The organism is Gottfriedia sp. NPDC056225 (genome assembly GCF_042267765.1).
Lineage (GTDB): Bacteria > Bacillota > Bacilli > Bacillales > Bacillaceae_G > Gottfriedia.
Genome location: NZ_JBHJTJ010000031.1, coordinates 1 through 54,969, shown reverse-complemented (window position 1 = coordinate 54,969; position 54,969 = coordinate 1). Strand labels below are relative to the sequence as shown.

Annotated in this window: 35 protein-coding genes; 26 read left to right on the top strand and 9 right to left on the bottom strand. The window is 34.5% G+C overall.

The annotated features are described in order from the left end of the window. Positions 1 to 307: 307 nt before the first annotated feature. Positions 308 to 4,501, bottom strand: coding sequence for a S8 family serine peptidase (locus tag ACFCYN_RS17965; RefSeq protein WP_375950779.1), 4,194 nt, complete (start codon positions 4,499 to 4,501; stop codon positions 308 to 310). 425 nt (positions 4,502 to 4,926) lie between these two features. Between ACFCYN_RS17965 and ACFCYN_RS17960 the strand changes: the two genes are divergently transcribed. The 5 genes from ACFCYN_RS17960 (at position 4,927) to ACFCYN_RS17940 (ending at position 18,358) form a co-directional block, all read left to right on the top strand. Next, positions 4,927 to 6,171, top strand: a complete 1,245-nt coding sequence (locus tag ACFCYN_RS17960) for a helix-turn-helix domain-containing protein (RefSeq protein WP_375950777.1) — start codon at positions 4,927 to 4,929, stop codon at positions 6,169 to 6,171. A 389-nt stretch (positions 6,172 to 6,560) separates the two neighbouring features. Continuing rightward, complete coding sequence (locus ACFCYN_RS17955) at positions 6,561 to 10,616, top strand: S8 family serine peptidase (RefSeq protein ID WP_375950775.1); 4,056 nt, start codon at positions 6,561 to 6,563, stop codon at positions 10,614 to 10,616. 100 nt (positions 10,617 to 10,716) lie between these two features. Further along, a complete protein-coding gene (locus ACFCYN_RS17950; RefSeq protein ID WP_375950773.1) occupies positions 10,717 to 14,886 on the top strand; it encodes a S8 family serine peptidase in 4,170 nt (1,389 codons plus the stop codon). Positions 14,887 to 15,659: 773 nt separating this feature from the next. Then, positions 15,660 to 17,078: an amino acid permease gene (locus tag ACFCYN_RS17945; protein WP_375950771.1), complete on the top strand. Its 1,419-nt coding sequence runs from the start codon at positions 15,660 to 15,662 to the stop codon at positions 17,076 to 17,078. A gap of 134 nt (positions 17,079 to 17,212) precedes the next feature. Next, entirely contained in the window at positions 17,213 to 18,358 is a 1,146-nt protein-coding gene (locus ACFCYN_RS17940; protein ID WP_375950769.1) for a Glu/Leu/Phe/Val family dehydrogenase, read from the top strand. An 82-nt stretch (positions 18,359 to 18,440) separates the two neighbouring features. Here ACFCYN_RS17940 and ACFCYN_RS17935 read toward each other — a convergent pair whose 3' ends face one another. Continuing rightward, positions 18,441 to 18,605, bottom strand: coding sequence for a hypothetical protein (locus ACFCYN_RS17935; RefSeq protein WP_375950768.1), 165 nt, complete (start codon positions 18,603 to 18,605; stop codon positions 18,441 to 18,443). Positions 18,606 to 18,889: 284 nt separating this feature from the next. Here ACFCYN_RS17935 and ACFCYN_RS17930 point away from each other — a divergent pair, with 284 nt between their 5' ends. The 4 genes from ACFCYN_RS17930 to ACFCYN_RS17915 all read left to right on the top strand — a co-directional run bounded on the left by ACFCYN_RS17930 (position 18,890) and on the right by ACFCYN_RS17915 (position 24,538). After that, positions 18,890 to 20,074, top strand: coding sequence for a CaiB/BaiF CoA transferase family protein (locus ACFCYN_RS17930; protein WP_375950767.1), 1,185 nt, complete (start codon positions 18,890 to 18,892; stop codon positions 20,072 to 20,074). Between the two features lie 12 nt (positions 20,075 to 20,086). After that, complete coding sequence (locus ACFCYN_RS17925) at positions 20,087 to 21,304, top strand: acyl-CoA dehydrogenase family protein (protein ID WP_375950765.1); 1,218 nt, start codon at positions 20,087 to 20,089, stop codon at positions 21,302 to 21,304. A gap of 73 nt (positions 21,305 to 21,377) precedes the next feature. Further along, positions 21,378 to 23,036: a thiamine pyrophosphate-dependent enzyme gene (locus ACFCYN_RS17920; protein ID WP_375950763.1), complete on the top strand. Its 1,659-nt coding sequence runs from the start codon at positions 21,378 to 21,380 to the stop codon at positions 23,034 to 23,036. 59 nt (positions 23,037 to 23,095) lie between these two features. Further along, positions 23,096 to 24,538: an aldehyde dehydrogenase family protein gene (locus tag ACFCYN_RS17915; protein ID WP_375950761.1), complete on the top strand. Its 1,443-nt coding sequence runs from the start codon at positions 23,096 to 23,098 to the stop codon at positions 24,536 to 24,538. A 55-nt stretch (positions 24,539 to 24,593) separates the two neighbouring features. Here the strand turns inward: ACFCYN_RS17915 and ACFCYN_RS17910 are convergent, their stop codons facing one another. Further along, positions 24,594 to 25,976: a sigma-54 interaction domain-containing protein gene (locus tag ACFCYN_RS17910; RefSeq protein WP_375950759.1), complete on the bottom strand. Its 1,383-nt coding sequence runs from the start codon at positions 25,974 to 25,976 to the stop codon at positions 24,594 to 24,596. Positions 25,977 to 26,217: 241 nt separating this feature from the next. Between ACFCYN_RS17910 and ACFCYN_RS17905 the strand changes: the two genes are divergently transcribed. The 5 genes from ACFCYN_RS17905 (at position 26,218) to ACFCYN_RS17885 (ending at position 31,700) form a co-directional block, all read left to right on the top strand. After that, the gene (locus ACFCYN_RS17905) at positions 26,218 to 27,243 is read left to right on the top strand and encodes an aromatic ring-hydroxylating oxygenase subunit alpha (protein ID WP_375950757.1); all 1,026 of its coding nucleotides are present in this window, start codon (positions 26,218 to 26,220) and stop codon (positions 27,241 to 27,243) included. A 232-nt stretch (positions 27,244 to 27,475) separates the two neighbouring features. Further along, positions 27,476 to 27,670, top strand: coding sequence for a DUF3311 domain-containing protein (locus ACFCYN_RS17900; RefSeq protein WP_172445515.1), 195 nt, complete (start codon positions 27,476 to 27,478; stop codon positions 27,668 to 27,670). After that, on the top strand, positions 27,667 to 29,157 hold the full coding sequence (locus ACFCYN_RS17895) for a sodium:solute symporter family protein (RefSeq protein WP_172445514.1): 1,491 nt from the start codon (positions 27,667 to 27,669) through the stop codon (positions 29,155 to 29,157). Before ACFCYN_RS17900 ends, ACFCYN_RS17895 begins: the two co-directional genes overlap by 4 nt. A gap of 33 nt (positions 29,158 to 29,190) precedes the next feature. Further along, positions 29,191 to 31,179, top strand: coding sequence for an oxidoreductase (locus tag ACFCYN_RS17890; protein WP_375950755.1), 1,989 nt, complete (start codon positions 29,191 to 29,193; stop codon positions 31,177 to 31,179). A 176-nt stretch (positions 31,180 to 31,355) separates the two neighbouring features. Then, the gene (locus tag ACFCYN_RS17885) at positions 31,356 to 31,700 is read left to right on the top strand and encodes an LbetaH domain-containing protein (protein ID WP_375950753.1); all 345 of its coding nucleotides are present in this window, start codon (positions 31,356 to 31,358) and stop codon (positions 31,698 to 31,700) included. A gap of 111 nt (positions 31,701 to 31,811) precedes the next feature. Here the strand turns inward: ACFCYN_RS17885 and ACFCYN_RS17880 are convergent, their stop codons facing one another. Beyond that, positions 31,812 to 32,714 carry a LysR family transcriptional regulator gene (locus ACFCYN_RS17880; protein WP_375950752.1) on the bottom strand — a complete coding sequence of 301 codons (903 nt, stop codon included), beginning with the start codon at positions 32,712 to 32,714 and terminating at the stop codon, positions 31,812 to 31,814. 131 nt (positions 32,715 to 32,845) lie between these two features. On the opposite strand from ACFCYN_RS17880, the gene ACFCYN_RS17875 reads away from it, so the two are divergent. The 4 genes from ACFCYN_RS17875 (at position 32,846) to ACFCYN_RS17860 (ending at position 39,670) form a co-directional block, all read left to right on the top strand. Continuing rightward, entirely contained in the window at positions 32,846 to 36,436 is a 3,591-nt protein-coding gene (locus ACFCYN_RS17875; protein ID WP_375950750.1) for a bifunctional 2',3'-cyclic-nucleotide 2'-phosphodiesterase/3'-nucleotidase, read from the top strand. Positions 36,437 to 37,070: 634 nt separating this feature from the next. Beyond that, positions 37,071 to 37,388 (top strand): DUF3870 domain-containing protein, encoded by a 318-nt coding sequence (locus ACFCYN_RS17870; RefSeq protein WP_375950748.1) that lies wholly within the window; start codon positions 37,071 to 37,073, stop codon positions 37,386 to 37,388. Positions 37,389 to 37,530: 142 nt separating this feature from the next. Beyond that, a complete protein-coding gene (locus tag ACFCYN_RS17865) occupies positions 37,531 to 38,616 on the top strand; it encodes a dipeptide epimerase (protein ID WP_375950747.1) in 1,086 nt (361 codons plus the stop codon). 22 nt (positions 38,617 to 38,638) lie between these two features. Beyond that, positions 38,639 to 39,670, top strand: a complete 1,032-nt coding sequence (locus tag ACFCYN_RS17860) for a C40 family peptidase (protein WP_375950783.1) — start codon at positions 38,639 to 38,641, stop codon at positions 39,668 to 39,670. A 141-nt stretch (positions 39,671 to 39,811) separates the two neighbouring features. On the opposite strand, the gene ACFCYN_RS17855 is transcribed toward ACFCYN_RS17860, so the two are convergent. The 3 genes from ACFCYN_RS17855 to ACFCYN_RS17845 are packed head-to-tail and all read right to left on the bottom strand — an operon-like array spanning position 39,812 to position 43,466. Continuing rightward, positions 39,812 to 40,936, bottom strand: a complete 1,125-nt coding sequence (locus ACFCYN_RS17855) for a Ger(x)C family spore germination protein (protein ID WP_375950745.1) — start codon at positions 40,934 to 40,936, stop codon at positions 39,812 to 39,814. Beyond that, entirely contained in the window at positions 40,933 to 42,030 is a 1,098-nt protein-coding gene (locus tag ACFCYN_RS17850; protein ID WP_375950743.1) for a GerAB/ArcD/ProY family transporter, read from the bottom strand. Before ACFCYN_RS17850 ends, ACFCYN_RS17855 begins: the two co-directional genes overlap by 4 nt. After that, the gene (locus tag ACFCYN_RS17845; protein WP_375950741.1) at positions 42,027 to 43,466 is read right to left on the bottom strand and encodes a spore germination protein; all 1,440 of its coding nucleotides are present in this window, start codon (positions 43,464 to 43,466) and stop codon (positions 42,027 to 42,029) included. Before ACFCYN_RS17845 ends, ACFCYN_RS17850 begins: the two co-directional genes overlap by 4 nt. Before the next feature lie 189 nt (positions 43,467 to 43,655). Here ACFCYN_RS17845 and ACFCYN_RS17840 point away from each other — a divergent pair, with 189 nt between their 5' ends. The 7 genes from ACFCYN_RS17840 to ACFCYN_RS17810 all read left to right on the top strand — a co-directional run bounded on the left by ACFCYN_RS17840 (position 43,656) and on the right by ACFCYN_RS17810 (position 50,207). After that, positions 43,656 to 44,069: a MerR family transcriptional regulator gene (locus ACFCYN_RS17840; protein ID WP_375950781.1), complete on the top strand. Its 414-nt coding sequence runs from the start codon at positions 43,656 to 43,658 to the stop codon at positions 44,067 to 44,069. A gap of 15 nt (positions 44,070 to 44,084) precedes the next feature. Further along, positions 44,085 to 44,774, top strand: coding sequence for a zinc metallopeptidase (locus ACFCYN_RS17835; protein ID WP_375950739.1), 690 nt, complete (start codon positions 44,085 to 44,087; stop codon positions 44,772 to 44,774). A gap of 214 nt (positions 44,775 to 44,988) precedes the next feature. Next, positions 44,989 to 45,558, top strand: coding sequence for a TVP38/TMEM64 family protein (locus ACFCYN_RS17830; RefSeq protein ID WP_172445502.1), 570 nt, complete (start codon positions 44,989 to 44,991; stop codon positions 45,556 to 45,558). A gap of 336 nt (positions 45,559 to 45,894) precedes the next feature. Continuing rightward, complete coding sequence (locus ACFCYN_RS17825) at positions 45,895 to 47,232, top strand: NAD(P)-dependent oxidoreductase (protein WP_172445501.1); 1,338 nt, start codon at positions 45,895 to 45,897, stop codon at positions 47,230 to 47,232. Positions 47,233 to 47,248: 16 nt separating this feature from the next. Beyond that, positions 47,249 to 48,556 carry an NAD-dependent dihydropyrimidine dehydrogenase subunit PreA gene (gene preA, locus ACFCYN_RS17820; protein WP_375950737.1) on the top strand — a complete coding sequence of 436 codons (1,308 nt, stop codon included), beginning with the start codon at positions 47,249 to 47,251 and terminating at the stop codon, positions 48,554 to 48,556. Next, the gene (gene hydA / locus ACFCYN_RS17815) at positions 48,553 to 49,965 is read left to right on the top strand and encodes a dihydropyrimidinase (protein WP_172445499.1); all 1,413 of its coding nucleotides are present in this window, start codon (positions 48,553 to 48,555) and stop codon (positions 49,963 to 49,965) included. Before preA ends, hydA begins: the two co-directional genes overlap by 4 nt. A gap of 20 nt (positions 49,966 to 49,985) precedes the next feature. Continuing rightward, positions 49,986 to 50,207, top strand: coding sequence for a hypothetical protein (locus ACFCYN_RS17810; protein ID WP_172445498.1), 222 nt, complete (start codon positions 49,986 to 49,988; stop codon positions 50,205 to 50,207). A gap of 328 nt (positions 50,208 to 50,535) precedes the next feature. Here ACFCYN_RS17810 and ACFCYN_RS17805 read toward each other — a convergent pair whose 3' ends face one another. Beyond that, positions 50,536 to 52,002 (bottom strand): CoA-acylating methylmalonate-semialdehyde dehydrogenase, encoded by a 1,467-nt coding sequence (locus tag ACFCYN_RS17805; RefSeq protein ID WP_375950735.1) that lies wholly within the window; start codon positions 52,000 to 52,002, stop codon positions 50,536 to 50,538. Between the two features lie 19 nt (positions 52,003 to 52,021). Beyond that, complete coding sequence (locus ACFCYN_RS17800; protein ID WP_172445496.1) at positions 52,022 to 53,395, bottom strand: aspartate aminotransferase family protein; 1,374 nt, start codon at positions 53,393 to 53,395, stop codon at positions 52,022 to 52,024. Between the two features lie 311 nt (positions 53,396 to 53,706). Here ACFCYN_RS17800 and ACFCYN_RS17795 point away from each other — a divergent pair, with 311 nt between their 5' ends. Continuing rightward, positions 53,707 to 54,780: a helix-turn-helix domain-containing protein gene (locus ACFCYN_RS17795; protein ID WP_375950732.1), complete on the top strand. Its 1,074-nt coding sequence runs from the start codon at positions 53,707 to 53,709 to the stop codon at positions 54,778 to 54,780. Positions 54,781 to 54,969 lie beyond the last annotated feature (189 nt).

Sequence of the window (54,969 nt, the reverse complement as noted above, 5' to 3'; positions counted from 1 at the left end):
CTATTGACCTTATGGAGTTGTTGCCTTTTTACTTTGGAAATGAGATAGCAAGCTTCAACAATTTGAAATAGGGATTTGTCAATTAATTGTCTAGATTTATCATTGCTAAGTAAGTTGTGTGTGGTTGATTTCCATTATATTTCAACACACTGAAAAGCCCCCGAAAAGTACAGGGGGCTTTTTGTAGTTTTAAATCGATCGTATTTTTATAGAAAATATGAGAAAGATAGAAACTATTCTATTTTGATATCTACTTGAAAAGTAATAGATCTCTAAGGTTTTTGAATCTCTATTTCATCATATTTAATTATTGTACGCCTAAAGCAATTTTAATACTTTCTAAAGTAGCAGATTTATATTGTTTTAGAGGTTCAGGTGCATTCTCTACATATTGATTTTGTTTCAGATAATTCTTTTCTACAAAACTCAGATCATTCACATCAACTTTTCCATCAAAATTAATATCTGCCTCTCTTTTGCTAGTGCCCCAATATGTTTGGATGTATAGTGCATCTAGAACATCAATCACATTATCTTGATTTACATCTCCTGCAACAGCCTGTTTAATAAAGTAGGTGCTTGCAAGTTTCTTTTGTTGACCATACAGAGTACCATCGTATTCAAAACCAGACATCATAGGAATTTTGACCATAAAGTGACCTGGTAAAGTAAATTCCCATGTCCATGAATCACCAGTCAGTGGTAATTTTGAAATAGAGAAACGGTTGACATCCTTCACTAAATTCGGCGTTATATCAAATACGTTTCCATTTGATTGTGTCAGTTTAATGGATGCACCTGAATTTGGCCAATCTACATTTTTATAATTATTTGTTGTACCAGGATTTAAAAATCCTTCAGCATTAAGCGGACCTTCAAGTTCAGAGAATGAAGATAATAACCCCCATGTATATCCTGCTTTAATTAAATTAGTAGTTCCTTCTGAGTTGTTAATCGTAACTGTTGGATCTAGATTAATAGATGTACCAAAAATAGCATCTTTCACTTTTAAGGTTACATCGACCGCAGCCACTTTGTCTTGTATTTGAGTTGTTGTTGGTAGATCTAATTGTACAGTTGGAGTACTTGAATTCGTAAGAGTCACTTTTGCATCTCCGTATTGGCTTAACTCCGCATTTGGTTTGGCATCGACAATTTCAAAGTTTTTATCTAGATTTGCGAAAGTCCAGTTAGCTGATGACAGAGAAGATATATTATCTAATTTCAGAGTTGCTTTCACTGTATCACCCATCCTTACTTCATTGATTGGGCTGGTGATATATGCGTTTGGTGTACCCTCTTTGATAAAATAGTATTGTTTTTTAACAGGACTATTTACAGCCACATCTCTACCTTTTACCGTGAAACTTTGAACTGGGTATTCTGGATGCATGACAATGTCTTCTGAAAACTTTCCATCTTTATCCATATTAATAAAATTGGATTCAGCTGAATTTATAAATGTATATTGAAAGGAAGTATCGGAGAAATCTACATCCATCCCAGCATCTTGCATTTCTTTAACTTGTGGATCAGTTATTTGCATTGAAAATGGATACGTTTCTTGTCCAGGTTTGTATTCGTGAAATGGTGACTCTTGATCTAAAGATGTAGTAACTACTGGTTGTTCAATGTCTACATAATGATCAAGATAGCCGGTAAATGTTTTACCAGTCATTGAAGTTGAAATCAATTTTAACTTGTAATAACCTGGTTTTGCGTTTTGAGCAATTGCAGAAATCGGATGATCAGGATCACCAGTAAATGGATAATAGCTTCCAAGAATGCTTAGAAAAGAGATAATCTGTGTATTTGTGTTAAGTTTTGATAGATCTAATGATGTAGCATAACCTAGATCTTGACCGGTTTTTCCATCTTGCCACACAATATCCATTTTTTTCATAGGTGTTTTCATATTAAAAGTTAGTGCAGGCGAAACAGCACCTGAAGCCATTCCCATCGGTTCTGTTTGTGAAATTCTATATTCTAAAGTTGTTGAAGCTTTATTGAGCGCATATCCATAAAAACCTTCCTCAACTGCTCGTATACTAAAAGGAATACGATATTGCTCATTTTTATCTTTTTGGTTAGTTAAGATAATATAACCAGTATAGACGCCTTCTTTTGCTGTTTTTGGAAAAGTAAGCGATACGTTTACGTTTTTAGATTCGTTTTTCTTGACTTGAATTACTGGGTCTACGGCTAATTTTATTCCGCTAGTAGTTGGGTCAGAAGTTCCTTTTATCAATTGAAAATGAACTGTTGCTGTAAACTTTTTATTTTCTTTTTCAAAGTTTTGCAAAGTCATTTTTTTATTAATTGAAAGGTCTTCACCTGTATAAAGTTCACCAAAGCTAATTCCGCCCGTCTTTTCGTCAACTTTTACCATTTCTTCTCCGAATGGAATGAGGGTATCATCTTTAACTTGAACTTCCATTTTTGGATGAATCGCTTCATTAGGATCAACTCGACCTGCTCCTTGTTCATAAGGAAGATAGTCTCCATTTAGTGGATCTGCAGTATTCATTAAAAGAGTCTTAATATCCTCAGGTTGCAGATTTGGATTAGCTTGTAACATTAAGGCTGCTATACCTGCTACATGAGGCGTCGCCATAGATGTTCCACTCATTCGAGCATAGGCACTTGAGTAATCAGTAGGTGTACTTGTGTTAGTAATATAAGCAGGTACAGTAGAGAGAACACTAACACCTGGTGCAACAACTTCTGGTTTTACATCGAAGTTGGCTAATGAAGGACCGCGAGAACTAAAATCCGCTAGCTTATCTCCCTCTGTTTCGGTAACAGTTACATCAGTAAAGGTAAATTTATTGTTACCTCCAGCAACTTGCGTCTTTAAAGCTTGCCCGTCTTGTTGTGTTACAGAGAAAGTAGGAATAAAGTCACTTGCTTCGCCTAGATAAGCCCCAATATGGCCTTCAACATTGTTAGTTAGGAGAACTGCTTTCGCCCCATGTTTTTTTGCAAACTTAATCTTATCTGCCAGTGCATAAGTACCTCTTTCGACTAAAGCGATTTTGCCTGTTACATCTTTATTGGTGTAGTCATCATCACCACCTAAACCAACATCAACCATTTCAAAACTTTTTCCTTTGAATGTTGTGAGATCATCAGAAAAACTTCTTGCCATGGTTTGGAGGTCAATCGATGATCCAGATGCAACGTTACCCTTCATGGTTGTAATTGGCATCGATATATCACTTGCACCAACAGTAAGTGCTAAAGCTGCCGCTCCAGGAGATCCTAAAGTATAGAACCCAGGTCCGGAGTTTCCGGCTGCAATTACTGCGGTTACGCCACTTAAAACAGCATAGTTAATCGCTGTACTAGTTGGAAAGTATGGATCATTAAGGTCAGCACCTAATGAAAGATTCATAACATCCATTCCTGATATTACTGCTTGGTCGATTGCAGCTATAATATTAGAGGAAGTGCCCGAACCGTATGGACCAAGTACGCGGTAAACATATAAGTCAGCGTCTGGAGCAATTCCTGTGACGGAAACATCACTATTACTTTTCTCTTGTGAAGCGATTGTACCAGATACATGAGTGCCGTGTTCGGTGTAATAGGCGGAGCCATTAGCATAAAACTCAGGCAATCCTGATTTTTTCCAATCCTCATAGGTCGTTTCCATCGGATCACTGTCATTATTTACAAAGTCATAGCCACCTTTGTAAGCATCTTTGAGATCAGGATGATTGTAGTCAATTCCTGTATCGATGACAGCTACTTTGACTCCTTTACCTGTGATACCTTCTTCGTGTAGCTTGTCTACACCTAAGAATGAAACAGGATCACCAGTCACAGTTGACTCCGGTTTATCCGATTTAACAGGTTTTCCATTAGATTCTGCAATAGAAGGTGGTTCAATTGTAAATGTTGTATCTTTGTAAATTGCTTGAACAACATCTGACTGCATAAGTGATTCAACTTGGTTTGCTGGTAGCGTCATTGAAACTCCATTATAGGAAGCTTTGAAGGAACGCTTGATTTGGTAAGGTGTTTCTACCATATTTAAACCTTTTCCAGTTGAAGGAAGCGATCGTAGCATACCAGCTTTAGCAGGAAAGATTTGTTTGAGATCATTTAAGAATGTGGAATGCTCTTGGTCGACCTTGCTTTGTGCTACATCTCTTGTTAACGATTTTCCATCTAAAGCAGCATCAACAACAGCTGCTTGTCCTGGTTTAGATTTAAACTGAACGATAACGGAAATCTCTTTGTTATCTTTTAGCTCTTTCTCATCAAACCCTTGAAGTCCATATAGCTCCTTTGCTTCAGACTTTTGTAATGCTGCTCGTTGTTCATCCGTTAAGGAGGCAAGAATTTTTTCTGCATTGATTTCTGTATTACTTTTGGTTTTAGCAGCTGCTTTTGTCAAGCCAGAGTGTGTCGACGGAAGGATTAGCCCTAATGATAATACAATGGGGGTTGATTTTTTTACTGTTTGGCTAAACCATCTTTGTTTCTTCTTGTTCATAGTTTTCCTCTTTTCATTATGTAATTAAAAAAATTCCGAAAAAACACATTCTAAATTTTCGAAAAATTTCTACGGTATTAATGTTAATAATTAGATTAATAGATTACAAATGGGGTTTCTGTAAGGACTATTAACCTAACATTCTTGTGGGAAATGTATTAAGGTAAGGGAATATTGCCTTGTATTGTTTTAAATAGGTTAGAAAAGTAACAATCTGTTTTGGGGTTTTTCTTTTTTTAATGCGATATTTTCAACTATTCGGGGGAGCGGCAATATGAAATTTAGTAAGAGTTAAATAATGTTATTGAAAAAGATAAAAATAGTGATATAAATAAAATAAAACGATTTAGTACAGGAAAGTTATTGGGAGAAATTGTTTTATCACGTTAAATACTCGTAGGAGGAGAAAGCAAGGGGAGAAAAACATGATCCAAGGGAAAATCATTAAATTTTACCGTGAACTTCAAGGATTAAGGCAAGCGGATTTAGGGAACCAAATTTGTTCAAGTACCCATGTTAGCAAAATTGAACGTGGTATTACAGAAGTATCAGAAGAAACAATCGAGTTGTTAGCTAAAAGATTACAAATCGATATGCAAGATGAGATTGATGCATACTTAAGCTTGGACTCATTATTAAATGAATGGCATGATTCAATTATTTTAAAGCTAAATTCAAAGGCAAATAGCATAAAAACTAAGTTAGAAAGAATCAATCTATTAAAAATCCCGGATTTCTATCAAGCATACACGTTAATTTTAACTAGATATTATTTATTAATTGGAGAAAGTAAGATTGCTAAATCTTTGATAGAGGAAATGGACTGTTGGCGCGAACTTTCGCTATATGATCAAAACATGCGAAATCATATTAAAGGTAAGTTTTACCTCGATTATCAAGGTGAATATAATCAAGCTATTTCTTATTTGAAGAAAATTAATCTAACTTATTATAATAATCCTGAATATTATTATGATTTAGCTGTTGCTTATATGTGTATGAATTCCCGAATACTAGCTTATCATTATGCTAATAAAGCACTTCAATTTTTTACTAGTGCAAACAGCTTTAATAGAGTACTTGAAACAGAAATGCTAATGCTAATCCAAGTTGAACAAGAAGAAATTTTTGATACAAAGGAGTCTGGTTACCCAAGACTAATAGAAATGGCCGACAATTTAGGATTAATTGATCAAAAGGCAAAACTTCTTCATAATTACGCTTATCAACTATTTCGAAATGGGTACTACGAAAAAGCATTCGAAAATTATAGTCAGTCTTTGATGCTACGTGATCCTAGTCATCCACATTATCTCGTAACATTAGAAGGTTATCTAAATACTGCTACAAAGTTAGGTCTACAATCTGAAACAGAGTTGCTAAAAGTAGCACACGAAGGTCTTTCATTAGCTAAGAAGTTAAATGATACAATGTATTTACATTATTTTCAGTTACATGTATTTAAAATTCAAAATTTGAAAGACGAATATTATGATTATTTAGAGTCGGCTGCGTATCCATTTTTTAAGAATAAGGGTTATGGGCTTGCCGAAGAGACATATGAAATTAAATTGTTTGATTACTATTTCAAAAAAGGCGATGTCGAACGAGCTAATCAGTTCACTCAGTCAATTGTAAATAGATTCAGGAAAAACAATGAGCTTGTTTAAAAAAATAGATTCAATTAAAAGTCTTGTATTAGAATGCAAGGCTTTTTTTATGTTAAAAAATATCTATTTTTTTGCAGGTAATTGTACGTTAAGTGGGGCCAATTTTATAATTTTATGTTTATATGCAACTACTTCTTAAAAAAATATCACCTTATTTGGTAATAACCCCATTTTAATAAATAAGTTCGACTCACTTCGGTTATTTTTCATCTAAATCAATCCGCTATTTAAGTCTCTTTGTTACTAAAGTAGGAGATTTCTAGAATCAATAACCCCCATTGCTGGTGACTATTTAAGTAATTTATCATAAATTTATAAAGATTTTTCTGAAAATTTAGAAAGGAATATTATACGATCGTTTATTGAAAATTTAAGAAAGATGGTGTCGAATGAAGAACAATAAACTCATTAAACAAGCAGCAGCTATCTCCTTAACTTTAGGCATGATATTTCCTGCCGTGAATCATCCTTTCAATACAGTGGCTAAAGCTGCAGAGATAAAAGCTGAAGATGTACTTTCTTCTTTAACTACTGAGCAAAGAAATGCTTTAAATAAAATAGAATATAACGATCAGTCCGGATTGATTGGCTTTAAAAAAGATGAGTTAAAAAAAGACAATGAAGTTTCTGTTATCGTCCAATTTCAAGCAAAACCTTCAAAAGTTGCATTAATTGATGCTGAGTTAGCAGGTAAAAAACTATCAAAAGAAAAAGCGGACGAGCAAGTTGTACAAGAACATGAACAGTTTAAAAAAGATATTCAAACCATTTTTCCTACTTCAAAAAGTAAAAAAGTAAATCATCAAATTACAACAAATTTTAATACTGTTTTAAATGGTGTTGCAATGAAACTGCCAGCAAATCAAATTAAACAGCTGTTGTCTTCTAAAGTTGTGAAAGCAGTCTATAAGAATGTTGAATACAAGGTCGATCCTATTCAAAATGTGGAAACTAAAAGTACGACTACTAGTGGAAACACTTCGGTTGAGAGCCTTTCTTATTTAAAGATTGATAAATTACATAAAGAAGGTATTACTGGTAAGGGCATAAAAGTAGGGGTAATTGATACAGGAATCGATTATAACCACCCTGATTTAAAGAAAGCATACAAAGGTGGTTACGATGTTGTTGATCAAGATAATGATCCCATGGAGACAACTTATAAAGATTGGCAAGCTTCTGGCTATCCAGAAATAAATGGTTCAACTTATTACACCTCACATGGTACACATGTAGCTGGTACGATAGCTGGTCAGAGTACTAACGATAAAATTACTGTTGAAGGAGTAGCTCCTGATGTAGATTTATATGCTTATCGCGTGCTCGGCCCATATGGTTCTGGTACTACTGAAGCCGTTATTGAGGGGATTGAAAGAGCAGTACATGATGGAATGGATGTCATTAATTTGTCATTAGGAGCAGCAGTAAATGATCCGTATTTTCCAACTAGTACAGCCATTAATTATGCGGTACTAAATGGAGTTACTGCAGTTGTAGCAGCGGGTAATGAAGGACCGGGTGCTTATTCATTAGGCTCACCTGGATCAGCTGCACTTGCTTTGACTGTAGGAGCAAGTGATGTTCCAATACAAGAATCAACTTTGAATGGAAATATAGGAAGTGAATCGCCAATTGAATTAGTAGGAATGGCCCGACATTACGATGAACAATTTAAAAATCTAGTTGGTAAGTCTTATGAGATAGTGGATGTTGGATTAGGTTATGCATCTGACTTTGCAGATAAAGATTTAAATGGAAAAATTGCACTTATTAATCGAGGGGATATTACCTTTGATGAAAAAATAATGAACGCAAAAGAAAAAGGTGCAGTAGGGGTCTTAATTACGAATAATATTGATGGTCAAATAGGGGTAAATCTTGGAGAGTCTGTTAACTATGTACAATCATTTTCTTTAACAAAAAATGATGGAGAAAAAGTTAGGTCCATGTTAGCAGCTGGAAAGAACACAATCAGTTTCTCGACATATTCGGAAAAACAGACTGAAGGAGATCATTTAGCTGATTTCAGTTCAAGAGGACCTGCAAGACAAACTTTTGATATGAAGCCTGAAATTACTGCTCCAGGGGTAAGTGTTCTATCAACTGTTCCTTCTTATATGATTAATCCAGAAGATCAAGATAATTATCAATATGCTTATTCAAGGTATTCAGGTACATCAATGGCTACTCCATTTACAGCTGGTGTTGCCGCTTTAATGCTACAAGCGAATCCTAAGTTACAACCTGAAGATATTAAATCGATTTTGATGAATACAGCTGATCCACTAAATGGTGATTATAGTGTTTTTGAAGTAGGTGCTGGACGAGTAGATCCTTACCAGGCTATACATAGTGATCTAATTCTTAAAATCAAGGATAAGGCCTATGTACCAGGAGCAGAACGCTTAATGAAGGTGAAAGAATTTACTGGTGGCCTTAGCTTTGACAATCATTATGAAGATGGCAAAATTAATGTTTCAAAATCAATTAAAATCCAAAACAATAAAAATGTAAAAAAATCATTTACTCTATCAATTAGCGAAACGAAGGGCTCAAACAGTTTAAAAGACAATGGAGTAGAGCTAAATATTCCAAATAAAATCGATATAAATGGCAATGGATCAAAAACAATTAATGCAAGAATGACCGTACCTAAAGATGCAAAAAAAGGAATTTATGAAGGCTATATCACATTAACAAATAATGCTAATTCATCAGAAGTATATCGAATTCCATTTAGTGTACGAACATCTGAAGAAGGGTTTAATACCATGGAGGTTTTAAATCCAGCTTATTCTCCTGACCAATTAAATCAAGGTGGATGGGATTTTATGCGAGCTCAATGGATCTATACTAAATTTAACTTGAAATCACCAATGGAGAAAATGGATATTGTTTTACAAGACGCTAAAACTGGTAAAGATATTGGGTTTGTTGGAACGGTCGATTTAACATATGCATATGACAATGTCGATTATGACTTAATAGGATTTAATGGACAGTATTATAAATTTACAGGAAACTCAAAACAGCCTATCTCAGATGAAACAAGCGATATTCAACCAGGACAGTATAAATTAAAATTCATTGGCACTAGTTTTTCTGGAAAAAAATTCATCGAAACTGAGGACTTATTTATAGATTTAGATACACCGACCTTTAAAAGTTCACTTGATGGTTTATCTCCATTTATTGAGTATAAACCAGGTCAAAAAACATACCCATTTGAGATTCAGATTCAAGATTCAAAAGTTGATGAAATGAAGAATCAAGGAATTTCAATCGACCAATCATCTAATTCGCTCGTTTATTACTATGGTGAGTGGGCTTTCCCTTCTTCACCAATCTCAATGGATCCTGAAGGCAAATATAAAGATGAAATTGCTATAGACGATACATTAAATGTGTTGCCTCTTCGATTTGATGGTTATGATATGTCCGGAAACAAAGAGTCTAAACAGTATTATTTTGTGAAAGAAGGTACTCCAGTTACTTATGCTAAAAGTGATGTAGTTACGGCAACAGCGGGAGATACAATTAAAGCTAAAATTTATTTGGATAATTTAAATGATATTAAAAATGTGAAATGGACTTTTGGTGATTATTTTGGAATGAAGAGTGTACAGTTAGTTGACGCAAAACTTGCTGACAATTATGCAAGCAAGGCTTCAATTGATGTTAAAGGTGATGATGTAATCGTTAACTTTAACATCCCTAGTGGTCAGTTAGATCACTCGGTGGTTGCAGAGGTAACATTAAAAGTTCAAGAAAAAGAATTTTACACAGGAGGGACTATTAATCCAACCGTAAATGTCACAAATTCTAGTAATGAAAACTTAGAAGTATTAAACGGTGGATATAGTTTTAAAGTATTTCCGAAGCTTTCTAGAGTAAACGGATATGTTAATCCTCAGGGATTTTATGAAGGTGACCCTGAAAACGGAGGATATCCTGGTTCAAGAGATTGGGATAAAGTTGGGGCAACAGTTAACATTTATGACTCAAATGGAACAAAATACAATGCACCTATTGATACTTATGGAAGATATGTTTTTGATAAAATCCCCCTAAGTAAGGACTTATTTACAATTGAATTTAATGTTCCAGGTCATTTTTTAACGAAGATTAGAACAAATATTGGCTATGAATATAACGGAACGGTCTATGCAAAAAATCAATATATCACTGCACCTGATCTTATAGCAGGAGATGTAAACCAAGACCAAGTTATTGATATTTTGGATGCATTGGCTATTCAGACATATTGGGGAACTAACAAGCGAAGTGCAGATATTAATTTTGACGGTACAGTTGATGGAAATGATTTGAAATTTGTTCAGAAGAACTACTTACTACAAAATAAATCAGTTGATAATGCGCCCAAACCTCTAAAAAAATATAAAGGCAAATCATTAGAAGACTTATTAAAAGAATTAGGAATTTAATAAAAGAAAGAAAAGTCGATGAGTGGCTTTTCTTTTTTTAGAAGTATTTGAAAGAAAAATGAATGTCTCTATTTATCTTAAATGACCTTGGAGGAAGACAATGAATAAGCATGTGCAAAGACATAAGATTATAAAAGGGTTAACAATATTGGCTTTATCAACTAGCGTAGTTTTTGGTTCAATTGGTCAAAATTCAATTGTCACAAAGGCAAATAGTTACTCAAAAGCGGAGGATCTACTTGCTAATTTAACTTCAGCTCAAAGAGCAGCCTTACACCAGTTATCAACGACTGATGAAACTGGACTTAAAATTTCTTCAGATATTAATCTATCGTCAGCAGTGCAAACTCCTGTCATAGTTGAGTTTGTTAATAAACCGGCTAAAATTGCTAGACTCGAAGCCAGTATTGAAGGTAAACAACTGCCTGAAGCTGAAGCGAATAATTTAGTTGAACATGATCATGAAACATTTAAACAAGATCTTCAACAGTTAGCTGATGATAATAAAAAAGTAGATTTTAAGATTAAACGTACATATAAAAATGCGTTTAATGGTGTTTCAATGAGTTTGCCAGCTAATCAAATTAGTAAACTATTAAAATTGAAAGCAGTAAAGAAAGTTTGGAGTAATCAAAAATTTACAATTGATCCACCCCCTGAAGATGACAAAAGTGGTTCACTCAAAACGGACGAGTCCAACATTGCAAATTACACGCCATTTGATGGAGTAGATCGCTTACATGCTGAAGGATTTACGGGAAAAGGAATAAAAATCGGTATTTTAGATACAGGAATTGATTACAACCACCCTGATTTAAAAGACGCTTATAAGGGCGGTTATGACTTTATTGACAATGATAATGATCCGATGGAAACAACTTATGAAGATTGGAAGAAATCTGGAGAGCCAGAATTTGATGGAACATCAGCTTATTATACCGAGCATGGCACCCATGTAGCTGGAATAATCGCCGGACAAGGTGTAGCAGATAGTGAATATAAAAAGGTTGGAGTAGCGCCTGATGCAGATATTTATGCATATCGTGTACTTGGACCATACGGTGGTGGTGACAGTGATGGAATTATTGCAGCAATTGATCAAGCTGTAAAAGATGGTATGGATGTCATAAACATGTCATTAGGTGCGACAATTAATAATCCTTTATTCCCTACATCTATCGCTGTAAATAATGCTGTGATTAGTGGAGTGACGACTGTTGTAGCCGCTGGAAATAGTGGCGATAATATGTACACAGTTGGAGCCCCTGGAACAGCAGCATTAGCATTAACTGTTGGTGCTTCTTCAGTAGCAATCAATCTATATCAATACGCTGGAGTAAATAACAATAAAAATTACTTATTAAGGCAAATGGCTCAAAACTATTTAGATGACTTAACGACATTAAAAGGTAAAACATATCAACTTGTAGATGTAGGATTAGGTAATATGTATAATTTTACAGGAAAAGATGTTAAAGGGAAGATTGCCTTTATAAAACGGGGATCAATTGCTTTAATGGATAAAATTAAAAATGCAAAAGCAAACGGTGCTGCTGGAGTCATTATGTATAATGATGAAGCAAATAAATCAGAAGGTGCCATCAAAGAGTTATTAGGTGAATCGATGGACGCAATTCCAACCTTTTCAATATCTAATGAAGATGGCTTATCGATTTCTGCTTCAATAAAAGAAGGGAAATCAGATTTTACATTTGGTGATTTTTCAAAGCTTCAAACTGCATCAGATGATTTAGCTAATTTTAGTTCAAGGGGACCATCTAGGATTAATTATGATATTAAACCTGAACTGACTGCACCAGGCGTTTCAATACTTTCTACAGTTCCATTTTACATCAACGATAAAACTGTGGATGGTACAAAAGCAAAGGATTATCAATTTGCATATGAGCGCTTATCTGGTACATCCATGGCAACACCTTATGTTACTGGGGTGTCTGCTTTATTACTTCAATCGAATAAAGACCTCACCCCGTCTGATGTGAAGTCGATTCTGATGAATACGGCTGATCCATTGTCAAAAGCATATAGTGTATTCGAGGTGGGAAGTGGTAGAGTAGATGCGTATGAAGCTATTCATTCGAATGTGGAATTAATAGTAAAGGATAAAACACCAAATATGATTAACGGTAAACAAAAATTCATTGAGGAACTGACGGGTGGAATGAGCTTTGGATCATTTAGTTTTAATGACCAAGACATTTCTGACTCTAGAAATATTACATTAAAAAACCGAAGTGAAAAAGCTAAAACATTTAATGTTAATGTTAAATTTCAAACTGGTCAGAGAGGATCAAAAGATGCTGCATTAAATAATGTAACGTTGTCAGGACCTACTTCGATAAAATTAAACGGAATCAGTCAAAAGTCTGTTAAATTTGATTTGAACATTCCTAAAACAGCTGAAAAAGGAACTTATGAAGGATATGTAGTTTTTACAAATAATGAAGATCAAACGGAGCAATATCAAATACCGTTCGGAGTGAGGGTAGTCAACGAGGGAATTGAGTCATTTAAAGTAGAGAATCCATTATTTTCAACTGACTATTCATGGCCAGAAACTATGGTTCCATTTCTCGGTTTCTCATTTGAATTAAAGTCACATCTGAAAACTTTAGATGTAGTCATCCAAGATCCAACTACTGGACAGGATCTTGGATTAGTAGGTTCATTTGATGCTTTACAATTAAATGAAAACCAATCATATTTTATCCCAAGAGGGTTTAGTACTGTTTACTATCCATTTACTGGAGATTCAAAAAATCCAATTAGTAGTGAAACGGAGACGATAAAAACGGGACATTATAAGTTAAGGTTAGTAGGTTCTAATGAAAATGGCAAAATATTTTCAGCAGCTTCAGATTTCTTATACGAACTTGGAGCACCATCACTTACAAGCAGTTTTGATCATTTAGAACAAAAAGTAATTGAATATAATAATAGTCAATTAGATTCAAACGGACAGTTTCTATATGATTTTAACATTAATGTAAAAGATCCAGAAGTTGAAGAGGCCAATCGTTATGGTATATCTGTTGATCAATCTAGTAATTCAGTTGTATCGTTTTTTGGAGGATTTCCTGCAAATCCAATAAACACTGACAAAAACGGAAATTACACTGATCAAATTCTAGTTAACAGTCAATTTCAACCATTACAATTTCAATTTTATGGTATGGATGCTGCGAAAAACCCATCTGCTGACGCTTCAAATATGTTAAAAGTAGTTTTCGTGGAAGATACGTACCCATACTATTATTTAAAAGCAAATAAACAAAATATCACGACGGGTGATACGGTTAATTATAGCGTTCGTTCAAATAATATTAAAAACTTAAAAACAACCAAAATTTCATTACCAGTTTTTTCAGATCAAGCTGAAATTGAAAATGTGAAAGTGAATGCCGCCGTTAAGCAATATGGTGAAGCAAACGTTACAGTAACAACGGCACCAACAAATTGGCCAGATGTACTCCAATACACATTTACTTTTAATTATTTAGGTAATAAACAACTTCCTGAGGATTTACAATTATTTAATTTCGATATAAAAACATTAAATAAATATATGGTAAGTACCCCGTTCTCATGGCATCTCATTAATTCTACGACAATTGATCAATCAAATGTTGAGACGGGAAATGTTTATACTTATATGGAAGGATATAAAACGAAAACAACAATTTCGAAATTAGAAGGTTCTTTAAGTTTAGAAGGTACAATGGATCCTTCTACTAGTCAAACTAATGTTAATTTAGATCAAAGGTCATTAGGTGCAAAAGTTACTGTTAGTTCATATGACAATAAAACGATTGTCGAAGCACCAATCAATAATCAAAATGGTGTATTTGAAGCTGATGGTTTTAAAGCTGAAAAAAATGATTATACAATAAAAGTAGATGTACCTGGTCATTTTACAATGTACAAACAAGTCAATTTATCTGATGAAGTAAGAGGAGAATTGGTTGGTAAAGATCTACTTGTAGCAATGCCAATTGCTGCCGCAGGTGACTCAAATAAAGATAACGTAATTGATATTTTAGATGCGTTAGCTGTCCAAACATATTGGGGTACAAATAAAGCTACTGCAGACTTTAACTTTGATAAAGTAGTAGATAAAAAGGATATGGATTTTATTATTAAAAACTTCGGACTACAAAATAAAACTGTTCAAGTTGTACCGAAAGCGAAGACTACTTATAAAGGTGAAACGTTAGACAGTATTTTGGAAAAGTTGGGTTTAAGTAAATAGAAAGACATATTAAAATAATTGGTGGAGAAAAGGACTCATGGAATAATTCGTGAGTCTTTTTTATTGATCACAGCAAATTAAAGGATTGATGACTCACTTTACAAAAATCAAAAACAATATCAAGGTTAAAATAACCTAATAAATTATTGGGAGGGATGACATAGTTTTTGTAGAATTTTATCTACTTATGACATGATATAAAAATAAAGACAAAAAGGTAGTAAGATTCATAATTTAAGAAAAAAAAAGAAAGATCTCCTTGAAGAAAACCTTTAATTGAAATAAAGTAACTGAGTCTAAAATAAATAAATTGAGTAGATTTTAAAATCAATCAGTTGGTTTTAGATGAAAGGAATAGATTATTTCTTGGTTTAATCATGTTTTGTTGTTGGCACGAATTTTGCTTAAACATTATTAGGAAGATGATATAAGTTTTACTCATGTATTCCTATCATAGATGGTTCGGAAATAGGAGGTGCTTTAGAAGAAAAAATTCAAATTTCTTAGTCATTCGTTTTAAGAGCAACTAGAATTTTGTTTAAAAATGTATTTAAGTGGAAGATGAATATCAAAAAATGAGACAATCTTCTATTTTACTTTTAATGAGAATTCTATGGCCATTAAGCTCGGCTGTTCTTTGTTTAGTTTCTGTAGTGATTTTTAGGAGTTATTAGAAAATGAAAAGGTTTACAAGTTTATGCTATTTTAGTAGATATATTTTTCTATTATTTCGCTTTATTTTTTCTGAATATTCTAAAAAAAGGTGGGTCAATATGGAATCTAACAATGAAAAAGGGCAGTTACAACGCACCATGAAAAGTAGACATTTATTTATGATTTCACTCGGTGGAGTAATTGGTACAGGTTTATTTTTAGGTTCTGGTTTAACCATTAATCAAGCCGGACCAGGAGGAGCAATCGTTGCCTATTTATTTGGTGGATTGGTTATGTATCTAGTGATGGTTTGTTTAGGTGAACTTTCTGTCTCGATGCCAGTAACGGGTTCATTTAAGACTTATGCTACCAAGTATATTGGGCCAAGTACAGGGTTTACGATTGGCTGGATGTATTGGCTTAGTTGGGCGACAACGGTTGGTTTGGAATTTACTGCAGCTGGAATGTTGATGAAAAGATGGTTTCCTCATGTACCGGTATGGATTTGGTGTCTTGTGTTTATAATTCTTTTGTTAACCCTGAATATTCTTAGCGTAAAGGGCTACGCTGAAACAGAATTTTGGTTTGCAGGAATTAAAGTATTTGCTGTTATAGCGTTTATTCTGATCGGAGCGGCTACCGTTTTTGGGTTTGGTAGTAAAGGTCATTCCGCTCCAATGTTTACTAATTTTACGAATGATGGTGGACTTTTTCCACATGGTTTTTCATCAATATTTACTAGTATGATGGCGGTTGTTTTTGCATTTCAAGGGGCAGAGGTTGTTGGAATTGCGGCAGGTGAAAGCGAAAAACCAGAAAAGACTCTTCCAAAAGCAATTCGTAGTATCATTTTTCGAGTACTGATTTATTACGTGTTAGCAATCATGGTTTTAGCAGCTTTAATTCCGTGGAGGCATGCTGGTGTAGTTGAAAGCCCATTTGTAGCAGTTTTTGACAGTGTAGGGATCCCTTATGCTGCAGATATTATGAATCTTGTTATTTTAACAGCACTTCTTTCTGTAGGAAATTCTGGATTATATGTTTGTTCTCGAATGCTTTGGTCGCTTTCAAAAAGTGGTATGGCACCTGCTGCATTAGGTAAAGTGAATTCCCGAGGTGTTCCGGCTAATGCAGTATTGTTCAGTCTGTTGTTTGCTTTAGTATCGTTGCTGACAAGTGTAGTATCTGCAGAGACTTTGTTTGTAGTCTTGCTTTCTGTAACGGGACTAGCAGGTACACTCAGCTGGATGGCAATTGCGTTATCTCAATTCAATTTTAGAAGACAATACATTAAAAACGGTGGAGATGTAAAAGATTTAAAGTACAAAGTACGACTCTTTCCATTAATTCCTATTTTATGCCTTGTTCTATGTGGAATTTCTATTTTATTTATGGCATATGATCCCACGCAGCGTTCATCCTTGTATGGCGGATTAGGGTTCATGGGTGTAAGTTATCTTTATTACTTTATACGTCACGGAAGAAAGAAAAATAAGATGGGCATTAAACAAGATCATGGGGAGGTACCTGTACAATAAAGTATTGATATCTTTCACACTTTTTTGAGGCATTATGACTAGTTAAAGATTAAAATTGAGCTCAATGATTCATATAATTTAACGGATAATGTGGAGTGTATTTACTAAAATTTACTTAAAGGAGCCGGAAATCTATGAAAAAACCTTATCTAGTTGTCGAGTGGAATGATAATGAAACAGATGCAAAAGGATGGTTAGTAGTACATAATTTTGTCAAAGGGTACGCTGGCGGTGGAACAAGAATGCATCCTACAGTGACAAAGGAAGAAGTAGAACGTTTGGCAGAGGCAATGGCTTATAAATATATGGCTTCAGAAAGTGTAACTACAGGCGGTTGCAAAGCCGGAATTGCTTATGATTATAAAGCTCCGGATGCGTATGATGTATTAAGGAGATTTTTAATTGCGATGATGCCATATGTTGAAGCAGGAGTATCCTTAGGAAGTGATTTAGGTACGAAGTATGAGGATGTACTTAGAGTATTTGATGAATTTAATGTAGGAATACCTTTAACTAAATCGATGAAGGAAAATGCAAATGTTCAAAAAGGAATAATAGATTTTAATAATTTACTAGCTTCTAAAATAGATTGTTTCCTTCTAAATGATGCAGTAACAGGCTACGGTGTTGCATATTGCGCAGATGAAGCGTGGAAGTTTAAAGGTAAAAATAAAGAAGCAAAAGTAGTTATTCAAGGATTTGGATGCGTTGGAGCAAGCTGTGCGTTGAAATTATCGCAATTAGGCTATAAAATTGTCGGGATTTCGGATGCAAATCTACTTGTTACTTGTGAAGAGGGATTAGACGTTCAAAAATTAATTGACCACAAAAATTCACATGGAGAAATGAATCAGGCGTTTTTTGAACCGAACTATGTGGTAAGAAGTAACTCAGAATGGCTTGATGTAGATTGTGACATTTTGATTCCTGCAGCTTTAGAGGATGTAATTAATGTATCGAATGCCAATAAAGTAAAGGCGAGTTTAATTGTTGAGGCTGCAAACATTCCAATCTCTGCTGAGGGAGATAAGATTATCAAGCAAAGAGGGATTGATGTGGTGAATGATTTTGTGGCGAACTTAGGGGCAATTAGATTTTATGATGCCGTTATTTTTGGATTAGTAAAGCCTGATCCAAAGGCTGTAATAGATGATATTGAAAGATTAAGCAGAAAAAATACATTTAACCTATTTAATGAAGCTCAAAAGCAAAATCGATATCAAAGAGATATTGCTTGCGACCTGTTTGAGCCAACTGTTAGAGATTTGATAGAGTGCTAAAATAACAAAATTAAAAATCAATATAGTTTTAGAAAAGGGGTTTCTCATATATTGGGACACCCCTTTTCTTTTTGGACGGGTTTTAAATACGAACAAAATATGAACTATATTGATAAAGTTGTGAACTTCGTTGATATAATGCTGATTCTCGTTGATATAATGCTGATTCTCGTTGATATAATGCCATTTCTCGTTGATATAATGCTGATTCTCGTTGAAATAATCCAATTTCTCGTTGATAAAACAATTTTGATAATCCCACTTTCAGCTTCAAAATGTTTAATGAGTTAATTTTGACAGTTTTGAGTGAAATTTAGGTTTGTTTTTCTCTATTTAGGACTGTAATAACTATCTACGGAGGAGTTTTTAAGTTGGCATGGGTTTTGCATTATGAAAGATATAAAGAAAATGAGGGACAATCTATCCCTTTAATTTTCTAAATACAAGCAACTCCAGAAGTTATACCCATTTTAATTGCCTAGTAGAGACTAGTAAATTGGCGGAGGAAAAGTAGATGAAGAGGTGATCAAATTGTCGGGGGCATTACATGGTGTCAGGATTATTGATTTAACTAGAGTGCTAGCTGGTCCCTTTTGTACGATGATCCTTGGTGATCTAGGTGCTGAGGTAATCAAAGTTGAAAGTATTAGTAGTGGGGATGAGACAAGGGGGTGGGGACCTCCTTTTGTAGAGGGAGAAAGCGCATATTATTTATGCGCCAATCGAAATAAGCAAGGCATTACATTGAACTTAAAATCTAGTCAAGGTAAAGAAGTGTTACGAAAGCTTATTTCAGAAGCGGATGTTGTCGTCCAAAACTTTAAACCCGGCACATTAGCAAAACTAGGTTTTTCTTATGAAGAAATGAAAGAGATTAAAGAAGATCTTATTGTTGCGTCAATAAGCGGATTTGGTAGCAAAGGACCTAACTCTTCACTTCCTGGATATGATTATATCATTCAGGCAATGTCAGGTTTAATGAGCATTACTGGCGAGAAAGAATCCGAGCCAACAAAAGTGGGTGTTGCCATTTCAGATGTATTAACTGGCTTATTCACATGTGTTGGAATTCTTGCTTCTTTGCAACATCGAAATCGTACAGGTGAAGGACAGGAAATTGACATTTCACTATTTGACTCTCAATTAGCTGCTTTAGTTAATGTGGCTAGCAATTATTTATGTAGTGGAGTTGTTCCTGAACGATTAGGGAATTATCATCCTAATATTGTACCTTATCAAGTTTTTTCAGCTAGCGATGGTGAGATGGTGATTGCAGTTGGAAATGATAATCAGTTTAATCGATTTGCGTTACTTATTGAAGAACCGATTTTATTAGATGAATCATATAAGACAAATGCTAGTCGATTACAGTATCGAAAACAAATTGAAGAATTAATTTCAAATAAAATAAAAACAAAAAGTAAAGATGAATGGAAGGCCCTTTTAGATAAAAATGGTATTCCAAATGGACCTATTTATAACGTAAGTGAGGCCCTGCAGACTGAACAAGCTATTTCAAGGGAAATGGTGTTAGAAGTAAATCATCCAACAGTAAAGGATCTAAAGTTAGTTGGTTCACCTCTAAAATTATCAAAAACACCTGTTGAAGTTTTAAGGCATCCTCCATTGCATGGAGAACACACTGAAGAAGTAATGATTAAGCTTGGTTATTCACAATTAGAAATAGAGGAAATGAAGCGAAATAATACAATTTGAGGAGGAAATAAAATGAATTTTTCATTAACAGAAGAACAAAATAGTGTAAGAAAGGTAGTTAGATCATTTGTAGATCGTGAAATTATACCGTTCATTAAGGAATGGGATGAAAAAGGACATTTTGAGGCTAATATTTTAAAACGTCTTGCTGAGTTAGATCTAATGGGCGTATGTATTCCTGAACAATATGGTGGAGTTGGAATGGATTATAATACTTTAGCAATCATATGCGAGGAATTAGAGCGAGGCGATACGGCTTTCCGTACGGCTGTTTCAGTACATACCGGATTAAATAGCATGACTTTATTGCAATGGGGAAGTGAAGAACAAAAGAAAAAGTATCTTGTTCCTCAAGCACAAGGTAAGAAAATTGGGGCATTTGGGTTAACTGAACCAAATGCAGGTTCTGATGTAGTAGCAATGGCGACAACAGCTGTAAAAGATGGGGACAGTTATATCTTAAACGGTTCAAAAACATGGATTTCTCTCTGTGATGTAGCTGATCATTTCTTAATTTTTGCAAAAACAAATCATGATTTAAAGCATCATGGCATTTCTTGTTTTATCGTAGAACGTACTTTTGAAGGAGTTTCTACAAAAGCGATTAAAGGAAAAATGGGAATTAGAGCTGGAAATACTGGAGAAGTATTTTTAGATGATGTAAGAGTACCTGCTGAAAACTTATTAGGATTCGAAGGTGAAGGATTTAAAATTGCAATGTCTGCGCTTGATAATGGAAGATTTACTGTTGCAGCTGGTGCTTGTGGTTTAATTCAGGCATCACTTGAAGCTAGCGTAAAATATTGTAATGAGCGAAAAACATTTGGTAAAGAAATCGGAAAACATCAATTAGTACAACAAATGATCGCTAAAATGTCTTCAAATCTTGAAATCTCACGTCTATTAGTCTATAAAGCTGGATGGTTAAAAAATAATGGAAAGCGTAACACTAGGGAAACGTCACTAGCAAAATGGATTTCTTGTAACGCAGCAAATGAAGCAGCAAATGATGCTGTGCAAATTCATGGCGCATATGGATTTTCAAATGAGTTCCCGGTAGAGCGTTATTTAAGAAACTCAAAAGCGCCAGTAATTTATGAGGGAACAAGAGAGGTTCATACAATTATGCAAGCTGAATATGACCTTGGTTATAGAGAAGATAAGGTTTTAAGAAAGATGCTTCCAGCTTGGCCATTTGAAGAGGTTAATGTAGAGACTGTTAAAGCTTAATAAAAAATTCAACTAGCTAATAGATAGCTAGTTGTATAGGAAGACTTTGCATAGTAGAAGGGAGTGCTGAGCAATGAAAATTAGTGGAGGAAAAGCTGTCGTCAATGTTATGGCAAAGGAAGGGGTAAAAAAAGTTTTTTGTGTACCCGGTGAGAGTTATCTAGGAGTAATGGATGCGTTATATGAGCATCCAGAAATTAGCTTGATTTCAGCTAGGCACGAAGGCGGAGCTTCATTTATGGCGGAAGGCTACGCAAAAGCATCTAGTGAAGTTGGCGTTTGTATGGCAACTCGCGGAGTAGGAGCCTCAAACTTGGCAATTGGCATACATACTGCCAGTCAAGATTCTACGCCACTAGTTGCACTTATTGGACAAGTGGAACGCCCATATAAAGAAAAGGAAGCATTTCAAGAGGTTAATCTTGTTGGGATGTTTAGCCATTTGTGCAAATGGACAGTAGAGATTGATCGAGTAGAACGAATTCCTGAGCTTTTACATCGTGCATTTCATATTGCTCGTTCAGGTCGTCCTGGTCCAGTGCTAGTTGCATTACCTCATGACATGCTAGAAGACACAGCCGAAATGGTAGAAATTCCGGTCTATCAGTCTCAGCCAACTCGGCCAAATAAAGAGAGCGTTTTGCAAGTAGTAGAAATGATTCAAAATGCAAAACGTCCGATTCTTATAGCAGGCGGAGGTGTCATTCGTTCGCAAGCTGTTCCTTTATTAGTTAAATTTGCTGAAACACTACAAATACCCGTAGTTACAGCATTCCGTCGTTTTGACGCGTTTCCAAACTCACATTCTTGTTATGCAGGATGGCTTGGTTTTGGAACACCGAAGTATTTACTTGAAGCGATTGACAATGCAGACTTAGTGATCGCACTAGGCACAAGATTTTCCCAAGTAGGAACGCAAGATTATTCATTACTTTCAGGAAAAGGGAAACTGATTCATATTGATATTTCTGAGGATGTATTCGGAAAAGTTTATGCTCCGTCTGTGGCAGTTACAGCTGATGCGAAAGCTTTTTTAGCTGAGGCAGTAGCAGTTGCTTTATCTACGCCTTTAACTTCAGATGAATTGCGAGTAGAAAAGCTACATAACGAATACATGAACTTTTCAAAAGTGAAAGAAGATTACACAGATGAATACGTAGACATGGATGGGCTTATGCATGACATAGTCGCGCATCTTCCTAAAGATACAATTATTACAAATGATGCAGGGAACTTCTTTGGATGGCTCTCTAGGTACTATCGTTTTGAACATGAAAATACATATGTCGGACCAACATCTGGAGCAATGGGGTACGGGTTACCTGCTGCTATTGGTGCAAAACTCGCACAGCCACATAAAACAGTAGTTTCCTTCTCAGGAGATGGGGGCTTTATGATGACACTACAGGAAATCGAAACAGCAGTACGGTACAACATTCCGGTCATTTCAATTGTAGTGAACAACAATTTGTATGGAACAATTCGTACGCATCAAGAAAAGCATTTTCCAGATCGAGTAATTGGAACAGAGCTGACAAATCCGAATTTTGCTGAACTTGCAAAATTATTTGGTGCATACGGTCAGAAGGTTGAAAACAATGCCGATATTGCACCAGCACTACAAAGAGCATTATCATCAGGCCGTCCAGCTGTAATCGAGGTTGTAACAAATCCGAAAATTTTATCTGTTGGTCAAGATAAGTCTAAAATGAATTTACTTTATAGCAAATAAAGTAGAATGTTAGCAATTGGCATTATTAGTATAAAAATAATCTAATTGGGGGAAACGACATGCGTTTTGCAAATTATATTAATGGACAATGGAAACAACCTACTTTAGGAGAGTATCGTGAAAATAATAGTCCTCACGATGGTGAGTCATTAGGCGAATTTCCATCAAGTACAGAAGAGGATGCACGAGAAGCCATTATTGCGGCCAAAACGGCCTTTCAGTCGTGGAAGAAACTTTCCTATCAACAACGAGCTTCGTACTTACAAAAAGCAGCAGATCTACTAAAAGCAAAAGTCCATGAAGTAGGGCGTGATTTAGCACTTGAAGAGGGAAAAACACTTGCTGAGGGTATTGGAGAAACACAACGTGCTATTAGCATCCTTGAATATTTTGCAGGAGAAGCTAGGCAGCCAGTTGGAGAAGTGTTTCCTTCTGGTAATACAAATACATTTTTATACACAACTCGTACACCTATCGGGCCAATTGGATTGATTACACCTTGGAATTTTCCAATCGCAATACCTGTATGGAAAATGGCTCCTGCACTTGTTTACGGAAATACGGTAGTTATTAAACCAGCGGATCTGACACCAAAATCAGTATATCATGTCATACAAGCTCTAGATGAGGCTGGTATTCCAGCAGGTGTTGTAAACTGTGTATTTGGTAGAGGATCAGTTGTGGGAACAGAATTAGTTGAACATCCATTTATTAAAGCTATTTCATTTACAGGCTCTAATCAGGTTGGAAATCAGATTCAGCAGAAGGCGACAGCAAAAGGAAAGAAAGTTCAGATGGAATTAGGTGGGAAAAATCCGCTTATTGTTCTTGCAGATGCAAATATCGAAAAAGCAGTTGAAATAGCTGTGAGCGGTGCATTTAGATCTACCGGCCAAAAGTGTACAGCAACGAGTAGAATCATTGTGGAAGAATCAATTTATGAAACATTTCGTGACCAACTTGTAGAACGTACGAAGACATTAAAAGTTGGTAATCCACTTGATGACGATACATTTGTTGGTCCAGCTGTTTCTCAATTACAACTAGACAGCGTGCTTGCGATGATAGAAGCAGGTAAGGACGAAGCAACGCTATTATATGGTGGTGAAGTTCCAGCAGAAAATGATCTGAAAAATGGTTTCTATGTACAGCCTACTATCTTTGAAAATGTCTCACAAGATGCTCGTATTGCACGAGAGGAAATTTTCGGACCAGTTATAGCGCTTTTTAAAGTGAAAAACTATGAAGAAGCGGTAGATATGGCTAATGATACTGAATATGGCTTAAGTGCGGCAATTTGTACAAATAATTTTACAATCGCACAGCGCTTTGTTGAAGACATTGATGTTGGGCTAGTGCATGTAAACAATGAAACAGCAGGATCAGAGCCACAAGTACCATTTGGAGGCTGTAAAAATTCAAGTACAGGCTCTCGTGAACAAGGAAAGACAGCAATCGACTTTTATACACAGGTCAAAACAGTCTATATGGATCAGGTATAATTCGCTCAAAATAGAAATACCCGGCTATTTACCGGGTATTTTCTATTTTTCAAATTTAATTGTAGAAGTCTAATTCACTACAATACTTCCGAACTAGCCTCGCTGCTTTTGACTGACTGATTTCTAAATCATCTGCTACTTTTCTTGTGTTCCTATATTTTGTATAGGAATTAATTACAATGTTTTTCTCAACTTCTTCTAGTGAAGCTAGTAGCGAGCAATCGCTATTTTCTTCATTGACTGAACTTTCCTTTTTATTTTCTATTAATAGATTAGTTAAATCCTCGACTTTTATAATGCTATCACTTGTTATGACGAGGCTTTCAAGCATATTTTCTAATTGTCGTATATTTCCAGGCCATGAATAGTTGTATAAAGTATTCAAAGCTTCTTCAGAAATAATTGTATTTAAGTTGTGTTTTCGATTAAATTCAGATAGAAAATGGTAGGTTAGTGGAATGATATCTTCTTTTCTTTCTCGTAATGGTGGAATCTTTATATTAACGACATGAAGGCGATAATATAAGTCTTCTCTGAATTCCTTGTTTTGTACCATTTCATATAAGTTTCGATTTGTTGCAGAAAGAATACGGATATTGACTTTTTTAGATTGTTTACCTCCAATTGGCATAAATTCAAATTCTTGAATAACTTTTAGAAGCTTTGCTTGAACTTTTGGTGATATATCGCCAATCTCATCTAAAAATACAGTACCCCCATCTGCAAGTTCTAAAAGTCCCTGCTTGCCACCTTTTGTTGCCCCAGTAAACGCTCCATCTCTATATCCAAAAAGTTCTGATTCTAGTAGATCTTCTGGAATAGTTGCACAGTTTAAAGATAAAAAAGGAGCTTTATTTCGATTGCTCTTTTGATGGATATATTTTGCGATTACTCCTTTTCCTGTACCAGATTCTCCTTGAATTAATACGGTTGCATCTACTTTTGCAACTTTTTCACAAACCTTAACAATATTACTCATTTCCTTGTTATTCGTAATAATATTATTTTTATAAATCGCTGCTTGATCAGCTTCATTTATTTCCTGTTCATCAGGTATGTATAAATCTTTATAGCTTGCATCCTGTGAAGTTGTGATAATTAGCTCAATTTCTTGCTTCTCATTTAGTACAGGAATGGCTGTTGTGATGATTTCTTTTCCAACATAACTTATTTGTTTCATTATGACCGTTTTCTTTTCCTTCAGTAAGCGTGGGAGAATAAGTGGTTTCCAATATTCTTTTAAAATTAATTCATCGTTTGATTTTCCTACTACATCCTTTAGTTTGATGCCATAATGTCTTTCACAAGCTTTGTTCATGTACACAATACGGGCGTCTTTATCAAGTACATAAAATTCATTAGGAGAATTGTCCAATATTTTTTGTAGTATCTCATTACTAATCTCAATTTTTATTTTGTCATTTGTTATATTTGTCAAAACTAAAACCTCCTCTAAAAACAGTGTTAATCTCAAAAATAGTAAGTTGAGTTAAAATTGACTGAATTGAGTAAATTATAAGATAATTATTATGGTTTGAAAATAGATAAATAGTGTTATCTCCATACATACAACGAAATCCAATATTGGCATAATTCTTGCTTAAGTTAATTAATAAAGGAAGGATTAAGTTTCAACTGAAATCCAACTAATCATAAAGCTAAAAGGAGGAATCATTATTATGTCTATAAGGGAAACACAAACTTTACAAACTTCATTGCCGTATAAAACGTACGTAAGCCAAGAGATATTTGACACAGAAAGAAAAAAAATCTTCAGTAAAAATTGGATATTTGTTGGCCATACTAGTCAAGTTAAAAATGTTGGTGATTTTTTCACTTTTGAGGTTGCTGGCGAATCTATTTTAGTTACACATGCTAATGATGGTAAAATACGCGCTTTTTATAATATTTGCCCACATCGTGGTACAAAGGTGGAGCAGAGTGAATCAGGAAATAAAAAAATTCTGCAATGTATTTATCATGGCTGGACATTTAAGTTGGATGGGCATGTAAATCGTGCTCCAAACTTTAAAAATATTGATTTAGGAGAATATAACTGTTTGAAGTCGATTCAATTAGAAATACATCGTTCTATGATCTTTGTAAACTTAAATATGGAAGCTCCAGCATTTTCTGTTGAATATGGAGAATTAGTAAACGAACTAAGTCGTTACCCTTTTATGGATTCATTACAATTAGTAAAAGAAAACCGACGCCTGATTAAGGCTAATTGGAAAGCAGTTGTTGATAATTTTTTAGAGTGCGATCATTGTCCAGTTGCACATCCATCATTTTCGAAAACATTTGATTTATCGAATTATAGCATCGTTCCTTGTGATAAATTCTCTTACCAATGTTCAAATGTAAAAAACCAGGAGGAAAGCTTAACACGTTTCTACTGGATTTGGCCAAATATGATGTTGAGTGTATATTCTGGTAGTGGAAATATGACGACAACACAACTAATTCCTATTGATGCAAACCAAACATTGGCAGTATATCGCTATTTCCTTATGAATGAAGAAATTTCAAAAGAAGAAGAGGAAATGATTAAATTTGTTGATCAAGTGCGAGAAGAGGATTTTGATTTAGTAGAATTATTGCAATCTGGTTTACATTCTAATGCATTTGAAAATGGTATTTATTCACCTACTGAGAATGCGATGCAACATTTTCACGAGATGATTAAAGAAGCGATCGAGTGATATTGGAGTTCTTTTAGGGTTGTAAAAATGATAGATTCCTATTCGTTGTTTAAATTTTAAATTATAAGCGTTTTAAAAAGCTAAGTATTTATAGTTTTCCTATTGATAATACTCGGCTTTTCTTTTTTGTTCGATACTTTGAAAGCGTTTTATTTTATAGTTGTTGTCTTAATCTATCAAAAGTATTTTTCATATTTATCTAGTCTCAGGATAAAGAAGGGGAGGGTATCGAATGAAAAAATTACTGTACATATTAAGTGCGATACCAGCTATTGGATCGCTCACGGTTATTAATAAAGTCGAGCCATATGTTCTTGGAATGCCATTTGTTCTCTTTTGGACGATTCTATGGGTTTTTCTTACATCAATATTTTTATTAATTGTGAATAAGTTAGATCCTGCTAATAAAGGGGGCGAGCAAGAGTGAATTCCGCACTAATCATAATTCTTGGCTTTTTAGCTTTATCCATTTGGTTAGGTTTACAAGCACGTAAAGGTAAAGAGATGACTTTTGAGCAGTGGTCAATTGGTGGACGAGGTTTTGGTTCTCTTTTTGTGTTTCTCTTGTTGGCAGGAGAAATGTTTACGACGTTTACATTTATGGGGGCATCGGGAAGTGCTTATTCATTTGGAATGCCAGCAGTATATGCCTTTAATGCCTTTTATTTTATTGTAGCTTATTGGCTGTTACCGCCAGTCTGGAAGTATGCAAAAGAAAATAATGTTGTATCACAATCTGATTTTTATACGAAAAAGTATAATAGTTCAGCACTAGGAATTCTCGTTTCAGTCATTAGTATCATTTCTATTATTCCATATTTAACAATGCAATTGAAAGGGTTAGGTATTATTGTTTCAGAGGCATCTTATGGGAAAATCCCGCAGAGTATTGCGATTACGATTGCTGTCATTACGATCACAATTTATGTAACAGTTTCGGGCATTCATGGTTCTGCTTGGACTGCTGTTATTAAGGATACTCTGATTTTATTTGTTGTCATCTTCGTAGGAATCTATTTTCCTGTACATTATTACGGTGGTTTTCATCCAATGTTTGAGGCAATCCAAACTGCTAAACCTGATTTGATGTTATTTCCTGAAAAAGGTTTAAGTGTATCTTGGTTTATTACAACTAGTATTATGTTAGCCCTTTCATTCTATATGTTTCCACATATGCTTATGGGGATTTTTTCTTCAAAGAGTGCAAAAGCACTTCGTTGGAATGCAGCTTTTATGCCAATCTATCAAATTATAATTGTCTTTTCTTTATTTGTTGGATTCGCTGCAATTCTTCAAGTTCCATCTTTAAAAGGTGGAGACGTAGATTTAGCATTATTTAAACTCGCGAAGATTTCGTTTGATCCTTGGTTTGTAGGAGTAATTGGCGCAGCAGGAGCATTAGCAGCATTAATACCAAGTTCATTAGTCTTAACATCCGCCGCTACAATATTATCTAAAAATGTTTACAAAGCGTTGAAACCAAATACAACAGATGACCAGCTTATTAAACTAACTCGAGTATTAGTACCTATACTTGCACTAGTAACACTCTATTTTACGTTAAATGGTGGCGATACAATTATGACACTGTATATTATGGCATATAGCTTTATGGCGCAGTTGTTCCCAGCATTGTATTTTAGTCTTTGGAAGAAGAATCCAGTAACAGTTCAAGGAGCGGCTGCCGGCATTATAATCGGAGTTGCAGCAGTTACTTATTCTACAACAACTGGCACAACGTTAGCGACTCTGTTTCCTTCGTTTCCTCATGTCATACAAGATATTGATGTTGGTTTAGTTGTAATGGTTATTAATTTTGCAGTAACGCTAGTAGTAAGTAGAGTTACAAGAAAGACTAAATTTGTAGCAGAAAAGAACGATCGAATGCTTACTAATTTTCGAGAAAATGTTTAAGGGTGTATTTTAGGAGAAAGGAAGTGGTCAATTATGACTCAATTTAAGCACCTATTCTCACAAGTGACAATTGGAAATACCGAACTTAAGAATAGAATTTTATCGACAGCACATCAAACTAATTATGTAGAAAATGGCATTCCCACTCCTGAAATGACTGCCTATCACGTTGCTCGTGCGAAGGGTGGAGCAGGACTTATTATTCTAGAAGCGGCTGCTGTTCACTCTTCGGGCATGCTTACTTCTCATACGATTGCAGGGTTTGATGAAAAAGTGATACCAGCATACACAGAAATCGCAAAACAACTTCATCAATATGGGACGAAAGTGTTTAGTCAACTATTTCATGGCGGTAGAGAAGTCGTATCAAGCGATTATCGTAATGCTGCTTGGGCACCTTCTTCAGAGCCAAGTTTTCGCTTTGGAATAATGCCTAGACCAATGAACATTGAAGAAATTAAAGATGTTATAAAAGGGTATGCTTATTCAGCCTTATTAGCTAAAAAAGCCGGTCTCGACGGAGTAGAAGTTTGTTGTTCCCATGGTTATTTACCAGCTCAATTTTGGTCGAGCCATACTAACCGTCGAACTGATGAATACGGGGGAACCTTTGAAAATAGAATGCGTTTTATTGTAGAAATATTACAAAGTATTTGGGATAATGTTGGCGAAGATTTTACTGTAGGTATTCGAATGAGTGCAGATGAAATGACAATGGACGGAACAAATGTAACAGACGCGGTGAAAATCGTTGAACATTTAGTTGAAAATGTTCGAGTAGATTTTATAAATGTAACATCTGGTGACTCAAGTACATACGCAGGATCAACTCATATAGTTCCACCTTCACCAATCAAACATTCTTATAATTCTGCACATTCATTTAAAATTCGGATGGCTGGTGCGGTTCCAGTTTTTGTCGGTTCCCGAATTATCGACCCTATAGAAGCAGATAAAATAGTTGGTTCTGGTAAAGCGGATGTTGTCGGTATGACTCGAGCTTTAATCGTTGATCCTGAATTACCGAATAAAGCAATGAGTGGAGACCTACATTCAATTGATGCGTGCTTAGGATGTATACAAGCTTGCATTGGTCACTATTCTAAAGGTTTGCCAATTGGATGTGTGCAAAATCCGATGGCGGGTAAAGAAAAAGAATTATTACCACTTGTCCAAAGCGTAAGAGCAAAGCAAAAAGTGCTTGTCATAGGTGCAGGACCTGCTGGTTTACATGCCGCTTTAACAGCAGACGGTGAAGGGCATGAAGTAATCCTGGTTGAACAGAGTGATGAGATTGGCGGATTACTAAGAAAAATGAGAAAGGCTCCTATGCGTCATGAAGTAGCTGAAACGATGTTAGACAATTATATAAGGAAGCTATCTAATAGTAAGATTGATGTTCAACTTGGCAAGAAAATTACTTTTGATAAAATATCAGAGATAAAACCAGATGTGATTATTTGTGCAGTAGGATCTAGACCATACTTTCCACATGTAGAAGGCATCGGTGATCCACGAATCATAACAGTAGATGATCTTTTCAGCGGAAATTCTATACAAATTGGAAGACGCGTATTAGTCTTTGATTTAATTGGTGATTGGCCAGGTATAGAAGCTGCTATCCACTTAAAGGAAAAAAATCACGATGTTACCTTGTTTTCTGCTAAGGTACATATAGGAAAAGAATTACATTCATATTTAGTAAATGAATATTTAAAAAGACTCTACCAATTAAAAGTAGACGTTCGCCCGCATTTTGATTTTGGCGGTATTCATAATAATCAAGTCAAATTGAGAAATCTTTTTACGCATGAGACGGAATTAATAGAAAAGTGGGATACGATTGTACTTGCAATGGGGCGTGTACCTAATTATGAGTTGTATGAACAAGTGAAACATATGGCTCCAGTCGTTAGACAAATAGGGGACTGTCTTGCTCCACGTACAATTGAAGAAGCAACGTACGAAGGATTGACATCGGCTCTTGAAATAGGAGTTGTTTCTTCTGGAGTTCATGTATAAGTGACATAGACTAAAAAAGTACCTGATCAAAAAAGATTAGGTGCTTTTTCTAATTGTTGAAAAAAGAGTTTCTCAAATTAGTTTCTTAAATAAAAGATCGAGTAGTTTTACATGGAATAGTAAATAAATGAATTATAGTTGATAAAAAAAAGTACTCTATCTACATTGGAAATGATGTGACAGTTGCTCACGGTGCGCTTATTCATGGCCCTTGCTATATTTCTGACAATGTATTCGTTGGTTTTAATACGATCGTTTATACCGCAATTATTGGAAAAGGAGCATTTATTTCTTATAATGCAGTCGTTACAAATGGAGTGCAGATTGCACCAAATGAGTTCGTGCCACCTGGAGCTAATATTGATTCTCAAGAAAAAGCGGACGCACTTTCTAATGTACCAAAGGATAGTAAGGAGTTTGCTGCTGAAGTTCAACGAGTCAATCAGGAATTCCCGGCATCATATCATCTGTTATTTGGGAAAAATCGTTGCTCATGCGGTTTGGCTTGTGAGTATCATTAGGCTGTGAAATACTTATGTATACTTAAAGGCTGATTTATAAGGTAAATTCTACCTTATAAATTAGCTTTTTTTAGTTTTTAATCAAAATTTGTATTTAAAGCATTTCTCTTTTTAATGATCTACCTTTTTGGTAAATTCACTTCTTAATTGATTTATATATTTTTTATCATCAGATGAAAGAGGAGGATACTTATTTGTTACAAATCCAACATAAAAGGGACTGTGATAAGGATTAATTAGTTCGATCGATTTAACTTCTCCGGATTGTATCAGCGGTTCATTTTGGACAACAAAGTCTATGCCAATTGTTATCGCAATATTTTCTTTGACAGCGCTTCTAATACTTTCGATATTATTTGTTTTAAATAGAATTTCTGATTTATTTTTTAAAAATTCATCATAATACCATCTAATGTTTTGTTCATCATGAATGACAAATGTTTCGTTTGATAAATCCTCTATTGTTAATTGCTTACATTCAGCAAGCGGGTGCTTTTTACTTACGCATATATTGATTTTTACCTCTTGAATAATATCGAAAACCATTTCTTTATTCGTTTTTAGCAACTTGTCATAAATCCAAATTAAGCCAAATCGTGCATTTTTTTGCTTTACATCATTTATGATTTCTTGTGTTGTTTTACCATTCACTTCGATTTTTGTGTTTGGACTTTCGGATTTAATTAGTTTAATTAAATTGACGATATAATGCATTAATCCTGGTACAGAATCGATTGTGATCTCTTTTTGTATTTCGTTTTTGTTTATTGCTAATTGTTTTAATTTTTCAGCTTGTGCCAATACAGTAACGGATTTTTCGATTAGTTTTTCGCCCTCAGGTGTGGGGATTGTTCCATGGCGTAAACGAGTAAAAATTTTAAATCCGAATTCTTCTTCTAAATTATTTATGGCCTGAGATATTGCAGAAACAGAAATATATAAGTTTTTTGCTGACATTGATAGCGATTTAGTTTTCGAGACATCGACAATATAAGCTAAATGGTCTAAATTCATTTGTTTTCTCCTTAAGAAATCGTTAACCTTAATTTAAGTATAATTAAATATATTTTAACCTATTTTAATTTTATAATAATTTTTGGGGATGTTTTTTAATTAAATCCTAATAAATTATAAGGGGAATTTAAATGAGGAGAAAGACTCGTACAATTTCGAAAGCGTTGTCAATTTCGTTAGCTTTATCTTTATTAAGTATGTCTGTTGTGAGTAAGCAGGCTTATGCTGCACTTAAAGATATTGAACCTGTAAATGTGCTGGCATCCAAAAAAAGTAAAGATGAAAAGGATTTAGTAAATTTTCGTATTATGGAAACGACAGATATCCATACAAACTTATTAAATTATGATTACTACAAAGACGCAACATATGAAAAAGTTGGGTTGGCTAAAACTTCGACATTAGTAAAAGAAGCTCGAAAAGAAGTTCCAAATAATGTGTTAGTCGATAATGGTGATTTAATACAAGGAACGCCACTTGGAACTTATGAAGCTAAAATTGATCCTATAAAAAAGGGAGAAGTCCATCCAGTCTTTAAAGCAATGAACATTATGAAATATGATATTGCAACACTGGGCAATCATGAGTTCAACTATGGATTAGATTTTTTAAATGAGGCATATAATGATGCAAATTTTCCGTATATAAATGCAAACGTTTACGTAGATGATCACGATAAAAATCCTAAAAATGACAAAAATAAATTTAATCCATATAAAATTATTAAGAAAAAAGTAATCGATGAACAAGGGAAAAAGCACGAAATTAAAGTTGGCTTCATTGGATTTGTTCCTCCACAAATTAGTGAGTGGGACAAATCAAATCTTGATGGCAAAGTGATCACTAAAAATATTGTAGAAACAGCTAAAAAATTCATTCCTGAAATGAGAAAAGACGGAGCAGATGTTATTGTCGCAATGACACATTCAGGTTTTAATGCGAATAAAGAAAATACTGAAGATGTTATTTATTCGTTAAGTGAAGTATCTGGTATTGATGCAATTACCTTTTCTCACACACATAAAGTGTTTCCGGCAAAATCAGAGGCTACACTTGATGCCTTATTTTTAGGGGCTAATAAAAAGCCATTGCCAGGAATAGATAATTCAAAGGGAACTATTAACGGTGTACCGGCAGTTCAAGCAGGATATGGTGGCGGTTCATTAGGATTGATTGACCTTACACTTAAGAAAGAAAAGGGAAAATGGTCAGTAGTAAATTCTAAGTCTTCAACTAGAGAAGTATACGTTGATGTGAAGGATCCTGCAACTGGTAAAACAGTAACTGAAAGTACAGTAGCATCGGATCAAGAAATAGTAAAAGCTATTAAACCAAATCATGATGCCACAGTTAAATATGTAAATACAGCGATTGGCTCTACAACTGATGATATTCATAGTTATTTTTCATTGATTCAAGATGATCCATCAATACAAGTCGTAACAAATGCACAAAAATGGTTTGTAGAAAAATATATTGCTGAAAAGAAACCAGAATATAAAGAATTACCTATATTATCAGTAGGTGCTCCATTTAAAGCTGGGCGTAATGGAGTAGCTGAATATACAGAGATTAAAAAAGGCGATCTAACAATTAGAAGTGCTGGCGATTTATATCTTTATGACAATACTTTAAAAGCTATTAAAGTAAAAGGTTCTGTTGTCAATGAGTGGATTGAGATGACCGCCGGTAAATATAATCAAATTGATCCATCTAAAACAGAAGAACAAGCTTTATTAAATCCAGCTTTCCCTGTTTATAATTTTGATGTAATTGACGGTGTTAATTATCAAATTGATGTAACAAAACCCGCAAAGTATGATATAAATGGTAATTTAGTAAATAGTAATTCAAGTCGAGTAGTAAATTTAACATATAATGGGCAACCATTAGATTTAAATCAAGAATTCATTGTTGTAACAAATAACTACCGTGCTAGTGGAGGTGGAAATTTCCCAGGTGTTAAAGGAAGCGAACTAGTTGTAGATTCTGCTGATGAAAACCGTCAAATTTTAATGGATTATATTTCTGAAATGAAGACAATAACACCAACAGCAGACAATAACTGGTCTATCGCCCCGATTAACGGTAATGTAAATGTAACTTTTACAACTGCACCAAGAGCAGAAGAGTTTATTAAACCAAATAGCAATATTTCGTTTACGAATAAAACTGACGCAAGCGGATTTGGTATTTTTAGATTACAGTTAGGAAATGCACAAAAAGAGAATATTAAAGTACAATTGCTAGGATTAAATGACTTGCATGGTCAACTTGATACGGATACAAAAGTGATGCTTAATGGACAAGATGTATTAGCAGGTAGCATGGAATACACAGCTGCGGCAATGAAGCAGCGTGAAGCAACAAATCCAAATACATTATTAGTTCACGCAGGAGACATGATTGGTGGAAGTCCACTAATCTCTGCGTTATTCCAAGACGAGCCAACTGTTGAAGTGATGGAGGCAATGGGCTTTGATGTAGGTACAGTTGGAAATCATGAGTTTGATGAAGGTATTGCTGAATTAAAGCGTATGATTAATGGCGGAGAACACCCTAATGGTACAAAAGGATATGACGGAATGAACTTTCCGGTTATTGCTGCCAATGCATATGATACTGCAACTGGACAATTAATTACGCAGCCATACACAATTAAAGAAGTAGGCCGTAAAAAGATTGGATTTATCGGAGTAGTAACGCAAGAAACTCCTAATATGATTGTTCATAAAGGGAATGAAACGCTTGAAATCCGCGATGAGGTTGAAGCAATTAACCATTATACGGATATTTTAAAAAAACAAGGTATTAAAGCAATCGTCGTATTAGCTCATAACCCTACTCTTCAAACAGGAAAAGCGGATTTATATGATGCAACTGATATTGCTGAAAAAGTTGATGATGAAGTAGATGTTATTTTTGCTGCTCATAATCATGTATTTAATAATAAAGAAGTTGATAATAAATTAATTGTACAAGCTTATTCCTATGGATCTGCATTTTCTGATGTAGATTTAGAATTAGATGCAGTTACAGGTGAAATTGTTAAGAAGGAAGCAGAAGTAGTAACAGTTTATCAAAAAGATTATACGCCTGACCCGACAATTTCTTCGATCATGAAGAAATACGAGGATTTAATAGCACCAATTAAAGCTGAAATCGTAGGCGATTCTATGCAGACTTTACCAAAAGGTTACCCATCTTCAGATTCTATCGGTGATTTTGCATTAGGAAACTTAATTGCAGATGGAATGAAAGCTTCAATGAATGCTGACTTCGCAATGATGAACGGAGGTGGAGTTCGTTCACAACTTGATGCTGGTCAAGTTACGTTTGGTGATTTATTCGCTATCCAACCATTTGGAAATGTATTAAATAAAGTAATGCTTAGTGGTCAAGATATTGAGACTGTATTAAATAATCAAATTACTGATAAGGGCTTAGACTTCCACATAGCTGGATTTAAGTATACTTGGGATTCATCGACTAGAAAGGTAGTAGATATCTTATTACCAAATGGAAATAAAATTGATCCAAATAAAGAGTACTCAGTTGTTGTAAACAACTATATGTATGGAAATATAAAATATGGTATTGGTGAACTTTCAACTAATTTAGAAGTCGGACCAGAAGATCTTCAAGCAACTGTAGATTATGTGAAATCACTTCAGAGACCTTTCGTTTATGAAGTGGAAGGAAGAATTCAAAAAGTAAATTAACCGCTGAACTTTTTTATAGTTGGTTAAAAAGTAAGAAATGACGTGTGAAACATTGCACGTCATTTTTTATTTCACGTTAAGAGTGTATAAATTGGCAATGGTGAACAGGTATTGCTTGATCACTTGAAGCTAATTCTAATGAGGTGAAATTAGACAGTCAAATGTTATTTCAAGCACATGCTTTAGAATCAAAAAAAGTAGCTGCAACAATCAAAGTACCAACGACAGCTAAAGTGGGCATTACGAAGGCTATTTAATTATGACAATTCAAGCAGACAAATACGAACAATATTAGAGTACCATTTAGCGTTAGATCGGAAAAACCACAAGGAATAGTTTTTACCTTGTAGATTTTTCATCATTTGTTGAACAATAGTATCTTTTAATCTACACTTCACTAATCATCTAAATTAAATCTAAGAAATATTATCCACGAACTAAGTCACTTCTAGTAAAAAAGAAAGAGACTATACATAGTTCACATTTCCTTTATTATAACTGAATATTCATAATACATTGTCAAAGTTAATTTAGTGTATTAATATTAACGTAAGCGAATACATATCTCGTTGCCAGTTCCTTCCTTTTCGGTTGGAATTTTGCACGGAATACCTGTTTTGCGGGAGGAAATAAATTGTACAATAAAGATACTATTTATATTATTGGAGACGCAAAGACTTCATCCAATAATCCAATCATGCAGAAATATAACGCCTTCTTTATTGGATTAGTAGTTGATCGGACAAGCCATTCTATAATTGATGCTGATTGTTCAGCAACCATTCCTTTAACTTCAGCCTTTGTGAAGCAATTATTTGTGAAACAATCGATGTTGGATGTTGACGGAGTAATAAATGATATTAATACACGTTATTTTGGTTCTTCTCAGAAGGCACTTTCAGTGGCCTTCAAAAATGCGCATATAAAATACATACAAATAATTGAATCTTAATGCTGCTTTATCTATTTACGTAGATGAAATCCAGCTATTAGAAAGGAATGCCCTTACTAATAGCTGGATTTTTATTTTTTATTCAACATTTTGGTAGTTTGCTAGAAAAATGCATTTAATTCAAAAGAGAGAGGATTAGACTATGAATATTCAAGCTATACAAGTACAGACAGAAGTCTTCCCATTAAAAAAGCCTTTTAAAACAGCACTAAGGACAGCTACTGAAGTAGAAAACGTCTTTGTTTATGTTCAGCTAGAGGACGGAATAGTAGGAGTTGGAGCTGCTGCACCTACGCTAGCGATTACTGGTGAATCGAAGGAAAGTATTGAAACAATCTTAAAAACAGTACTTACTCCACTTTTATTAGGAAGGGATATTCAAAATATTAATGAACTTTCACTACTAATTGAACGTTCTTGTGTGGCAAATACAAGTGCGAAGGCAGCTATGGAAATTGCGCTATATGATGCACTATGTCAGCACCTTAATCTCCCACTCTATCAATATCTTGGAGGAAAAACCAATCAATTAAGGACCGATATGACTGTCAGTGTTGGAGCTGTCGATGAAATGAGTCAGGATGCGAGTCAAATCATTAAGGATGGCTTTTCCATTTTGAAAATTAAAGTCGGAAAAGACTGGACAAGTGATATTGAACGAATAATGGCCATCCGTGAAAAAGTTGGACATGACATCTCAATCCGTTTAGATGCCAATCAAGGATGGACAAGGCGACAAGCCGTTTCGATTATCCAAAAATTAGAAAAGTTGAATGCAAATATAGAGCTGATTGAACAACCAGTCCAAGCAGGTGATATTGATGGGCTGAAATTTGTTAAACAGAACGTTAACACACCAATCATGGCGGATGAAAGTCTTTTTTCTCCACAAGATGCAGTTCGTCTAATTAAAGAAGATGCAGTTGATCTTTTAAATATCAAATTGATGAAAACAGGTGGAATTAGAAGAGCAATTCAAATTGCAGATATTGCTGAAAGAGCAAATATTCCTTGCATGATTGGAAGTATGATGGAAACTTCTGTCTCCGTAATTGCAGCAGCACATATTGCTACTGCTCATCCAAATATTCAAAAAATCGATTTAGATGCACCACTTTGGTTAAAGAATCAAGATTTTGATGGTATTGAATTTATTGGGGATGAAGTTCATTTATCATCTCTACCTGGTCTAGGGCTTCATCGAAGATTATCCAAAAGTCTTCGTTAAAATATGGAGGGGAGTTTTTATGATGAAAAAGACAAAAAAAGTGATTCTTAGTTTATGTGTGGCAGGTGCTTTACTATCTACAATGACAACTCAATCATTTGCAAAATCGCATAAAGAGCTTCAACCAGGGGATACAGCCTATATAGATGTATCAGTTTCAACTCAGTGGACAACAAATGGTAGATTTAATGTTAGAGATATTGATGCCCCGTCGCTAAGTAATCCAGTTGATCCATGGAAATGGTCAGCAAATATGCAAGATGCCGAGGATAGACGCTGGCTTACTGGAAATCTTGAGACGCAAGCAGTGTATGGAACAAAAGTTTCAATCTTACAAGAAGATGGAGACTGGGTGCAAGTTGCAGTAGAAGGTCAACCAACCCCACGTAATCCTTTAGGTTATCCGGGATGGATGCCGAAGAAACAGCTAACAGCGGATGAACGCTTAGAGAAGTTTAATAATAAACCATTTATTATGGTATCTAGTCCAACAGCATTCTTATACAATGGTAAAAATCTTAAAAATAAATTTATGGAGATTAGCTTTAATACACAATTACCTGTCCTAAAAGATTATGGAAAAGTAGTAAAAGTTGCCACTCCTGATGATGGAAATAAATTTATTAAAAAAGAAGATGTAGCAGTATACAAAAACGAAAAGCAATTTCCTAAAGCAACGCCTAAAAATTTAATAAAAACAGCGAAACAATTCTTAGGATTACGCTATCTATGGGCTGGCGTATCAGGCTTTGGATTTGATTGTTCAGGATTTACATATAGCTTGTTCAAGTCATTTGGTGTAACAATTCCACGCGATTCTTCCGTACAAGCTAAAAACGGTATAGAAGTCAAAAAAGATGAAATTCAACCTGGTGACCTTTTATTCTTCGCAAGCAACAACGGTACTGGATCTGTTCACCACGTTTCAATGTATATTGGAAATGGTTTAATGATTCAGGCTCCAAATGCTGATCGTAGTGTAGAAATTATTCCATTAAATACAAAAGGGTATATTGAAGAGTTCTCTGGTGCTCGTCGCTATTGGACAGAGTGATAAAGAATAGTGAGAAAAGAAGTAAAACCATGAACAATTGCACTTGTTCATGGTTTTTATTTCTTTCTGATAATTTAGGAGATAGCAAGAAAATTTTTCATTTATTGAAGAATCTTTCACTTTAGAACTAGCTTTAGGTTCCTATTTCGGATTAAGAAGGGTGATTTCGAATTTTGGTTCAATCGACATCCGTGGATAATCTTTTCTCCAATTTAAAGACTCCCAAACTTTTGGATGGAATGCTTTTAATTCCTTTCCTATCCCTAGAACGTCTGAATTTGCTGATTGCATAGTCTTAATCGTTTCCAATGCCAAATCTTCAAAATGTTTATTTAGGATTTTTTCCATTCGAGCATAATCAGGCTTTAACTTATGGCCTTCTTCACCAAGCTCGAAAGCACTGACTTGTAACCGAACCTTAATGCTAATTTTCGGTAATTTACTTGCCGATTTGGAAACGGTGATTTTTGAAAAATCTCTTTTGACTGTAAAGCCATAATTATTTTTGTTAGTTGTAACTAATGAAGATTTTTCAGAGTTTTTTTTAGAAAAATTTCCAGTAAATCTTTGTCTTCCAGTGTTACCACCTTGCAATAACATCATCATTTTAACTTGTTCTCTATCAAGTTTTTTACCTGTTGGTGCACCATTACGGAATAATAATGCACCACTTAATTCTAACTCTGAATTTATTTGACTTAACAAAGGTAATGCTAAATCACCCAGTGCGTCATCCCGGGATTGAATAAAGTTCATCATTGAAATTGTTGGTATGGTTTTGTTCTTCTCCATAGAGCTAATAAATTCATTCAAATCTTTCGAAAATTCTTTACTTGGTACTGAAGCAGTTTCAAACGTTTTAGAAAGATCACCATTAATTACAATAATAGGTGTGTTAATAGATGAATATGGAGCACCTAGTAAAAAATCAAGCTCTGAAACAGGATTCTTTGTAGCAAAACTTTCACTAATCAAATAGACTCTCGTACTAATCCCTATGAAAGGAGACTGATCGGTAAATTCCCATTCGCCAATTGCTTCTGCTAAACTTGGTCCTTTCAACTCCTTCATTACTGATAGTGGCTCTCCATTACCTTGTCCGGTATTTTTAAGCTTCGTAATGAGAAAAAAGGCCTCAACTTCACCTGTTTTTTCGTCTATGTCAAAACCATTTACATCAACTAAATGAAGCTTATTTAATTCCAATCGATCCCAACATCCAGTCAATAGTGGCAAAAGTAGAATTAAAGTTAAGGATTTTTTCATTTTTTCGCCACCTTTTCTTTAACTAAAGATATTGAAAGAAGTAATGCTGGTAGACCTATAATCATAATGGCTGTTGAAATATTATGATACTCAGAAAATTTGGGAATATACTGTCGGTTTGAGAAGAAAATCCCTGCCCCGAAACATAAAATTGCCAATAGCCATACTAAAAGTGAATGGTTACGTTTTTCATTTTTACCGATAAAAGCTAAATATCTTGCAGACAAAAATAAGTAAATATAAGCTGTTACGAGCGTGACCGATAACCAAATTGTGATAAAGAGAATATCTAGACTTTGTACAACTGGCCATCTGAACTTTCGTAGAATAAAGATCATTGGCTCTGGAATGTATTTTAATTGATTTTCACTAAAGTTGTACGTCACAATAATTGTGATAATCAGATAGACTAAAGTCGTAATTCCATTAGCAACTGACATAGCAATTATGATATCCTTCTTTTTTTTACATTTTACAAATGGAAATACATACAAGAGAAGCTCGTACCCAGCAAATGCCCAAAAGGCTGGGATAGCGCCTTTAATTATAGGACCAATTCCGTGAGTACCTATTGGCAAAAAATGACGAAAATCTCCTTTTCCAATACCACTAATTAAGATAATCACAAAGCAAATCAGAAACATAACCACAACAGACTGTGTAAGAGTTGAAATTGACCGAAGAGTTGATGAAGCGATGTACCCAGTAGTTATGACGAATAATCCAATTAGAACGAACCAAGGTGTTTCAAATAATAGCCAACGATTAATGACATCAGAATAAGAAATGATGAGCATTAAACAAGATTCTGCACAGTATGCTGCAAATAGAATGTTTATAAATGTTCCTAATGGCTTTCCAATAAGGGTAGATATGTATTTTTGAAAGGGTCGGTCTGGATAACTTTTTCCAAGTTGATAGATGATTAAAATACTAATTTGAGCAATTGCACCTGCAATAATAACGGACATCCAAGAGTCATATCCTGATATTTTAGACATTTTATATGGAATTGATAATACACTAACACCTATTTGATTCATTACTACAAGGCAAACAAGTTGATTAATGGAAACTTTTTTTAATTGAATCAATTTGTATCCCCCTTTGGATTACTTACTCTAGTTTCGTCCTTAGCCAAGCTTTCCACTGGTCGTTTTTTCATGCTTTTAATCGGTGCTCTGAAAAGAGTATCTTTAAGCGTCTCACCATTAAACGCCGCATAAAAGTATGGTATACCCATTGTATTCATACGGGATAAATGTGTCAGAATCAATAGAAATGAAATCTCCAAACCGATTAGTCCGAAAAATGCTGCCATGAATATAAAAGGGTAAGCTAACAAACGAGCCGTATTACTCATTTCATACGAAGGGATGATAAATGAAGCAATCCCTGTAAGTGCTATTATGACTACCATCATATTTGATATTAAATTTGACTGAACAACGACAGTACCGATTACGATACCACCTACAACCCCAATCGTCTGACCAATTGGATTTGGTAAACGGACAGTTGCTTCTTTTAAAACTTCAAGAATGACAAGCATTGTTATTGCTTCTAGGATAGGTGGCATTGAAACGAACTGCATAGAGCTTTGAAGAGTGAGTGCAAGATCTAGCGGAAGAACTCTCGGATCAAACGTAACGAGAGCCACATACGCACCAGGTAAACTAATGGCAATTATAAAACAAATAATTCGTAGAAATCTTAAAACACTACCGAATAACCAGCCGACCTGGTAATCATCTGGACTTTGAAAAAATGCCCAGAATGATACTGGAACGATTACACAATCTGGCGCACCATCAACTATAAGTGCAATCTTCCCATCCATCAGGTAAGATTTTATACGGTCCATTCTTTCAGTTATGAGCATTTTCGGAAATAATGAGAATTTTTTATCTTGAATCAATTCTTGAAAAAGACCTGGTGATTCTATGTAATCGATGTCAATATTATCTATCCTACGTTCAAATTCCTGTAATACAACTTCATTAGCTAAGGATTGTAAATAAAGCATCGCTACTTTTGTATTTGATCTACGCCCGATTTGATGGTTCTTTATGACTAGGTCTGGTGTCGCAACTTGCTGACGTATCATATTAAGATTTGTATTTAAGTTTTCATTTAATGCTTTATGAGACCCGCGTAGAACACGTTCATTCATAGGGATATTTACTGAACGTTCTTTAATTAACTCGGCTCTAAGTAAATAAAGTTTTGATTCCCCTTTTATTTGTACAACTGTTTTCCCTTCAATCAGCGCATTAGCCGCAGCAGAAAGAAGTTCCGTTTCACTGTAATCGAGAATAGAGACAGCTTCGCGTATACAATCAGTAGTGTTATTAAGCAAAGGACGAATAATATGTTCTTGAACCTGTGCATCATCGATCATTGTATCTAAATAAAATAGGCGATAACTTCTTACACTTGTTCCAAAATTGCTTGATTTGAAGTCTGAGCTATTAAATAGCAATTCCCGAAGTAATTTTTCATTTGTATCTAAATTTCGGTCAGCTATCATTTAATACTCCTCATTTCTCAATTGGCAATTTTTCCTATTTTTCCCGTAAAATCTATTACTATTCTGTACTTTCAAATGTAATAATTTACAGATTTTTATAAAACGATATTACGAACAATGTAACGTTTTACTGTACGTTTTAAGTGAACTAACATATAATACAAATAGAAGGAGGGTGAAAACATTGGGATTGTCTATAAAATAGGAGAATTAGCAAAAGAAGTTGGAGTGTCTAAGCGTACAATAGATTATTATACAAACCTAGGATTACTTGAACCTGAGCGTTCGGAATCTGGACATCGGTTTTATAATGAAGCTTCTTTAGAGACTTTAAAATTTATTGAGCAATGCAAATCAATGCATTTACCACTCCAAGAGATAAAGGAAATTTTAAATAAGAAAAAAACTGCAATGCTTGAGACTCAGAGTATTGCTCCTCTAACAGAAGAAGTAACTGTTCATATGAATCAGTTACAAAATGAATTATCACAATTAAAATTTTTACTAGAAAATTTAACTTTAGAACAAAAACAAAATATTATAGGTCAATTAACGTCGCAAACATCAGAATTAATTCAGACGTTACTGTCATTTATTCTTTAAAAGGAGAGAATGTAAATGTTTTTTCACCCTATGGATTTCCTTATTTTAATTGCCTTTGGATTATCGATTTGGGCACAATTTAAAGTGAAATCTAGTTTTAATCACTGGGCTGAAGTGCCAGCATCTGGAGGATTAACCGGAGCTGAGGTAGCAAGATATATATTAAACAATAATAATTTACCTAACGTACCAGTAGAAGTTGTACCTGGGCGATTATCAGATCATTATGATCCGATGGCCAGAACAGTTCGCTTATCAGAGGAAGTATACTACGGAAGATCAATCGCATCTGTATCAGTTGCAGCACATGAGGTCGGGCATGCGATTCAACACGATACTTCATATGGATTTTTAACAATTCGTCACCGGATTTTTCCAATCGTTAACATTGCATCAGGTGCTGCGCCGTTACTACTATTAGCAGGATTTTTACTTCAAGCATTTTCTTTAATTGGAGTAGGTATTTTACTTTTTTCAGTAGCAGTAGCATTTCAATTGATCACTTTACCAGTTGAATACAATGCTAGTTCACGAGCAAAGAAATTAATGCTAGCATCAGGTATAATCCATGACACTGACAGAAAAGGTGTTAATAAAGTACTAGGAGCTGCTGCACTTACGTATTTAGCAGCTACCTTAATTTCAGTTTTAGAGCTAGTAAAATATTTATTTATTTTTTTCCAAGGACAAACAGAAGAAGAATAATAAATAATCAAAAAGATGATTTCGGATTTTCATTCGAAATCATCTTTTTTAGGTTGAAAAATTAAATTTAAATTGGTTAGTATGTTTAAAATTTCAATGTCTAAAATAGTAGATAGGGTTTTAAACTTGGAAGATTTATGTATTTTTGTAGCCTTATCTTTTTAGCATATTAAATGTTGTACAATTACGAGGTTAAAAAAAGGGGAGGGAAATTATGACACTTTCTGTAATAGAGCACTTTTTAAATACATACAAAGACTATGCAGTTATTCTTAGTATTCTAATAAATATACTAGTCAGTATTATTGGTGTTATACCAAGCTGGTTTTTAACTGCAATCAATATTAAATTATTTGGTTTTACTGGTGGTTTCTTTGTATCTTATATTGGTGAGTTAATTGGTACGTTAATTTCATTCTTTTTGTATAGAAAAGGTCTACAAAAAAGATTTCAAAGTAATTCAAGTAAATTTAAGCTAGTTAATAGACTTTTAAGTTTAGAAGGAAAAGAAGCTTTTTATGGCTTAATCTTTATACGTTTTATTCCTTTTATTCCATCTAGTTTGATTACGTTAGTTGCTGCGTTTGGAAAGATTACTTGGTCAAGATTTATTTTAGCAAGTATAATTGGGAAGTTTCCAGTAGTCTTATTTGAATCGTATTCTGTCAATCAAGTGTTAGAATTCACTTTATTCGGTAAAATCATTTTAGGAATGTTAATTATTGCTTTACTAATTTACTTTTATAGAAAACGATTTAATGTATTTTTGAAAAATAAATTTTAATATTGTCTACAATGCTCAATCCTATTTTTATAAGGGGTTGGGTTTTTTTGTGGTTACTTACTTAAATAATATTGTTTTGATCATGAAACAGGTACTGATAACTCATACATAAACATGTCTAAATTAATTTAAATATACATATATTGAAATACCTCAATTTTGAAAGAGCATTCCATTTTAAACAAAAGAATGATTAAAAGGAAGCGTTCTTACTTGAAAACGGCGTTTCTCAATAAGGAGGGAAAAGGGGCATCCGAGAAAGGCAAAAATAATTAAGAAAATTATAAAAATCGCTTTCTTTAAGTAACTATGTAGCTACTAGGAGGGTGTTATTTAGTGAATAGAGTTTCGTTAAATGATTTATCGAAGAATTTTGAAGAAGTACATCCTGGTTTATCGAATCGTGAAGCATTTGAAGAAGCACATCGATGTCTTTATTGCTATGATGCGCCGTGTATTAAAGCGTGTCCAACTGGAATTGACATACCATCATTTATTAAGAAAATTGGTTCAGGCAATTTAAAAGGATCAGCTAAAACGATTATGTCATCTAATCCAATTGGCGCAAGTTGTGCTCGCGTTTGTCCGACCGAAGAGTTGTGTGAAGGTGCATGTGTACTCAATCACTCTACTAAACCAATCATGATAGGAAATCTACAGCGTTATGCAACAGATTGGGCAATTCAAAATAATTCAGTTTTATTTAAGGCTGGACAAAAGAACGGAAAAAAAGTAGCAATCGTTGGTAGCGGCCCCTCTGGATTAGCTGCAGCTCGTGAACTCGCTATACTTGGCTATGAAGTAACGGTCTATGAAGCGGAAAATTATGCAGGAGGATTAAATCGATACGGAATCGTTTCGTTCAGGTTACCGAAGCATATATCAAGTTGGGAAGTTCAACAAGTAGAAAAATTAGATGTGAAAATTCATACGAATACTAGAGTCGGATCAGATATATCATCAAATGAACTATTAGAAAACAATGACATGGTCGTGCTGGCTATCGGTATGGGTAAAGTACCGATGCTTGATATAGAAGGTGAGGATTTGAACGGAGTATATGATGCGATTGATTTTGTAAAGGAGACAAAATCTGGTGAGTTAACAGATCGCTTTATTAATAAAAACATCGTTGTAATAGGAGCTGGAAATACCGCAATTGATGCAGCGACATGTTCTGTTCGTTTAGGAGCAGCTAATGTTAAAATTTTATACCGCAGGACTCAATCAGAAATGAGCGCTTATCAATTTGAATATGATTTTGCAAAGCAAGATGGTGTGGAATTCCGATGGCTAACTTTACCGATTCGAATAATTGGTAAAAACGAAAAAGTAATAGCACTTGAATGTGTTCGTTTGGAATTAGGTGAAGTAGGAAAAGACGGTCGTCGTCGACCTGTCCTTATTCCTGATTCGAATTTTACAATTCCTGTAGATGGGGTTATTAAAGCAATCGGTCAAACACGGTATAACGATCTCATTGAACAATTTGAATTAGATCATAATGATGGAGTCGTAAAAGTAAATTCAGAAACTTTTCAAACATCTAATCCGAAAGTATTTGCCTGTGGTGATGTCATATTTGGAAAAGGGCAAGGTGAAGCAATGGTAGTGACTGCTGCACAGCAAGGAAAAGAAGTAGCTTATGCTATTCATAAACAGTTAAATACTTAAAGGGAGGTTTTCTTGCATGGCAGATTTACGAATTAATCTTGCGGGCATTCAATCACCTAACCCATTTTGGCTTGCTTCTGCACCTCCAACAAATTCGGGGTATCAAGTTCAGAGGGCTTTTGAAGCTGGTTGGGGAGGGGCAGTTTGGAAAACTTTAGGTGAGCCGATTATTAATACCTCCTCTAGATTTGCGGCTACTAACTTCAACGGACAAAGAGTTGCCGGCTTTAATAATATCGAACTAATTAGTGACCGACCTTTAGAAGTAAATTTAAAAGAAATTTATGAAACGAAAAAAAAATTTCCAGACCACGCGATTATCGCATCACTAATGGTTGAACCGAAACAGCATAAATGGCATGAAATTGTAAAACGGGTAGAGGATGTTGGGGTTGATGGTTTAGAGCTTAATTTTGGTTGCCCACATGGTATGGCGGAGCGAGGAATGGGTTCAGCATCCGGTCAAGTGCCAGAATTAGTAGAAAAACAAACTTTTTGGGTAAAAGAAGTCGCAAAAACGCCAGTCATTGTAAAGTTAACACCTAACATTACTGATATAACCGTAACTGCAGAAGCAGCAGTAAGGGGAGGCGCAAATGCAGTTAGTATGATCAATACAATAAACAGTTTAATAGGAGTAGATTTAGATACTTGGAATACAATTCCACATGTTGCAGGAAAAGGGGCACATGGTGGATATTGTGGACCGGCCGTAAAACCAATTGCATTAAATATGGTAGCAGAATGTGCACGGAATCCACGCATTACAGTCCCAATTTCTGGTATTGGTGGAATTTCGAATTGGCAAAATACTGTAGAGTTTTTGCTAATGGGAGCGACAGGTGTTCAAGTTTGCACAGCAGCAATGCACCATGGCTTCCGAATTGTTGAGGACATGATTGATGGATTAAACAATTACTTAGACGAAAAAGGAATTTCCTCCGTAATGGATCTTGTAGGTAAAGCAGTTCATAAATTTTCAGATTGGGGAAATTTAGATTTAAATTATCAAATAGTCGCTAGAATTGATACTGATGAGTGTATTAACTGCAATAAATGCCATATCGCTTGTGAAGATACTTCTCATCAATGTATTGATATGTTAATAGATGATAATGGAAAATCTTATTTAAAGGTACGTGAAGAGGACTGCGTTGGATGTAATTTATGTGCTATTGTTTGTCCGGTGGAAGGTGCCATAAATATGGTAGAAGTAACAAGTGATCACGCTCCAATGACTTGGAATGAACGACAACAAGCTTTGAGTAGGCTAGCGCGTTCTAATGAATACTCAATTTTAAAGGGGGGAAGAAAAAGAAAATGAAGAAGATTATTCGAAATGGAACAATTGTGACTGCTACAGATACTTTTAAGGCTGATATTTTAATAGAAGAAGATAAAATTTCAACTATTGGGCTAAATTTAGAAGACGCAGATGCTGAAGTTATTGATGCTTCAGGTAATTATATTTTTCCAGGAGGTGTAGATCCCCACACGCATTTAGACATGCCGTTTGGAGGAACCGTCACAAAAGATGATTTTGAATCTGGAACAATTGCTGCAGCTTTTGGAGGAACAACAACAATTATAGATTTTTGTTTAACAAATAAAGGAGAACCGCTCCAAAAATCAATTGAAAAATGGCATAAAAAATCGAATAATAAAGCAGTCATCGATTACAGTTTTCACTTAATGATTGGGGAAATAACAGATGATGTTTTAAAAGAGTTACCTAGAGTAATAGAAAAAGAGGGAATTACTTCATTTAAAGTTTTCATGGCATATAAAAATGTATTCCAAGCCGATGATGCTACATTGTACCGTACCTTATTAGCAGCTAAAGAATATGGCGCACTTGTAATGGTACATGCAGAAAACGGCGATGTTGTAGATTATTTAATAAATGAAGCATTAGCTGAAGGAAAAACAGAGCCAATATATCATGCCTTAACTCGTCCTCCAGAAGTGGAAGGGGAAGCTACAGGAAGAGCGGCTACATTAACTGATCTAGCAAACTCGCAACTTTATGTCGTCCACGTTACATGTGCTGAGGCAGTTGAAAAAATAACAGAAGCCCGAAACAATGGAGTTGATATTTGGGGTGAAACATGCCCACAATACTTAGTGCTTGATCAGACCATGCTTGAAAAGCCTAACTTTGAAGGGGCAAAATATGTTTGGTCGCCTCCACTTCGCGAAAAGTGGAACCAAGATGTGCTATGGAATGCATTAAAAAATGGAAACCTTCAAACTCTAGGATCCGATCAATGTTCCTTCGACTTCAAAGGCCAAAAAGAATTAGGTCGTGGTGATTTTTCGAAAATCCCAAATGGAGGACCAACCATTGAAGATCGTGTAACGATTTTGTTCTCTGAGGGTGTAAAAAAAGGGAGAATAACATTAAATCAATTCGTTGACATTACTTCTACTAGGAGTGCAAAGCTATTTGGTTTATACCCTCAAAAAGGAACTATTGCAGTTGGCTCAGACGCAGATTTAGTTATTTTTGATCCGAATATTAATCGAACACTTTCTTCTGAAACTCACCATATGGCAGTGGACTATAATGCATTCGAAGGTATGGAAGTAACAGGAGAGCCAGTGAGTGTTTTAGTTCGTGGAGAATTTGTAATAAAAGAAAAGCAATACGTCGGAAATGCAGGTAGTGGCCAATATTTAAAAAGAAAAAAGTACGGTGAAAAGGATTTTAGATTAACTTCAAGAGTAAAGTAACGAAGGGAATGGTCCATTTAATGTCAACGTTTAAAGAATTTTTAATCGAAAGAAATAAAATAGACTTTCTTATAAAGAAAGGCTATAAGATTAAAAATGTTAGAGAAACGCTAGACGGTGCCTTTGTTGACTTTGAAAATCAAATGGAAGAGGAGCAGTTTATAACACTTCAAATCATGAATGCTGATACTCGTAAATATTTTGGATCGTTAATTATTAAACAGTTTGGGATTCATTTGTAGTAGATTAATATGTTTTTTTTATTAGAAACAGGAAATCGCAATTAATATCTGGAAATCACAAATAAAAATGGCAATACTCATATTATTGTGTAAAAAGAAAATAGATCATATCTGTTCCATAATACAATGATTTCGACTAAGAAAATCTTGTATTGGAAGAATAAATAATGGCGCAAATCAATCTTACATGAAATTATTAAGTCCTCATACTATTTTCAAATCGCATAATATCCGTTTAGACTAACGGGACATGCGATTTTTTTTCTGTTTAAAAAAAGCTCTCCCATTAGTTAGTAACTTGAGTACTAATGGGAAAGCAAAATAGGATTTAATCAAATCTACTTGTTATCATTTTCTTCCTTGTATAGAAGTCAACTCCATCTGTTCCGTTTGCGTGGAGGTCGCCGTAAAAAGAGTTTTTCCATCCAGAAAACGGAAAAAAGGCCATTGGTGCAGGAACACCGATATTGACTCCAAGCATTCCTACTTCAATGTTTTCCCTGAAATATCTAATGCTTGAGGCACTGTCGGTAAAAATACAAGCTCCATTTCCAAAATCTGATTTGTTCGTTAGTTCGATCGCTTCTTCTAATGTTTTCACTCGAACGATTGAAAGTACTGGGGCGAAAATTTCATCCTTCCAAATTTTCATTGACGGGTTCACGTGATCAAAAATTGTTGGGCCAATAAAATAACCTTTTTCTTTTCTAATTAAGTCAATGCGACCATCACGTAATAAGGTTGCACCTTCTTTTATGCCACTTTGTATATACTGTTCCGTCCGTTCACGATGTTCTTTGCGAATGACCGGACCTAGGAATACGTCTTCATCTAATCCATTTCCAATTGTAAGGTTATTGGCTTCCTTTTTTAATTTTTCGATTAGTAGGTCAGCAATGTCGCCTACTGCTACAACGACTGAGCATGCCATACAGCGTTCACCTGCCGAACCGTATGCAGCTGTAATAATTTGCTTTACTGATTCACCTAAGTCAGCATCCTGTAAAACGATACTATGGTTTTTGGCTCCGGCTAATGCTTGAACACGTTTACCATTTGCAGATGCAGTTTTGTATACATATTCTGCCACGGGCTGTGATCCCACAAATGAAATGGCAGGAACATCTTTGTTTTGAAGTAATTCATTTACAATCTCATGTGCTCCATGAACAATATTAAATACACCTTTTGGAAGACCAGCTTCTGTAAAGAGCTCTGCTAAACGATTTGCTAGTAATGGTGTACGTTCAGAAGGCTTTAAGATAAACGTGTTTCCACAAGCTATCGCTAAAGGGAACATCCAACAAGGTACCATCATTGGGAAATTAAATGGTGTAATTCCTCCAACTACTCCAATAGGGTACCGAAACATTGCAGATTCTATATTGGTTGCAATATCAGGTAATTGCTTACCCATCATTAATGTAGGAGCACCAGCGGCAAATTCTACGCATTCAATTCCACGTTGAACTTCGCCATATGCTTCATTATAGCTTTTGCCATTTTCAATCGTTATTAAATTAGCAAGTTCATCCCAATGCTTGATTAACAATTGTTGATATGAAAATAGTATTCTCGCTCTTTTTGGAACAGGTGTTTTACTCCAACTATTAAAAGCGTTTTTTGCGGCTATGACAGCATTTTCTAAATCTGATTTAGTTGAGAGAGGAACAAATGCTAGTATTTCTTCAGTTGCTGGATTTGGAACTGGAATTGTTTTAGCATTAGGTGAAGCTTTAGCCCATTCTCCATTAATAAAATTCATTAAAACTTTTATATTAGTTTGCGTCGACATAGAATATCACCTCGAACTATTATAGGTTTGAGAATGCATTGTTTAATGTACTTACGATAAAATCAATCTCTTCATCAGTTGTAGTAAATGGAGGAGAAAGTGTGAGGATATTGTTGTAGCCAGGAACCGTATCTCCATTTCTACCGATTATTAATCCGTGTGCTTTACATTCAGTTATTATTTTTAATACTAATTCTGGACTAGCAGGCTTTTTACTTTTTTTATCTTCAACAAGCTCAATTCCTGCAATAAAACCAAAACTGCGGATTTCTCCAACATTTTTATAAGTTAGTAAACTATCCAATTTTTTACGAAGCTCATCACCTAAATAGGCTGCACGTTCTATTAAATTTTCATTTTCAATTATTTCTAAGTTTTTAAGTGCAACCGCGCATGAGGCAGGATTTCCACCGAATGTATTTACATGACGAAAGTGATTATCCGGACCAGGTTGTTTAAATACTTCATATAAATCGCTTCTTACGGCAGTTGCTGATAGTGGAGAATAAGCACTTGTCATTCCTTTAGCCATTGTGACGATATCGGGTTTTATTCCGAAGTTTTGATGTCCAAAATGTTTTCCAGAGCGGCCAAAGCCACATATAACTTCATCGACAATTAGTAAAATACCAAATTTATCACAAATATTTCGAACTTTTGCTACGTATTCAACTGGAGGTACAATAACTCCTCCGCCAGTAATTACTGGTTCCATAATAATGCCAGCAATCGTTTCAGCACCTTCATAATTGATAACATCCTCAATTGCTTTTGCGCATTGAATGCCACAATCACCATATGTTTTTCCAAAAGGGCAACGGTAACAATATGGAGGTGCCACGTGCTGAAAACCTGAAGAAAGAGGTTCATATTTTACTTTGCGATTAGCTTGACCAGTGGCACTTAGAGCCCCCATAGAATTCCCATGATAAGCACGATATCTTGAAATAAATTTATAACGTAAAGGTTCCCCATTTTGTTGATGGTATTGTCTAGCAATTTTAAAAGCTACTTCATTTGCATCTGATCCAGAATTAGAATAAAAAATGCGATAATCTCCACCAAGCCATTCATTTAACTTTTCTGCTAATAGAATAGAAGGAACATTGCCTTGGGACATAGGAACGTAAGGGATTGCTTGCATTTGTTCAGCTGCAGCTTTAGCAATTTCTTCGCGACCATAACCTACATTCACGCACCATAATCCAGACATACCATCTAAGTAATTTTTACCATCAATATCAGTAACGGTACTATTTTTCCCAGATACTAGAACCAATGGGTTTGGGTTGTGAGGGGACATATGATGCCATACATATTTTTGATCTAGTTCAATCAGCTCTTCTTTAGATCGAGAAGTAGAATAAGTCTTATTTACAGTTTTATCATTCACTAATTTTCACCAACTTTCAAAATTCATTTATTGGAATCTCAATTTTACATCTTTACTAATTAATATTACTGAATGACCCATATTATCCTATTACGAATAGACAAATTATAGATTAGTAACAAAACCGATTATTTTTTTTGATGGAACAAAGTCTATTTAGCAAAAAATGGTGTAGATAAAGAGCTGTTTATTTGTTTATTGATCTATCCAAGATTTACCTATATTAAACTTGTTCTTTAGTCCCTCAAATTTACGACTATTAATGTAGTATACTTAGTAATTGAATATTCAAAATGTTGAGGTGAGTCTTGATGTCCATTGGAAAAATAATTTATTACCACAGGAAGAAGCAAAAAATGAAGCAAGCACAGCTTTGTGCGGGTATTTGTTCAATTACTCATCTAAGTAAAATAGAAAATAATGTTAATGCTGTAGCTAGTGATGAAACATTGCAATTGTTATGTGAGAGATTAAAAGTTTCGATTGAAGAAGAAAACAAAAAGTACCATGTTCTAAAGGAAAAGTTAACTCTATTTTATGATGCAATGGAACGCATACATAGAGTGAAAGCAGACGAATTATATGAAGAAGTATTAAATCATAGCGACTATATACAATGCACGGATTTAATTTATCTTTTCGAGTTATTTAAGTTACGATATTTATTGTTTACATCTAGGATCCAAGAGTTTGAATTAGAGTCTAAAAAGATGATAAAAAATATTACGAAACTTAATCCTTTTGAGTTATTTTTATGGGAATTTTTACAGGCCATTTATAATGGACAAATACAAATGTTTGAAAAATCATTGGAAATTCTCAGTCGTTTAGAGTCCCAAGCAGATCAATACAGTGAAAAAGTATCTGATTTTTATTTTTATAAATCCGTAATGCATGGGAATTTAGATCAACATTCTTTATCGATCCATTACATATATAAGGTTCTACCTTACTTACAAGATAATTGTAATGTAATTCGAATTTTACATGTGAAGGCTGGCCTTTCGATTAATTTAATCTATCTTGGTGAGTTTGAAAAATCGGAGAAGATACTTACGTCCATTTTAAATTGCTCAGAATTACTTCAAGATACAAATGTAAGAGGATTAATCCTTCATAATTTTGGATTTTTGAATCACAAACAAGGTAATTTTCAAAAGGCATTAGAGTTTTACCATCAGTCATTGCAGTTTAAACAAATCAATACAAATACTTATTACCATACGATAAAATTCATTATTGATACTCATATTGAACTAAAGCAATTTAACGAAGCAATTAAACTGTTAAAAGCAGAACTCGGATCAATTCAAAATAAAAAATCAAATAACTATGTGCAATTAAAAAATATATATTTAAAAGTTAAAGGGAAAAAAAGTGCTTAATAAGCTAATAATATAAAATTGTTAAAAAACAGCTGAGAACTACAGTTGTTTTTTTTTTATTAATACAACATTAAAATATAAAAATGTATTTTTAATAAAAATTAACCCAAGTTTTTTATATAAAAAACGTGATTATTACACAAATTAACCAATGAATTGTTGTAAAAAAGGTTATATTATAGAATTATT

Coding starts and splice junctions, on each gene's coding strand:
- ACFCYN_RS17965 (WP_375950779.1), bottom strand. CDS start 4,501: ATGAACAAGAAGAAACAAAGATGGTTTAGCCAAACAGTAAAAAAATCA.
- ACFCYN_RS17960 (WP_375950777.1), top strand. CDS start 4,927: ATGATCCAAGGGAAAATCATTAAATTTTACCGTGAACTTCAAGGATTA.
- ACFCYN_RS17955 (WP_375950775.1), top strand. CDS start 6,561: ATGAAGAACAATAAACTCATTAAACAAGCAGCAGCTATCTCCTTAACT.
- ACFCYN_RS17950 (WP_375950773.1), top strand. CDS start 10,717: ATGAATAAGCATGTGCAAAGACATAAGATTATAAAAGGGTTAACAATA.
- ACFCYN_RS17945 (WP_375950771.1), top strand. CDS start 15,660: ATGGAATCTAACAATGAAAAAGGGCAGTTACAACGCACCATGAAAAGT.
- ACFCYN_RS17940 (WP_375950769.1), top strand. CDS start 17,213: ATGAAAAAACCTTATCTAGTTGTCGAGTGGAATGATAATGAAACAGAT.
- ACFCYN_RS17925 (WP_375950765.1), top strand. CDS start 20,087: ATGAATTTTTCATTAACAGAAGAACAAAATAGTGTAAGAAAGGTAGTT.
- ACFCYN_RS17920 (WP_375950763.1), top strand. CDS start 21,378: ATGAAAATTAGTGGAGGAAAAGCTGTCGTCAATGTTATGGCAAAGGAA.
- ACFCYN_RS17915 (WP_375950761.1), top strand. CDS start 23,096: ATGCGTTTTGCAAATTATATTAATGGACAATGGAAACAACCTACTTTA.
- ACFCYN_RS17905 (WP_375950757.1), top strand. CDS start 26,218: ATGTCTATAAGGGAAACACAAACTTTACAAACTTCATTGCCGTATAAA.
- ACFCYN_RS17900 (WP_172445515.1), top strand. CDS start 27,476: ATGAAAAAATTACTGTACATATTAAGTGCGATACCAGCTATTGGATCG.
- ACFCYN_RS17890 (WP_375950755.1), top strand. CDS start 29,191: ATGACTCAATTTAAGCACCTATTCTCACAAGTGACAATTGGAAATACC.
- ACFCYN_RS17880 (WP_375950752.1), bottom strand. CDS start 32,714: ATGAATTTAGACCATTTAGCTTATATTGTCGATGTCTCGAAAACTAAA.
- ACFCYN_RS17875 (WP_375950750.1), top strand. CDS start 32,846: ATGAGGAGAAAGACTCGTACAATTTCGAAAGCGTTGTCAATTTCGTTA.
- ACFCYN_RS17865 (WP_375950747.1), top strand. CDS start 37,531: ATGAATATTCAAGCTATACAAGTACAGACAGAAGTCTTCCCATTAAAA.
- ACFCYN_RS17860 (WP_375950783.1), top strand. CDS start 38,639: ATGAAAAAGACAAAAAAAGTGATTCTTAGTTTATGTGTGGCAGGTGCT.
- ACFCYN_RS17855 (WP_375950745.1), bottom strand. CDS start 40,936: ATGAAAAAATCCTTAACTTTAATTCTACTTTTGCCACTATTGACTGGA.
- ACFCYN_RS17845 (WP_375950741.1), bottom strand. CDS start 43,466: ATGATAGCTGACCGAAATTTAGATACAAATGAAAAATTACTTCGGGAA.
- ACFCYN_RS17835 (WP_375950739.1), top strand. CDS start 44,085: ATGTTTTTTCACCCTATGGATTTCCTTATTTTAATTGCCTTTGGATTA.
- ACFCYN_RS17830 (WP_172445502.1), top strand. CDS start 44,989: ATGACACTTTCTGTAATAGAGCACTTTTTAAATACATACAAAGACTAT.
- preA (WP_375950737.1), top strand. CDS start 47,249: ATGGCAGATTTACGAATTAATCTTGCGGGCATTCAATCACCTAACCCA.
- hydA (WP_172445499.1), top strand. CDS start 48,553: ATGAAGAAGATTATTCGAAATGGAACAATTGTGACTGCTACAGATACT.
- ACFCYN_RS17810 (WP_172445498.1), top strand. CDS start 49,986: ATGTCAACGTTTAAAGAATTTTTAATCGAAAGAAATAAAATAGACTTT.
- ACFCYN_RS17805 (WP_375950735.1), bottom strand. CDS start 52,002: ATGTCGACGCAAACTAATATAAAAGTTTTAATGAATTTTATTAATGGA.
- ACFCYN_RS17795 (WP_375950732.1), top strand. CDS start 53,707: ATGTCCATTGGAAAAATAATTTATTACCACAGGAAGAAGCAAAAAATG.